We start from the raw sequence: 43,677 nt of genomic DNA, 5'->3' as shown, positions 1-43,677 counted from the left end.
CATAGATGCCGCCGAAGGCGAAGAGCGTGTTGAGGCCGTCGATATAGATCATCTTGGCCAGGAGGAATCGCGCGATGTTGGCGTGACGGCGCAGATCGCGGAAGGTGCGGATGAGTTGCGCGAGGCCGTCGCCGATGGCGGCGCCCAGGCCGCGTCCGGTGGCGGCGCGGTCGGGCACGAACAGGAACAGCGGCAGGCAGAAGAGTGCGAACCAGCCGGCCGTCAGCAGCATGGTCGCCCGCACAGGCTCGGCGCTCGACTTGTCGAGCCCGAACAGCGGATGGACCGGCAGCACGAAGGCCACCAGCGCCAAGGCGAGGCAGACGAGGCCGCCGGCATAGCCGAGCCCCCAGGCCCAGCCGGAAATGCGCCCGATGCGTTCCGGCCGTGCCAGGCCCGGCAGCATCGCGTTGTAGAACACGGTGCCGAGCTCGAATCCCACGGTGCCGACCGCCATCGCGACCAACGCCAGCATGGTGAACGCGGGATCGGGCCGCACGAACCAGAGTGCCGCTGTCGCCGCGACCGTCAGGACCGTCAGCCCCGCCAGCCAGGGCTTGCGCCTGCCGCCGACATCGGCGATCGCACCCAGCAAAGGACTGAGACAGGCGATGACGAGCGCCGCCAGTCCCGTCGCCTGGCCCCAGGCGGCGGTGCCGGCCGCGGGGCTCGCCGACACATAGCTGGTGAAATAGGTGCTGAAGAGGAAGGTCTGGACCACCGTCGGAAAGGCGGAGTTGGCCCAATCGAAGAAGCACCAGGCGAGGATGGCGCGCCTTTGCTCGGCCTTTCCGCCCGTCACCAGCTCGAGAGTCCGGCCTTCCGGCGCCGGTGTCGCGATCGTCAACTCAGCCGCCGAGCAGCGAGCGCAGCTCGCGATTGGCGACCGCAAGCTTGGCGAGATCGAGCCCGCCCTGCTGGCGCAGATCGGCGAACAGCATCTCGATACGCTGGACCGCGGAGCCGCGCGCTTGAGCCCATTGCTCGATCGTCTCGGCTTCCGGTGCCCCGTCGGCGACTCCGTTGGCGCTCAGCATCCGCTCGGTCAGGACGCGCTGATGTGAGTAAAGATCATCGAGCACCGCCGCGACCGCCATGCGGTCCCAATGGGTGTCGAGATTGACGCCGCCCGTGGCACTGCGCAGCCAGTTCAGATGGAAACGCACGCCCACCGCATAGAAGGTGCGTGCGACGCGCTCGAGCGATTTGCCGCTGCGCTGCGCGATCCGCACGATGTCGAGGCCGGGGGCCAGCAGATCGAGCCGCGCCACTTTGCGCGCCAGAGGATCCGGCACGCCTTCGAGCGTCAGGGCCTCGACCCGCTTGGCGAAGGCCGCCCGGTCGGTTTCGGTCAGATAATCCTCGAGCTGCGCGCCCAGCTTGGCGATGTCGCTGCGATGGGCCTCGATATGGGCGGCGATGTCGAGCGGCAGCTTGCCGTTGCGCAGGAACCAGAGCGTGCCGGCTTCGGCCAGCCGCACCGTCGCATCCGCCATCAGGGCCTGGAACTTCGCCGGCACCTTGTTGTCGAGCGCCTCGATCTCGGCCCAGAGCGCGCGCAGCTCGAACACGGCGCGGGTGACCGCATAGGCGCGGGCGATGTCGGAGGCGGCCTGGCCGGTCTTCTCCTTCATCACATGGATGAAGGTGAGGCCGGCGCGGTTGACCAGGCTGTTGGTCACGACGGTGGCGATGATCTCGCGGCGCAGCTGATGCTGGGCGATCTGGTCGGGGAAACGCTCCTGCAGCAGCTTCGGAAAATAGCGGCGCAGATCGTCGATGAGCTGCGGATCGTCGGGCAAATCGGAAGGCAGCAGCTCGTCATAGAGCGACATCTTGGCGTAGGCCATCAGCACCGCCAGCTCGGGGCGGGTCAGGCCGTGGCGCTGCGCCAGCCTCGTCGCCAGCGTCTCGTCGTCCGGCAGGAACTCGATCGCGCGGTCGAGCTTGCCGGCGCGCTCGAGGGCGCGCATGAAGCGGCCCTGCTGGTCGAGGCGGAACCAGCCTTGCGTCTCGGCCAAAGTGAGGGCCTGGGTCTGGAGGTAATTGTCGCGCAAGACCAGGCCGCCGACCTCGTCGGTCATCTGCGCCAGGAGCTTGTCGCGCTGCTTCAAGGTCAGGTCGCCCGCCGCGACCGACGCGTTCAGCAGGATCTTGATATTGACCTCATGGTCGGAGCAATCGACGCCGGCTGAATTATCGACGGCGTCGGTATTGAGACGCCCGCCTTTGAGCGCATAGGCGACGCGGCCGCGCTGGGTGAAGCCCAGATTGGCGCCTTCGCCCACCACCTTGCAGCGCAGCTCCTCGGCATCCACACGCAGCGGATCGTTGGTGCGGTCGCCGACATCCGCATGGCTCTCGGACGCCGCCTTCACATAGGTCCCAATGCCGCCGAGCCACAGCAGATCGATCGGCGTCTTCAGCATCGCGCGGATCAGGTCGTTGGGCGAGATGCTGTCGGCCGTCAGGCCGAAGGCGGCCTTCATCTGCGGCGTCACGGCGATGCGTTTGGCCTTGCGGTCGAAGACGCCGCCACCCTCGGAAATCAGGCTGGCGTCATAGTCGATCCAGCTCGAGCGCGGCAGGTCGAACAGCCGCTTGCGCTCGGCGAAGCTCTTGGCAGCATCGGGCGCCGGATCGACGAAGATATGGAGATGGTTGAAGGCGCCGATCAGGCTAATATGCTGCGACTGCAGCATGCCGTTGCCGAACACGTCGCCCGACATGTCGCCGATGCCGATGACGCTGAAGTCCGTGCTCTGGACATCGACGCCGGTCTCGCGGAAATGGCGCTTGACCGATTCCCAGGCGCCGCGCGCGGTGATCGCCATCTTCTTATGGTCGTAGCCGACCGAGCCGCCCGAAGCGAAGGCGTCGCCCAGCCAGAAGCCATATTCGAGCGAGACGGAGTTGGCGATATCCGAGAAGGTGGCCGTGCCCTTGTCGGCCGCCACCACCAGATAGGGATCGTCGGGATCGCGCCGCACCAGATTGGGCGGCGGCACCAAGCCATTGGCGGTGAGATTGTCGGTCAAGTCGAGCAGACCGCGCATCATGGTCTTGTAGCATTCGATCACTTCGGCCAGGAGCTGGTCGCGGCTCCCGCCCGCTGGCGGCTTCTTGACGACGAAGCCGCCCTTGGAGCCCACCGGCACGATGACGGCGTTCTTCACCATCTGCGCCTTCATCAGCCCCAGCACCTCGGTGCGGAAATCCTCGCGCCGGTCGGACCAGCGGATGCCGCCGCGGGCCACCTTGCCGCCGCGCAAATGCACCGCCTCCACGCGCGGCCCATAGACCCAGATCTCGTAGAGCGGGCGCGGCAGCGGCAACTCCTCGATCAGGCGGCTGTCGAGCTTGAAGGAGACATAGGTCTTCGACTCGCCGTCGCCGAGCGTCTGGTAGTGGTTGGTGCGCTGGGTCGCCAGGATGAGATTGAGGAAGCGGCGCAGGATCCGGTCCTCGTCGAGATTGGCGACCTGGTCGAGCGCGCGTTCGATCTCGGCCTTGATCGCGTCGGCACGGGCGTCCGCCTCGGCGCGGTGCGAGGGATCGAACAGGGTCCGGAACAGCTTGACCAGCAGGGCGGCGATCCCGGCATTGCGCGCCAGGGTCTCTTCCATGTAGCTCTGGCTGAAGGCCACCTGGATCTGGCGCAGATATTTGCAATAGGCGCGCAGGATCACCACGTCGCGCCAGGTCAGGCCGGCGAGCAGCACCAGGCGATTGAATCCGTCGTCTTCCGCCTTGCCGCGCCAGGCCCGCTCGAACGCCTTCTGGAAATTGTCCTTCACCGCGCCGATGTCGATGTCGTGGCCGTCGGCGGTGCACATCAGGAAATCGTGGATCCAGACGGGGCGGGGTCGATCCAGCGGCCGCACCAGATGCGGCGCCTCGGAAATCACCTTGAGGCCCATATGCTCCAGCATCGGCAGCACGTCGGAGAGCGGGATCTGATCGCCGGCATTGTAGATCTTGAAGCGCAGCTCGCTCGGCGGCGCCTCGACCGGACGGTAGAGGCTCATGGTCAGGCGCCCGCTCTCCAGCGCCTTCTCGATCAGGCCGATATCGAGCACCGCCCCATGCGCGTCGAAGCGCTCGCGATAGCCGGTCGAGAAGGCATTGGCGTAACGGCGCAGCAGCAACAGGCCCTGCTCCTCGCCGCGCGCATCGACCAGCGCTTCCTGCAGACTGTCGGCCCATGAGCGGCCGGCCTCGACCAGCTTGGCCTCGAGCTCGCCGGTATCGACATCGGGCACGGAGCCCGGCGTGGTGGCGACGATGAGCTGCAGGCGGCTCAGGGCCGCGTCGGTCATCTGGGTATAGAAGGCGGAGATGCGGCCGTTGAAGGCCTTGGCGACGATGTCCTGCATGCGCAGGCGCAGCTCCGTGGTGAAACGGTCGCGCGGCACGTAGATGAGGCAGGAGACGAAGCGCTCGAACGGATCCTTGCGCAGGAACAGGGCGACGCGCTGGCGCTCCTGCAGATGCAGAATGCCGAGCGCGATCTCGAACAGCTCGTCGTCGGTCGCCTGGAACAGCTCGTCGCGCGGATGGCTCTCGAGGATATGCAGGAGCGCCTTGCCGTCATGGCTGTTGGGCTCGAAGCCGGCGCGCGCGATGACGCGTTCCACCTTGCGCCGCAGCAACGGAATCTCGCGCGGGCTCTTGTTGTAGGTGATCGAGGTGAAGAGCCCGATGAAGAGCTGCTCGCCCGCGGGATTGCCCTCGGCATCGAAGCGCTTGATGCCGATCGTGTCCATATGAACCGGGCGATGGACGGTGGCGCGCTTGTTCGACTTCATGATCGCCAGCAATTGTGGCTGGCGCATGAAGGCGCGCACTTCGGCCGGCATGCGCTCGAAATTCTTCTGCCGGTCGAAGACCGAGTAATTGTCGTCGCTGAGGATGCCGAGCCCGCTGCCGGCCTTGACGGTCAGGGTCGCGTTGTCGCCTTCGCCGGAGAAATCGTACTCGCGATAGCCCAGGAAGGTGAAATGATCCTCGGCGACCCAGGCGAGGAAATCATGAGCCTCGGAAACCTCGTCCTTCGGCAATGGCAGCTTGGACTGGCCCAGCTCCTTGGTGATCTGCTCGATCCGGGTGCGCATCGCGGGCCAGTCGCGCACGGTCACGCGCACCTCGGCCAGGATCGACTCCAGCCCCTGTTTGATCTGCTCCAGCGTCTCCGGCGCGCTCTGCTCGGAGATGCGGATCTGCATGTAGGATTCGGCCGGCGCCGAGGCTTCGCCGGTGCCGGTCAGCTGGCCCTTGGCGTCGCGCTTCACGCGCAGGATCGGATGGATGACGAGATGGACCGTCAGCTCGCGCCGGTTGAGCTCGGCCGTGACCGAGTCCACCAGGAACGGCATGTCGTCATTGACGATCTCGACCACGGTATGGGGCGAGCGCCAGCCATGCTCGTCGAGGCGCGGGTTATAGACCCGCACCTTGGCGCTGCCGGGCGTGCGCTGCAGGCCGAAATTCCACAAGGTCATCGCCGCCGAGAACAGGTTCTCGGGGCTGTCCTCGAGAATGTCGTCGGGCGGGACGTTGGCATAGAACAGCCGCACGAACCGCTCGACGTCGGCGGCGCGCTTGCGATCGAGACGCTGCGCTGTCGTCTGCGCGGTGCGTTCGATCAGATCGGCTTTCGCCTGCTCGGCCCTGGTCCGCATGGTCACTTCCTTCGCCTTCGCTGACGTGCCCCGGAGAGGGTCCCGCAAGCCGGCCCCAGGCCGACCGGTTCAATGGGGAAACACGCTAGCCCCCTGGAAAATAAGGGCAAGCCTCCACCCTCAACAGTAAAGCTGATTTTAACACCAGTCATATTACCCTGTTTTGGCAATGTGATAGCCGGTCCGTAAAGGATTTGCCGCGGATTTGATCGGAGGATCCGGGCCGGCTCACGCCGATGGGGCCCGTAGCCGATCTCCAGGCAGACATCCGGGCCAGGGACCGGCCGGGAGTGCCGGGCCGGTTCGAGATCGAAGGAGTGCCATGCGATGACGATCATGGGTGAGGCACGCGTCGAACAGATGCTGCGGCGGCTGCCGCCGACCGTCCGGGACGCGCTGTCGGAAGATCAGACCGAGGCCATCCGAATGGCCATGTCGGAACGGTGGCCGGAGCCGCGCCATCCGCTGGATCTGCGGATCGGCCTGCCCTGGCCGGGCGGCGGGATCTTCCTGTCGTTGGTCGGCGGACGCGAACGCCGTTCGCCGGCGCGCCGGCGCCTGGACCGGGCCAGCCGGCCGCTCGGCACCACCGGCAATGTGCTGTTCTTCGTCATGCTGGCAATCCTGCTGGCGTTGCTGATGGGCGGCGGTATCGCCGTCGCCTGACGCTGGGGGCGCCCCCGGCGCCCTCATTCGCCGATGCAGGGCTGGGGGATCGCGCTATCGGTGCGCGACAGGACCGGCAGCACGATCCCGGTCATCGCCACGAAGACCCGCCGAGCGGCGATACGTCGCTCAACCAGGGTGAAAGCCCGGGCGGTGGGGCCATTCAGTTGGCCCGCGCGGGCTTCAACTGATAGCGGCCCGCGACGATGCCGTTGAACATCTCCGTGACCATCGGGTGGCGGATCGGGCCGTTCTCGTCGTCCGGCAACAGGTTCTGCTCCGACACATAGGCCACATAGGTGGTCTGGGCGTTCTCGGCGAGCAGATGATAGAAGGGCTGGTCCTTGCGCGGCCGGACCTCGGCCGGGATCGCCTCATACCATTCCTCGGAATTGGCGAATTCCGGATCGACATCGAAAATGACACCGCGAAACGGGAAGATGCGATGCCGCACGATCTGACCGATGGTGTATTTGCTGAGCTTGGCCGGCATGAGGGTTTGGGTTCGCCCGGCCCCTCGAATCCTCGGCTTCCGCCCGGATGGCGGAAATCCGGACGACCGGGGCCGATTCTCTTTCCTGCCAGGACTTTAGCATGGCATTCGAGGGGAAAAAGGACTGTGCTGGTCCAAGGCCCTGTTGGAACCGGTTCGTGGCGGGCAGACAAGGTGGCGGGGGTCACGGTTTATTGGTTGACGGACAAGCCAAACACTCTGAGATGAATTGTCTTTTTCCTGTTGCGGTTGCGGGTTAGGTTGAAACGCAGAGGCGAAAAGGATCGAGAGACCGCATGACGAATGCCGCCTTCTATCTTGAAGCCACGGCGCTGCGTTCGCCCGATGCGACCGCAGTCATTTTCCGCGACCGCCCCTACAGCTACAGCCAGATCCATCGCTGGGTGGCCAAGGTCGCTTCGGGCCTGACGGCGCAAGGTTACGGTCCCGGCGATCGCATCGCGCTCTGCTGCAACAATCGCCCCTCCTTCCTCATCGCCTATTTCGGCATCCTGATGACGGGCGCCACCGTCGTGAATCTGCTCTGGACCTCGACCGAGCAGGACTTCGCCTTCATGCTCGAGGATTCCGAGGTCGATGCGTTTCTCTGCTTCGACAATTACGGCGACGATCCGGTCGCGCCGCGCGCGATCGCCGCGATGCGCCGTGTGCCGCGCGTCAAGAAGCTCTGGATCCTGCCGGTCGATCCCGAAGGCGCTTCGACGGTCAAAGGGTTTCCGTCGCTCGCCGACTTGATGAACGGCCAGCCCGAACGCTTCCCGATCCATCATTTCGAGCGCGAGGATCCGGCCCTCGTCGTCTATACTTCCGGCTCGACCGGCAAGCAGAAGGGCCTCGAGATCTCGGCCGGTGCCGTCGCCGAGGTGGTCAACCTCACCGTGCCGCTGTTCGAGATCGACCATTGCCGCGTGCGGCTTTCCATCTTCACGATGGAATGCATGATGTCGCAGCTGTTCCTGATCCTGCAGCCGGTCTTCCTCGGCCAGAGCGTCATCTATCTCGAATGCGAGAACCCCGAGACCCTGATCGACAAGAAAAATCCGGGCGTGGTCTGGCAGAACATCGTCGATCACGGCGCGACCTTCATCGTCGCGGTGCCGAGCTTCTATCGCTGGCTGCTGGATCATGCCGATGGCGTGCGGAAGGAACAGGTGCCGCTCGAGCTCTGCATCAGCGGCGGTGCCGCCCTGCCCGCGGCCTGGGAGCGGGAGTTCCGCGAGCGGCTCGGCGTGCAGCTGCGGGCCGGTTATGGCGCGTCGGAGACCTGCGCGGCGCTCGCCTGGTCCTGGCCCAGCGGCGGCCAGCATGAGGGCTATGCCGGCAAGATCCTGCCGGGCATCGAGGCCCGCATTGTCGATGACAACGACAACGATCTGAAGCTGACCGATCGCGGCCATCTGCTGGTGCGCTCGCCCGCGATGATGACGCGCTATATCAACCGCCCCGACCTGACCGCGACCACGATGAAGGACGGCTGGTATCACACGCGCGACATCGCGACCTTCAGCAGCGACGGCTATCTGAAGATCATCGGGCGGATGGACAGCCGCATCACGCGCGGCAACGAACATATCGTGCCCGAGGTGGTGGAGAGCCTGCTGCAGCGTCATCCTGCCGTTTCGCTGGCTGCCGTGGTGGCGGTTCCGCATCCGACCTACGGCCAGGATGGAAAAGCCTTCGTCACCCTGAAGCAGAAGAAGGCGATCGACGCGCAGGCCCTGCTCGACTGGTTGCGCGGCGAATTGCCGGTCGGCCAGGCTCCCGGACAAATCGAAATTCGTGACGCCTTGCCGATGACGAACACGGGCAAGATCGCACGCCACATGCTCAGCTGAGCCGGCGGACCCGCGCTTGCCGCCTCACGCGTCTTCGCCCTTCCCCTTCGCGAGCCGCCATGCCCCCAAGTTCGGGCCCGCGGCGTTCGGCCGAGGCCTGACGTGACAGGCGAGAGCGCGACCATTCTGCCGACGCCCCTGCTTCGTCCCGGCGAGCGCCGGATCAGCCTGATCGCGATCCTCGCCAGCGCCTTCGCCTCCACCGCGACCTTCGCCATGTCCACGCCGCTGCTCTCCATGCGCCTCGAGGCGCAAGGAGTGAGCGGCAGCATCATCGGCCTCAACACCGCGGTCGAGGCCGCGGCGATCCTGTTCTTCACCCTGGCGACGCCGACCCTGGCGCGCCGCCTCGGCGCCGCCAACGCGCTCTATCTCGGCGTCGCGATCATGACGGCGGCGATCGCCCTGCTGCCGATCTGGAACAGCATCGAAGGCTGGTTCGTGCTGCGCTTCGTGATGGGTGCGGGCATCGCCATTCATTGGGTGATCGGCGAGGTCTGGCTCAACACCGTCGCCGACGACGCCACGCGCGGGCGCGTCGTCGGGCTCTATGTCACGACCATGTCGGCCGCCTATTGCCTGGGCTTCCCGGTCCTGATGATCACCGGCACCGAGGGCTACCTGCCTTTCTATCTCATCACCGGCACGGTGGCGGCCTCGGCCTTGCCCCTGATTTTCGCGCGTAGGTTGATTCCAAGTCTGCCCTCGGAACCGGCCGCCCACTACGCCACCCTGCTGCGGCGCCAGCCGATCCTGATGGCGGCGGCGGTGCTGAACGGCGTGCTGATCAACTCGGTGCTGGCCTTCTTCCCGATCTTCTCGGATCGCATGGGTGTGGGCGAGCGTGCCGGTTTCGGCATGCTCTTCGCCGTGGCGCTGGGCAATGTCCTGCTCCAATTGCCGATCGGCATCATGGCCGACCGGCATGACGGGCGCGACGGGCGCAAGCTCCTGATCCTGCTGGCGGTCGCAAGCGCCGGCGGATTCCTGCTGCTGCCGCTGGTGCTGGGCAGCCTGGCGGCCTGGCCGCTGCTGACCATCTGGGGCGGCTCCTTCGGCGGGCTCTATACGGTCGGGCTCGCCATGGTGGGGCGCCGCTTCGGGCCGGGCGATCTCGCCGCCGCCAACGCGCTCTTCGCCTTTACCTACGAGACGGGGACCCTGGTGGGGCCGGTCTTGGTCGGAGCCAGCCTCGATTTCTGGAATCCCTATGGCTTCCTCGCTGCCGGCGGCGGCGCCTGTCTCCTCTTCCTCCTCATCGCCCTGACCCGCCGCGTCTAGCGGCCCGCCCGGGTTTGTCCGGGATGGTCTTTGCCGCTCCCGCCGGGATCGCCATATCATCAGGGACTTGAACGGGGCATGACCCAGGAGCATCCGGCGATGAACGGCAAGACCAACGATCGCGCGACACCCGTCACGATCCTGGGCTGGGGCCATACCCGTTTCGGCAAGCTGAGCGATCAGACCCTGGAAAGCCTGATGGGGGCGGCCGCCACGGAAGCCCTCGCCCATGCCGGGGTCGAGGCCCGCGACATCGACGAGGTGGTGGTCAGCCATTTCAACCAGGGCATGGACCCGCAAGGTTTCCCGGCCTCGCTGCCGATCCAGGCCTTGCCCGATCTGCGCTACAAGCCGGCGACGCGGGTCGAGAATGCCTGCGCCAGCGGTTCGGCCGCCATCCAGCAGGGCATCAAATCGATCGCCGCCGGCCAGGCCCGGCTGGTGCTGGTGGTGGGTGCGGAGAAGATGACCGGCAACACCGGCCCCGACATCCAGAAGGCCCTGGCCTCGGCCAGCTATGTCGCCGAGGAGGCCGGGCCGAACGCCTCCTTCGCCGGCATCTTCGCCCAGATCGCGCAGCTCTATTTCCAGCGCTATGGCGACAAATCGGACGCGCTGGCACGGATCGCCGCCAAGAACCATGGCTATGGCGCGCTCAACCCCCTGGCCCATCTGCAGAAGGATCTGGGCTACGAGTTCTGCCGGCGCATCACCGCGGAGAATCCCCTGGTGGCACCGCCGCTGCGGCGCACCGATTGCTCGATGGTCTCCGATGGCGCGGCGGCGATCGTGCTGGCGGCGCCGGATCTCACGGAATCCAACGACCGCGAGATCCGCATTCGCGCGACCGCGCATGTGAACGATGCGTTGCCCATGAGCGGGCGCGACATGACGTTTCTCGAGGGCGCCGCGCGCGCCTGGAAGCAGGCACTGTCGCGCGCGGGTCTCGCGCTCGACGATCTCGATTTCGCCGAGAGCCATGACTGCTTCACCATCGCCGAACTGATGCAATATGAAGCGATGGGCCTGGCGAAGCCGGGCCATGGCGCCGAGCTCCTCGAGGAAGGTGCGACCTCGCTCGGCGGGCGCCTGCCGGTCAATCTTTCGGGCGGGCTCAAGGCCAAGGGCCATCCGATCGGCGCCACCGGCGTCTCGATGCATGTGATCGCCGCGCGTCAGCTCGCGGGTGAGCCCCTGGGCGCCAAGCGCGAAGGCGCGCGGCTCGGCGGCCTCTTCAACATGGGCGGCGCCGGCGTGGCGAATTACTGCAGTATTCTGGAACGCGTGCGGTGACGCCGTTGCCGCGATCGGAACGCGTTCCATGATCGAAGGCCTCGTCACCTATGAGCGGCTCATGCCGGGCGCGAAGATCGGCAGCCTCAGCCTCGATATCGCGGCTGCGGACATCGACGACTACCGGAGGATCACCGCAGGCACGGATCTGGAACTCCCTCTGTCGCCGGGGCTCGCGGTGGCACTGATGATGCGGGCCTATATGCGGCTCATGCCGGAACGTCCACCGGGCTCGATCCATGCCTCGCAGAAGCTGCGCCTCGGCGTTCCTTTGGCGGCGGGCGACCGGGTGACGGTCGCGTTGCGCTGTGCCGAGAAGGAACGGCGCAAGGAGCGCGGCTGGGTGCGATTCGAGACGGAGATTCGCAACCAGGCGAGCGCCCTGGTGCTGGCTAGCGAGCATTGGGTGGTGTGGGGCCAATGAGTGCCAGCAAACGGCTTCTCTCCGATCCGCCCGATCGCCTGGTCGAGCGCCGGCTGCAGCTCACCGCGGAAGGCATCCGCCGCTACGGATCGCTTACCGAGGACCCCAACCCGATCCACTACGACCCAGCCTTCGCCGCCAGGACGCCCTTCGGCAAGCCGGTCGCGCAGGGCACCTTCACGCTGAACGCGCTGTGGGCCGCAGTCACGGCGACCTTCGGACCGGATGGCATGGCCGGCATGGTGGCGGATCTGCGCTTCGTGAAGCCTGTGATCGAGAATGACAGTGTGACGGGGAAGGGCGAGCTTATCGCCGCCAATCCGCCGACCTACCGCGTTTCCATCGTCGATTCGGCGGGTGCTCATGTCGTCGAAGGCCAGGTGAGTTGGCCAGCGTAGGGTTGGTGTGTCTTCTGGCTACCCCCGCCTCGCCGGCACCACCAGCGCGTCGAGCGCGGCGCAGCCCTGGGGTTTCACCAGCAGCGGGTTGATGTCGATCTCGGCGAGATGGTCGCCGAGATCGACCGCCAGCGCCGAGAGCCGCACCAGGGCGCGCGCGAGGGCGGCGATGTCGGAGGGCGGCGCGCCGCGCAGGCCCGACAGCAGGCGACGAACCTTGAGCTTGTCGATCATGCGGAGCGCGCTGGCCTCGTCGAGCGGCGCCAACGCGGCTTGCACGTCGCGCATCAGCTCGACCAGCGTGCCGCCGGCGCCGACCAGGATTACGGGTCCGAATTGCGGATCCTTCTTCAGCCCCAGCACCAGCTCGACACCGCCCGGCGCGAAGCGCGTGACCAGCACATGCGAGCCGATCCGCTCGTTCAGATCGAGGAAGGCCGCCTCGACCGCGGCCTCGTCGCGGAGGTTGAGCTTGACGCCGCCGACATCGGATTTATGCGCGATATCGGGCATGGCGGTCTTGAGCACCACCGGATAGCCCAGGGCCGTTGCCGCCTGCTTCGCCTCCGCGAGCGTATAGACCAGCCGGTAAGGCAGGACCGGAATCTCGTAATCCGCCAGCAGCGCCAGCCCTTCGGCCTCGGAGAAGACGCGGCCGCGGGCGAGCCGTTCCTTCCAGCGCTGCCTGACCGCGGCCGAGGCCGGCGCCGGCGTCGCGATCGCCGGGCGCTGGCGATGATCGCGATGATCGAGCGCATGGCGCACCGCGCGCAGCGCGGCGACGGTGCCGTCGAGGACGGGCACGCCGGCGTGGGTCACCTCGACCGCGCGGCGCTGGTGATCGAGCGACGCCGAGTTGGTCGCGAGCACGACCGGCTTCGAGGTGTTGGCCGCCGCATCGAGGCAGGCTTGCGTGCAGGTCTCGCTGTAGAGATTGTCCTGCAGCATATCGAGGAAGAACATGCCGATCGCGGTGGCGGGATCGTCGAGCAGCGCCTGGAAGCAATCGCGCATGATCCCGCCATAGTCGTTGCCGGTGCCGAAGGCATCGAGCGGATTGACCGGATCGAGCCCGTAATCCAACCGTGCCGCCAGCTTCGCCCGGGTCCCTTCATTGATCGCGGCGAAGGGAACGCCGATATCGGCCGCGTGATCGACCACGAGCTCGCGCTCGCCGCCCGATTCATGGATCGTCGCCACCGCACCGGGCCCGACGCGGCGCGGATGCGACAGCAGCAGCAAGGTCGTCACCAGCTCGTCGATGGTGTCGACGCGGGCGACACCGTAGCGATCGAACAGCGCGCCATAGGCCACGTCGTTGCCGGCGAGAGCGCCGGTGTGGCTGACGGCCATCTGCGCCGCCTGCTCGCTGCGCCCGACCTTCAGCACCACCACCGGCACGTCTTGCGCCTGCGCGCGCTCCAGGCTTCGCCGGAAGGCGTCGGGATCGCGCACGCCTTCGAGGAAGAGGCCGATGGCGCGCGTTGAATCGAGCCCCAGCGCGTAATCCATATAGTCCGCCGTGGAGGTCGAGAGCTCGCGCCCCGTGGAGACCGCGAAATTCAGGCCGAGACGGTGATTGTGATTGACCACGGCGGCGAAGACCGAGCCCGACTGGCTGAGGAAGGTGACGCCGCCCGGCAGGCGCTCGATGAACGGATAGGAGTTCACATGGATGCGGGCCTGGTAATGGCAGAACCCCATCGAGTTGCCGCCGCAGATCGGCAGGCCCGCCTCGCGCGCCATGGCGGACAGGCGATCGGCGAGGCGCGGCTCCTGTGCCTCAGGCATGACACAGCTGCCGAAGATCGCGGCGGAGCGAGCGCCCGCCCTGATCGCCTTCCCGAGCTGCTCTTCCAGTCTCTCGTTGGAAACCGCCAGTACCGCCAGATCGACCGCTTCCGGCAGCGCCTCCAGCCCGGCATAACAGGTCAATCCCTCGATCTGCTCATAACGCGGATTGACGGGATAGATCGGACCGGCAAATCCCAATGTCTTCAGCGTCCGGAGCATCGATTGCCCGGTGCTGTGTTCCTTCGGCGAGGCGCCGACGATGGCGATGGAGCGCGGCTCGAGCAGCGTGGAAAGTTTGTGATCGGTCATTGGCGATGACTGTCCTGGAAGCGCAGGACGATATCAATCCATGCTTTTCGTGAGCTACCGATATTTCAACGGGGCTTGTCGGATTCCGCCGAAGGGTGGAAAATTGGCCTCAGCCCGCCCATCTCCCTCCCTAGAGCCACTCTTGGCGCAGGAGATCTTGATGAACATGCAAGCCAAAGCCATGAAGCTGCCGGGCCCGGATCATCCGATCGCGATCGAGCCCAATCCCTTAAGGGTTCGCGTCACCTGGAACGGCAAGGTCATCGCCGACACCACGCGCGCCTTGACCTTGCGCGAGGCGGCCTATGCCCCGGTCCAGTATATTCCGCGCGCCGACGTGAAGATGGCCCTGCTGAAACACAGCAACCACAGCAGCCACTGCCCCTATAAGGGCGATGCGTCCTACTACAATATCGAGCAGGACAATCAGCGCGCCGAGAATGCGGTCTGGAGCTACGAGGCGCCCTATGACGCGATGGCGTCGATCAAGGGCTATGTTGCCTTCTATCCGAACCGCGTCTCCTCGATCGAGGAGCTGACGGCCTAAGCGCGGGCTCGATCCGCTAAAGCGCCTTGCGCAGCGTGAGATTGTAGCGATAGGGGCCCGTCAGCGGGTCGCTGCCCTCGGCCAGCGGATCGATCCCGTGATAGCGGTGACGCGACGGCCCGCCCCAGACCACGACGTCGCCGCTTTCCAGCCGCAGCCTTAGCGGCTTCTGCCGGCGCTCCTCGCCGCCGAAGAGAAAGACCGCCGGCAGGCCGAGCGAGACGGAGACGATCGGCTGCGAGAAATCGCGCTCGTCCTTGTCCTGATGCAGCGAGAGCTTCGCGCCCGCCTCGTAGCGATTGATCAGGCAGGCATCGGGCTCGAAACCGGAAAAGCCCGCGGCCTTCGCAGCACCCGCGGCCAGGGCCGTGAACATCGGCGGCATGGCGGGCCAGGGCCGGCCGCTCTGGGGATCGGTGGCGCCGTAGCGATAGCCGCCGAGATCGGTGATCCAGCCGGCCGCGCCGCAATTCGTCATCGCGACCGACATCGCGTAACCGCCCGGCGTCACCATGCGACGAAAGGAGGAAGCCTTGGCGACATGCTCGATCTCCTGCAGCAGCGCCGGCAGGCTGGCCTGCACGAAGCCGCGCAGCAGGGCGGCCCCCGGCGCCAGCGGTCTGATGCCGCCGGCGCCCGGCGCGGGGCGGGCAAAGAGATCGGCCAGGGCGCCCGGGCTCTGTCTCATCGCGCGTCGTGGAAGATGATGCCGAGGGTGAAGCGGCGCCCGCTCTTGAGCCGGCTCACGCCGTGGCGCATTGCGCTGCGATAAACGCCGCGCTTGCCTTGCACCGGCCGGTGATTGACGGCGAAGATCACGCCCTCGCCTCGCGTCAATGACACGACCTCGCCCCGCGATTGCTGGCGAGGCCGCTGCTCGGTCAGCATGAACTCCCCTCCGGTGAAATCCTGGTCGGGCGCGCTCAACAGGAAGGCGACCTGCAACGGAAAAGCCAGCTCGCCATAGAGATCCTGATGCAGGCAATTATAATCGCCGGCGCCGTATTTCAACAGCAGCGGCGTGGGCCGGCGCTGACCCGCCTCATGGCAGCGCTCGAGATAGGCGTCATGTGCCGGCGGATAATCCGCCGCCGCTCCCAGCGCCGCCTGCCAGCGATTGGCAATCGGTGCCAAGTGCCGATAGAGCGCGCCGCGCAAGACCGACACCGGCTCGGGCAACGGATAGGTGAAATATTTGTATTCGCCGCGCCCGAAGCCATGGCGCGCCATGATGATTTGACTGCGAAAGCGGGCGTCATCGTCATAGCCCGCGATCAGGGCCTCGCATTCGGCCGGAGTCAGAAGCGGGTCCGTGGTGGCGTGGCCCCGCTCGTCGAGATCGGCGGCAAGGCGCGCCCAGTCCAATGCCTGGACACGGCTGTCCATCGCGTGGAGCCGTGGGGACCGGGTGGCCGTGGCAGGACGAGTCATGGCGGTGATTTGGGATCTCGGTCGGCCGGAACAAGCTTCATGGGTCCTCTCGGGGGGCTGCGGTTCGGATCTAAGCCTTGCCGGGGCCGCCCGCGCGCCCCGGTTCTTGCGGTCTTGCGGGCGGCTTCCCGCCGGCCCCGCCTCGCCATAACCTGCCGGCCGTGATATCCGGAAGACCAGCCGCCGGCCCGTCGTAACCGCGGGCTCGAGTTTGGGGATCTGCCTTGGCGAAGCCGCCTTCCACCACCCAGCGATCCTTGCCGCTGCAGGCGATCCTGACCTTGCTGTTTGTCGCGATCATCGTGGTGACGGCGGGCGGGCTGGTGCTTTACAGCCATGAGCGGCTGTCGCGGATCGCCAAGGTCGAGGCCCGCGAGAATTTCGACCGGATCTCGGCGACGATTGCCCGGGGGATCGGCGGGGCGATCGGCTCGGCGCAGATCTTCCTCGAGACCGCCGCCCTCAGCCTCGACACCGACATGCCGCCCGAGCAGCTGGCGCCGCTCTTCGCGCGGCTGCTGCGCCAGGTGGAACGCATCAACCCGGCGGTGACCGGCCTCACCTTCGGCCGGGGCGACGGCCGCTTCTATGCCGTGTTCGATCTCAGCCGCGGGGTTCCGGAAGAGGTCGCGGCCATCGCCAAGGACAAGGCCGCCTTCGCGGTCCGGATCGGCCTCCAGACCGGGCCGGGCGCCGGCGAAGGGGCCGACGAGCATTGGCAGGTGCTCGACGGCGATCTGAAGACCCTCGGCACCACCCCGATCACGATCACTGACTACGATCCCCGGCTGCGACCCTGGTACCAGGACGCCATGCGGCTCGGCGGCCTGGTGCTGACGTCGCCCTATCAGTTCAGGCCGCTGCCGGTGATGGGCGTCACCCTCGCGCAGCGCCTCGACGATTCGCCAGGTGATGTGATCTCGATCGATGTCGAGCTCGACGACCTCGACCGGCAACTGGCCGAGCTGCGCGAATCGCCGGAGATGGAGCTTTTCGTCTTCGACGACCGCGGCAATCTGATCGCCCATCCCGATGCCGCCCGGCTGCACATGGAGATCGAGCCCGGCGCGCCCGAGGCGATGACGCCGATCGCCTTGCTCAACGATCCCGAGATCGCGGCGCTCTATTCCAGCTATCAGAAGAATCCGGGTTCGGGAGACCGTGTGGTCACGATCGCGGGTCGTCCCTATCTGACGCGATTCCAGATCGTGAAGGGACCCGTGCGCGGCCTGACCACGGCGATGGCCGCCCCCTATGACCTGATCCTGGGGCCGGCCGATCGCCTGCAGACGCGCCTCCTGCTGGTCGGCATGGCGGCGATCCTGGTGGGCGCCGTCATCGTGCTGCTGGTGTCGGGGCGGGTCACGCGGCCCTTGCGCGACCTGCAGGCCGACGTCGCGCGCATCATGAAGTTCGATTTCGAGGAGCCGCCGCTGCGCCGCTCGAATATCGGCGAGATCGTCGAGCTGAACGGCGCCGTCACCGCGATGCGAACGGCCTTGCGGCAATTCTCGCGCTATGTGCCGGGCCAGCTCGTGCACAACATCCTGGCCCACCGGGTGCAGCCCGAGCTCGGCGGCAAGCGGCAGACGCTGACCTTGCTCTTCAGCGACGTGGTGGGATTCACCACGCTTGCGGAGAATCTCGATCCCGAAACCCTGACCCAGGTGGCGTCGCGCTATTTCAGCGAGTTGGGTGCGGCCCTGGTCGAATCCGGCGGCACCATCGACAAGTATATTGGCGACGCCGTGATGGCGTTCTGGAACGCGCCAACATCGCAGCCGGATCATGTCCGCCTCGCCTGCCTGGGCGCGCTCGAGGCGGCCGAACGGGTGAAGAAACTCAATGAGGCATTCCAGGCCGAGGGCAGCCCCGTCATGCTCACGCGCTTCGGGCTCCATACCGGCGAGGTCGTGGTCGGCACGATCGGATCCGTCGATCGCATCAACTACACGGCGCTGGGCCATGTGGTGAATCTGGCCTCGCGCATCGAAGGCCTCAACAAGCGCTACGGGACGACTATCCTGGTGAGCGACGCGGTGCGGCAGGGGGCGGGCGAGGATTTCCTGTTTCGCTTCGTCGATTCCGTGGTGCCTGTCGGCGCCACGGAGCCGATCGCGCTCTATGAGCTGATGGGCCTCGCCGAGAAGCTTCCCGACGCGCGCGAACGGGCGGCGTTGTGGAGCGAGGCTTGCGCCCGCTATTACGCGCGCGACTGGGACGGCGTGCTGGAGCGGCTCGACAAGATGCAGGCGCGCTGGCCGGAAGACCGGCTCGCCCAGCTCTATCGCGACCGGACCGACCGCCATCGCCGCGAGCCGCCACCCGCCGACTGGACTGGCGTCGAGCGCGCCAAGACGAAGTAGCGCCGCAGAGCCTGATCGTCTCGAGTCGAAACGACTTGAGACGTGAATCAGCCTCTCATTATTTGAATCAGAGCAAGATCGGATCAGCTTGGATCAAGCTGATCCGACCTTGCTCGGGGTTCAGGCGCCGGCGGCGGCCTTGGCCGGCCGGGCCGAGCCCATCTGGTCGCGAATCTCCGAGACGATCTCGAAGGAGCGCAGCCGCGCCTGGTGATCGTAGATCTGCGCGGTGATCATGATCTCGTCGGCCTCGGTCTTGGCGAGGAAGGCGTCGAGCCCGCGCCGCACGGTGTCGCGCGAGCCGACCACGGCCTCGGCCAGCGACCGGTCGATGCCGGCCTGCTCCATCGCCGACCAATGGCCTTCGCCTTCGAGCGGCGGCTGCAGCGGCGTCGGATGGCCGCGGCGCAGGTTGACGAACTGCTGCTGCAGCGAGGTGAAGAGACGCCGCGCCCCGGCATCGGTCTCGGCCGCGAAGATGTTGAGGCCCAGCATCGCGTAGGGCTTCTCCAGGGTCGCGGAGGGCTGGAACTGGCTGCGATAGATATCGAGCGCCTGCATCATCAGGTCGGGCGCGAAATGCGAGGCGAAGGCGAAGGGCAATCCGAGGATCGCCGAGAGCTGGGCGCTGAAAAGGCTCGACCCCAGCAACCAGATCGGAATCTTCAAGCCGATGCCCGGAACGGCGGAGACGGTCTGGCCGGGCTCGGCCGGACCCAGCAGCTGCTGCAGCTCCATCACATCGCGCGGAAACTGGTCGTCGGACGCCGTCATGTTGCGGCGAAGCGCCCAGGCCGTGCGCTGGTCGGTGCCCGGTGCCCGGCCCAGCCCCAGGTCGATGCGGCCGGGAAAGAGCGATTCCAAGGTGCCGAACTGCTCGGCGATCACGAGCGGCGCGTGGTTCGGCAGCATGATGCCGCCGGAACCGACGCGGATGGTCTTGGTCGCGGCGGCCACATGGGCGATCACGATCGAGGTCGCGGCGCTGGCGATGCCCGGCATGTTGTGATGCTCGGCCAGCCAGTAGCGCTTATAGCCCCAGCGCTCGGCATGGCGGGCCAGGTCGGCCGAGTTGCGGAAGGCATCGGCGGCGGTGCCGCCGACGCAGATCGGCGACAGATCCAGCACCGAAAATGGAATCATGAAGGGCTCCCGTTCGCGGGACCAAGGACGGGCCCGCCCGCTTAATCTGGGCTTCGGCCGATAAGACTCAACCCTTTCGTCATCATGGTTGTCGGCCACGGGTTATTTCTTGATTTCTGTCCCCTCCCCGGCGCGGGGGAAGGTTAGGGAGGCGGCAGCCCCCGCCCCGCCGCAACAATCAGACCGGCAACCGGTCCAGAAGCCGCTTCCACACCAGCGCAGGCCCGAGGAACCAGGGGTCGCCGCTATAGAGCGGGCGGGTCGGGAAAGACATGCCGTCGAGGGCGGTGCGTCCCTCCTTCCGGCCCAGCATCTGCTGGCCGACGCGCATGCCGAAATAGCCCGCCAGCGCGACACCGGCGCCGCAATAGCCCATGGCGTACCAGATGCCGTCGCGCTGACCCAGATGCGGCATCGTGTCGAAGGTGTAGGCGACGAAGCCGGCCCAGGAATGGCTGAGCCGCGTATGTGCCAGCTCCGGAAACAAAGCCGCCATCTCGGCATGCAGCATCGGCGCCGTCAGGACCGGATCGGTCTCGCGCGTCGCGACGCGGCCGCCGAACAGCAAGCACCGGCGGTCGGGCGAGAGCCGGTAATAGAAGATGACGCGGCGCGTGTCGGACACCACGCGGGCTTTCGGGATCAGTCGGCCGGCGAGCGCGGGGTCGAGCGGCTCGGTCGCGATGATATAGCTGCCGATGGGAATGACGCGGCGGCGAAGATCGGGCGAGACGCCGTCGGTATAGCCGTTCGTCGCGACCAGGACGTCGCGGGCGGTGATGGTTCCCCGCGCCGTCCGCAGCTTGAATCCCTGCCCGTCGCGCTCGATGGCTTGCGCCGCGCAAGGCGCGATGACGCTGGCGCCCGCCGCCTGGACACGGGCCAGCATGCCCTGGTGATAGAGCGCGGGGTCGAGTGCCGCATGGGCGGGATAGACCGCGCCGCCGAAATAGGCGTCCGTGCCGATCTCGCGGCGTTGTTCCGCGCGCGGGAGGATATGGGCCTCGACCTCGAGCCCCTTGGCCTGGTGGGCGACACGCCGCGCCAGCTTGTCGTAGCTTTTCGCGTTATGCGCGCCGATGAAGCGGCCGACCCGCTCCCAGCAGCATTCGATCTTCTCGCTGCGGATGAAATCCTCGGTGAAGGCCAGCGCGTGATGACCCTCCTTCACCATCGCGAAGGCGCGCTCGGCACCATGCAGCGGTGCCAGATCGGCGAAGCCCGGCTTGAGGCCCGTGCTGACCTGCCCGCCATTGCGCGTGCTGCAACCCCATCCGGCATCGGCGGCATCCAGCACCACGGTATGACGGCCGCCGCGCGCGAGCTGCAAGGCCGCCGACAGGCCGGTATAGCCCGAGCCGATGACCACCGCGTCGGCTCGCGCCGGCAAGGCGGTCTCGGGCAAAGCGGGACGCGGCACGCCGTCCCACCAGTAGGGCGCGGCGCGAAAGTCGGGAGTCAAAAGTGCATCGGGCGCGCGGCTCATGGCTCGGACTCGTCAGCGTGAAAAATGGCGTTCATGAATAGGGCGCCAGCACGATGGCGGCGTCGGGAACCGGCTTGCCGCGATCGAAGCGATCGACCGCGAAGGGCTTCATCCGTTCGTCGATCGTCCCGGTCGCGATCGCCTTGGCCATCAGCGAGCCGGCGCCGGGCCCTCCAGCCCAGCCATAGGACCAGCCGGCCGAGATCCAGAGCCCCTTCAGCGCGGGATGCTCGCCCATCAGGGGCCCGAAATCCTGGGTGATATGCAGCATGCCGGCCCAATGGCGCAGGATGCGGACATTGGCCAGCTGCGGGAACAGCTCGATATAGGCCTTGGCGGTCGCGGTCAGCACCGGCAGGTCGGTGTTGAGCGACATGCGCGGGCGCTCGGGCACCTCGACGCCGCCCACCACCTCCCCGCGCGGCGTCTGATGCAGGTAGCAGAGCTTGTCGATGATCGCCATCGCCGGACCGATCAGCGGGCGCATCGGCTCCAGCGCCATCGCCTCGATGCGCATGCCATAGCCGTCGACCTTGGTCCCGGCGAGCCCCGCCACCTCGGGCGTATGCGCGCCGCAAGCGATCACCACCGTGTCGGCCATAATCCGTTCATCACCCACCACCACGGCACTGACGGCACCGTTGCTGCGCTCGATCCGCGTCACCTGGGTGCGGTAGCGCACCTCGACGCCGCGCGCCTGGCAGGCGGCGAGATAGCCCTTCATCACCGCGTGATGCGGCGCGATCCCGCCATCCTCGAGATGCAGCGCCCCGGTGATGGTTTCGCGCGCGAGCGCCGGCAGCACCTGGCGCATCCCGCCTTGGTCCAGCATGCGCGAGCGCAGGCCATGGGCGCGATGCACCCCGACCGCGCGCTCCAGCATCGCCGCCGTCTTGTCGGTATGCGCGATCATGGTGTAGCCGCGCTGCGAGAACATGATGTTGTGGCCGAGCGTGCGCGACAGCTCTTCCCAGCAGCGGTTGGAATAGCCGAAGAAGGCGGTCCATTCCGGCGAGCCGAAGCCGCCGCGGATCAGGCTGCCATTGCGTCCCGAGGCGCCGCCCTGCCAATAGCCGGCATCCAGCACCAGCACATCGCGAACCTTGTGCTGCGCGAGGTTGAACGCGCAGGCGAGCCCATGGATGCCGCCGCCGATGACGACGACCGAAGCGCGTTTCGGCAAGGGTGCGCTCATCGCTCGGGCTCCAGCAGTCCGTCGAGCCCGGCGGCCTGCGCCACCGTGATGGCGCGGCGCGGATCGCGGTAGGAGGGGCGGCCGAAATTCTCGACCGGCGCGCCGGTCAATGTCGCCAGCGACGCCGCCATCATGTCCCAGCAGGGCGTGCCCTGGCAGGGCCCCATGCCGCAGGCGGTGAGCCGCTTCAGCACCTCGACATCGGTCTCGCCCGCCTCGACATGCCGCGCGAGCTCGCCCGTGCTCACATCCATGCAGGCGCAGACCATGGCCGCATCACCGCGGTCGGAGCCGACCATGACAGGCTCGCTCGCATCGGCGCCGACGAGCCGGACCTGGGACGTGGCCGCCGCCGGCTGCAGCTGCAGCAGCCCCTCGGAATCCGCCTGGAAGCGCAGATTGGAATCGCCGCGCCAGGGGCCGGCATGGACGACGCAATCGCAGGCGATAAGACGATCGGTCTCGACCGCGGTCACCTCGCGGCGACCCTGGATCCGGCGCAGCGCCCGCACCGGCGCGGTGCCGACGACCGTGACACCGAGCACCCGCAAACGTTCCGCGAGTTGAACCTCCGCGCCCGTGCCGACGACGAACACCGCCCGCCCCGGCGCCACGCCATGCACGCTCGCCAATGTCATCGCCGCATGAGCGTCGAGCACGCCCGGCAGATTGTTGCCGGGGACAATCGGCGGACAGGATCGCTGGCCGGTGGCGAGGACGACCCGTCCCGCCTCGATCACGGCAGCGCCATGGTCATGGCGGAGGGGCGCGCAAGCGACGAACCGTCCGCGCCGATAGAGACCGAAGGCCTCCATGCCGGTCAGGCATTCGACCCGCGGATCGAGCGCCGCTGCCGGCGCTGCCATCAGGCGGGCGAAACGCGCGCAACCATCGCCGCGCGTCACCAGCAGCACGCGCTCGCCGCGCTGCGCTGCCTCGTTGGCCGCGGCGCAACCCGCGGGGCCGCCGCCGATGACGACCGTATCGGCCTTCAGCCGCCGCCCGGCAATGGCATCGGGCGACAATCCCGGATCGGGCGGATCGGCCATGCCGGCGAGAAACGCCAGCAGATGCTCCCAGCAGCGATAGAGCCAGCTGCCGTTGCGAACATCGATCTCATGCTCGAAGCCGGCATAGAGCCGGCGTGCGGGCAGAAGTTGCGCCAGGGCCAGGAGGTCGAAACGCGCACAGGGCCAGACATTCTGGATGCGCGCCTCCAGTCCTTCGCGCACCGGCTCGAGGTCGAGGCGCACATTCGGGCGCCCATCGACGCGGCCCAGCGCGGGGCCGATGAAGCTGCCCGACAAGCCTTGCGGGCGATGGCGTTTGCGCGAGCGCGCGAGCAGCCTGATGCCGTTGGCATAGAGCGCTGCCGCGACCGTGTCGCCCTCGCGCGCTTCCACCGCCCGTCCGTTCCAGCGGAACGAGAGACGACGCGTTGGCGCTTGCGCCAAGCGCATCATCGGCGAGCCTGCACCGTGGAATTTTCCTCACTCATGCGTCGCTTCGACATTGCGTCGTCCCTTGAATCTCTGGCGCGGCGATGGCGGACAATGGTAGAGGTCCCGCAACGAAGAAATATCGCGGGAGCATTTCGATGATCGACCTCAGCGGCAAAACGGCAGTCGTGACCGGCGGCTCGCGTGGCATCGGACGCGCCATCGTCGAGACCCTGGCGGGTGCGGGCGCGCGTGTCGTGCTGCATTACGGACAGAGTGCCAAGGAAGCGTCGGCGATCGCCGATCGCCTGGGACGCGAACGCTGTCTGCCGATCGCGGCCGATCTGCGCGACGCCGCCGCGATCCCGGGCTTCTGGGAGAAGGCTCTCGCCTGGCAGGGCGGCATCGACATCCTGGTGAACAACGCGTCGAGCCGGCCGCTGGTCGAACCCGATGCGTCCTACGACGTCTGGGATGCGAGCTGGGTCGAGACCCTGCGCGTCAATCTGGTGGCGCCCGCCCATCTCTGCCGGCTGGCGGTGCAGCATTTCAAGACGCGCGGCGGCGGCAAAATCGTCAACCTCGCGAGCCGCCCCGCCTTCCGCGGCGACACGCCGAACTGCATCCATGACGGCGCCGCGAAAGGTGGTCTCGTCTCGCTGACCCGCAGCATCGCGCGCTGGCATGGCAAGGACAACGTCCTCGCCTATGTCGTGGTGCCCGGCATGATCCGGACCCACCAGCTCGAGGAATTCATCGACGCCTATGGCGAGGAGTACGCGCTCCACGACATCCCGCTCGGCGAGTTCGGCCAGCCCCAGGATATCGCCAACGTCGTTGCCTTCGTCGCCTCCGACCTGGCGCGCTACGCCACGGGCGCCACGATCCATGTGAACGGCGCCTGCTTCGTGACCTAGGCGACGGAAGGTGCGATCGGGTCTCGTTGCTGCCGGGGAATGGAACATCAGCGCCGCGAAAGGGGGAAAGCGGATTCGACGCCGGCTATTGTGAAGGATAATCGGCCCCTGTTTCAATCTTTGTGAAATCCTCGCGACCGACCTACCGTTCCGGCGGCGACTGCGCTACGGTCCAGGGAGCCGCCTAAAGGGGATCGATGGCCAAGAAATCCGTTGCCGCCGCTCGCACGCGCCGGGCCAAGCCCAAGGCTGCAGGGTCGGAGGTCGTCTCGGCCGCCGCGGCCGATCTGTGGCTGGGCCTGCAGATGCGGGCCCTGCGGCGCGCCAAGGGCCTGTCGCTGAAACGGCTGGCCGAAGCGGCCGAGCTCTCGATCGCCATGGTCAGCCAGATCGAGCGCGGCATCTCCTCGCCCTCGATCCGCTCCCTGCGCCAGCTGAGCAAGGCCCTGGGGGTCGCCCCGTCGCGCTTCTTCCAGGACGGCAGCCATCCGCCGGCGGCGGAGGTCGACAAGATCTTGCGGCGCAACGCCCGGCCCTCCATGCCGCTGGCGGCCAACATCACCAAACATCTGCTGACGCCGGCGTTCCCGGGGCTGATGGAGATGTTCCTCATCGTGCTGGAGCCGGGCGGCACCTCCGGGCCTGAAAGCTACACCCACAAGGGTGAGGATGCGGGCGTGGTGTTGCGCGGAACCCTGGAACTCTGGGTCGACCGGCAACGCTATATCCTCGAGGAAGGCGACGGGTTCCGCTTCAAGAGCTCGCTGCCGCATCATTTCACCAACGCTTCCGAGAAACGGACCGAGGTGATCTGGGTGCTCTCGCCGCCGAGCTGGGGCAAGTCGGGCCGGACCCGGCATCCGGCCAAATCCGGCGAGGGCGAGGGCCAGTAACGGCGCCCCGGCGGCCGGATGGCCCCGGCCTCCTTCACTTTAGTTGAAATTTTTTCAGATTATTTAAATCTCCCTTTCATGCGCGCAGGGGCTGTGTAATCCTGCGCGCCGCGATCGTCTTCCCCTTCGGGATGCGCTCGCGCGAGCCCGTGCCGCTCCCGAGCGGCGGTTTTCGCGAACGGGGCCGAGGCTTTCCTGCGAGCGATCGCAGGCTCGAGCAGGCCACCACGATTCCAGGCTCAGCCATGAAAACTTGGCCATGGATCGAGCCGGCAACCAAAGCCAAGGCAGGAGGAGGAAGACGAGATGGGGCCAATCGATAAGACGGTGAGTCGTCGCCAGTTCGGCGTCGGGCTTGCCGCAGCGACCGGGGTGGCCGCCCTGGCGACATCGTTGCCGTTGCGCCGGGCGCTCGCGGCGACGACCACGCTGACGGTCGTCAGCTATGGCGGCAGCTACCAGGAAGCCCAGGACAAGGCGATGTTCACGCCTTTCACCCAGGCCAATAGCGGCATCGCCATCCAGCAGGACAGCCCGTCCAGCGCCGCCAAGCTCAAGGCCATGGTCGAAGCGGGCCAGGTCACCTGGGACATCGTCGATATCGACGATTCCTTCGGCTTCGATTCCGACGCGCAATGGCTGGAGCCGATCGACTACACCATCATCGACCGCAGCCAGTTCATCGAGGGCTATGCCCAGAATTACCGCATCGGCTCGGACATCGAGGCGACGGTCGTCACCTATCGCAAGGACAAATTCGGCAGCAGCGTACCGAACAGCTTCGCCGATTTCTTCGACACCAAGAAGTTCCCCGGCAAGCGGACCATCTGGAAATATGCGCCGGGCGGCGTCTATGAGGCGGCTCTGCTCGCGGACGGCGTCGCGCCCGACAAGCTCTATCCGATCGACGTCGAGCGCGCGCAGAAGAAGCTGGACACCATCAAGGACGACCTCATCTGGTGGGACACCGGCGCCCAGTCGATGCAGCTCCTCACCAGCGGCGAGGCCACGATGGGCCTGCTCTGGGTGGGCCGCGCCCTGACCGCCGCCCAGACCGCACCCGTCGGTGTCGCCTGGGGCCAGTGGACCACGCAGAACGGCTGGTGGGTTGTGCCGAAGGGGACCAAGAACAAGAAGGCCGCCATGGAGGCCCTCAAGTCCTTCACCTCCCCGGAGAGCCAGATCCGCTTCACCGAATATCTGCCCTACGGCCCGACCAACAAGCTGGCAGTGGACAAGGTGGCGCCGACCTATAAAGGTAATCTTCCCACCGACCATCTCGACACCCGGGTCGAGGTGGATGCGAAATGGTGGAACGACAACCTCGCCAAAGTCGACCCCGTGTTCCAGGAATGGCTGCTGAAGTAAGGAACATCCCTCCCGCGCCAGCGGCAGCGCTGCCGAGAGTTGCGAGGCGCCATCTCGACGGGTGGCGCCTCCTTCTCATTCCGACGCTTGCGTTCCTGCTGCTGTTTTTCCTCTACCCGCTGGGTTTCGTGGGCAGCCGGAGCCTGCCCGGCTTCAGCGTCGCCTTCTACGAATCGATCGCGACCGTGCCGGTCTATCTGAAGGTCATCGTCCAGACCTTCCGCACCTCGGTGGTGGTGACGCTGGTTTGCCTGCTGCTGGGCTATCCCTACGCCTATGCCATGGCGCATAGCCGCGGCTGGAGGCTGACCCTGCTCTCGATCTGCCTGTTGCTGCCCTTCTGGGTCAGCCTGCTCCTGCGCACCTTCGCCTGGATGGTGCTGCTGCAGGACACGGGCATCATCAATTCGGCGCTGATCTCGGCCGGGATCATCGACCAGCCGCTGCATCTCATCCGCAATGTGCTGGGCGTCTCGATCGGCATGACGCATATCCTGCTGCCCTATGTCGTGCTGCCGATCTATTCGGTGATGCGCAAGATCGATCCGAAGCTGATGGAGGCCGCCAGCATCTCGGGCGCGCGGCCGTTGCGCGCCTTCGTCCGCGTGTTCTTCCCCTTGAGCCTGCCGGGCGTCTTCGCCGGCGCGCTCCTGGCCTTCACCCTCGGGCTGGGCTTCTACATCACGCCCGCGCTTCTCGGCGGCGCCCGCAACACGATGATCGCGCAGCTTATCGCCGGCCAGATCACCGAGCAGCTCAATTTCGGCTTCGGCAGCGCGCTCGCCATCGTCCTGCTGGTCCTGACCGCCCTGGCCTTCGGCCTGTTCGGCCTCTTCCTCAAGGCCGGACGCCACCAGATCAATCTGTCGGGCCTCTGACATGGCGCGCACCTCGCCCCTCGCCCGCATCGCCTTCACGATCCTGATCGCCGCGATCGCGCTGTTCCTGCTGGCGCCGACCCTGGTGGTGATCCCGATCTCCTTCACCACCACAACCATCGTGCAGTTCCCGCCGGTCGGGTTTTCGTTCCAGTGGTACGAGAATGTGATCCGCGATCCGGTCTGGCGCTCGGCCACCGTGACCAGCCTGCAGATTGCGATACTGACCGTGATCCTCGCGGTCGCGCTCGGCACCGCAACCGCTCTTTCGCTCCATCGCAGCGACTTCCGAGGAAAGGCCGTCCTGCGTGCGATCCTGCTCAGCCCGCTGGTGACGCCGGTCATCGTGCTCGCCATCGGCATCTTCATGGTGTTCGCGCGCTGGGGCCTCGCCGGCACGGTGCCGGGCCTGGTGATCGCGCACACGGTCCTGGCGCTCCCCTTCGTGATCGTCGCCGTGACCGCGACGCTTCACGGCGTCAATCCCAATCTGGAGCTGGCGGCGCTGGGGCTGGGTGCCCGGCCCTGGCGGACCTTCCGGCGGGTCACCCTGCCACTCATCATGCCCGGCGTCGTCGCCGGCGCGATCTTCGCCTTCATCACCTCTTGGGACGAGGTCGTCATCGCCATCTTCATGACGACGAGCTCGCTGCGCACCATTCCGGTGCTGGTCTGGGGTCAGATGCGCACCGAGATCAGCCCGGCGATCGCCGCCGTCGGCACCATCCTGATCGTGATCTCGGCCGCGGGGCTCGGCGCCATCAGCCTGTTGAAGCGCAAGGAGCGTCCATGACCGCTACCGTCCCGTCACAACCCGGCGACGCGGTCGCCCTCGAGGTCGCCGGCATCTCCAAATCCTTCGGCAGCGTAACGGCGCTGGAGGAGGTGTCGTTCCAGCTCCTTCGCGGCGAGTTCCTGACCATGCTGGGGCCTTCGGGTTCCGGCAAGACCACGACCTTGCGCATCATCGCCGGATTCGAGGCGCCCGATCGCGGCGAGGTGCGTCTCCATGGCCGCGACGTGGTGGGCGTGCCCGCCTATGAGCGCAATATCGGCATGGTGTTCCAGGACTACGCGCTCTTCCCGCATATGAGCGTGGCCGAGAACATCGGCTTCCCGCTCGAGGCCCGGAAGGTCGGGCGCGACGAGCGCAGGCGCCGGGTCGAGGCCATGCTGGCCGTCGTCGGCCTGAAGGATTTCGGCGACCGCCGCCCGCGCCAGCTCTCGGGCGGGCAGCAACAGCGCGTCGCCCTTGCCCGCGCGCTGGTATTCGATCCGGAGATCGTGCTGCTCGACGAGCCTCTGGGCGCGCTCGACAAGAAGCTGCGCGGCGTGATGCAGCTCGAGATCCTGCGCATCGCCAAGAGCCTCGGCACCACCGTGATCTCGGTCACCCATGACCAGGAGGAAGCGCTGGTCATGAGCGACCGCATCGCGCTCTTCTCGCAGGGAAGGCTGGTGCAGATCGGCACGCCGCGCCAGCTCTATGAGCATCCACAGACCTCTTTCGTCGCCGACTTCATCGGCGAATCGAATCTGCTGCAGGGTCGCTATGCGGCAGCGACGAGGCAAATCGTCGGCACGGGCTGGCACGCCGATCTGCCGCCCGGCAATGAGAAACGTGCGGCCCCCGCGGCCGGCGAGGCCATGACGCTGGTGGTCCGGCCGGAGAATCTGGCGATCCGCCCGCTCGGCAACAGCCAGACGCTGGTCGGTGGCACCGACGCGCGGCCCAATCGCTGTGCCGGCACGGTCCGCGACGCTATCTATCTCGGCGTCGAGTTCCGGCTGGTCGTGGCCCTGCCCGACGGCAGTTTGATCCAGGCCCGCAACCGCGAGCTCAAGCAGATGGAGGCCTGCCGCCCAGGCGCCGCGGTCGAGCTGAGCTGGCTCCCCATCGACTGCGTCGCCTTGTGCGGCTGACGAGCCCTGCGCCGGGAACGCGCGATCAGTAGCTCGGTTTGGCCACAAACGGCGTGAGCTGAAGCTCGTGCGTCCAGCAGGAGCGGTCTTGCCTGTGAAGATAGTAGAACGCCTCGGCGATCTTGACCGGATTGATCAAGCTATCGGGTCGATTCTGCGCTTGCGGCAGCGCCCGCACCCCGGGGGAATCGATGAGACCGTCGATCACGACATTGGCCACATGCACGCCATGCTCGGAATATTCCTCGGTCAGCACCTGCGCCAGCGCGCGCATCGTGACCCGGGGATAGTAGAGCGACTCTCCCGTCTTTCGCTTGGTGCCGCGCAGCGACTTGTTGTTGTTGGAGAAGAAGAACGACCCTTCGCCCTTCTTGCGCATCGCCGGCAGCACTTCCTTGGCGATGAGGAAGGGGCCCCGGCTGGCGATATGCTGCGCCGTATCGAACATCTCCACCGGGATATGCTCGAGCAGCTCCTTTTCCGGCGGAAGATCGCGGCCTTCCAGATAGCCCGCATTGTAGACCAGAACATTCGGGTCGCCGGCTTCGCGGCGGATCCTGGCGAAGGCCGCCGAGATGGAGTCTTGCGAGACGAGATCCAGCTCGGTGATCATGCATTCGCCGCCCTGCTCCCGGATGGCCTCCGCCAGCCCCGATGCATTGGCCTCCTTCCGGGTCGTCAGCACGACGAAGAAGCCCTCTTGCGCGAACTTCTGCGCAATGGCGCCCCCGACGCTCCAGCGCGCGCCGACCGGCAGCTCGCTATCGTCCAGCGCCTTGCCATGCGCCAGCAAAGTATTGCGGCCATCCGACTGCCATTTGGAGGTGGCACCGACCACCACCGCGACGGCCTTGCCGTTCCGGTTCGCCTTGTGATTCGGACTCATTCGAAGAGGCTCCCTTTCTGTTTCGTGGGGCTCGGCCAGACCGAGAGCGGCAGGTCGCCTCGGGATAAGCGATGCAGATTACGGCGCTCACCCGCTATATTCGATGGTGGGGTGGGATGAAATCGCAGCAAGGGGGCGCTGGCATCATGGCGGCGAGCGAGACGGGGCCGGCTTTCCACGCGATCACGACGCGGGCCCTGAAGCGCGAAGGCTTTGTCGGCGACTATATCTGGGTCGACTGCCGCGAGGGCCGGCTCGAGCTGATCGGCGAGAAGGCCGGCCAGATCCGGCTGGCGCCCAAAGACATCCAGCGCCTCCGGATCGGCTACGAAGAGACCAAATACAGCAAGATCTACCAGACCGTGATCTGGCGGCAGGGCGCCGCCAAGCCGCTCGATCTGACGCCGTTAAGTGAGCATCGCGTCAATTATGCCGTGACGGTGCGCGTATTCGCCGGCCAGATGGTGGCCTCGGGTTTTCAGAATCGGGTCGAGCGCGGCGTGTCGAAATTCTCGGCGATCCTGGGACCGGTGCTGATCGGGATCCTGGTCCTGGCCGCCCTTTGCATATCGATCTTCGTGCTGACCGAAGAGCCCTGGTGGGGTCGCATGATCGTGCCCTTCATCCCCATCGTTCTTCTCGGTTTCCTGATCTGGAACATGATGGCGCGGCAAATGCCACGTCCGATCCGGAATCTCGCGGAGCTCGACAAGCAGCTGCCGTGAGCCCAGCCGGGCCAAATCGGCATCACTTCACCGCGCCCATGGTGAGGCCGCGCACCAGATGGCGCTGGACCAGAAGCGCGAAGACCACGATCGGGAGCGCGCCGACGACGCCGGCCGCCGACATCGAGGCCCAGTCGGTGTCGATGCGACCGATCAGGGTCGCGGTGCCGCGCGGCATGGTCATCGCGGCGGGCGTGGCGGTCAGAACCAGCGCGAACAGGAATTCGTTGAAGGTGACGATGACGGCGAAGATTGCGGTCGCGGCCATGCCCGGTGCCGCGAGCGGCAGGGTGATGCGCCGGAACGCGGTCAGGCGCGAATCGCCGTCGACCATCGCCGCCTCTTCGAGATCGACGGGAATCTCGCGGAAGAAGCTCTCCATCATCCAGACGCAGAAGGTGATGTTGAGCGCCGTGTAGGTGATGATCAGCCCGAGCCAGGTGTTGAGCAGGTTGAGAGAGAGCATCAGGAGATAGACGGGGATCAGGATCACGACCGGTGGCACGATCCGCAAGGTCAGGAGCGACAGGCCCACCACGCGCTCCATACGGAAGCGAAGGTGGAAACGCGCGATCGCATAGGCCGCGAGCGAGCCCACCACCAGCGACAGCAGTACCGATGCCGCCGTCACCGCCAACGAGTTCATCATGTAGGCACCGAACTCGCGCTCGGAGAAGAGGTGGCGATAATTGTCGAAGGAAGGCGAATGCGGGTAGAGCGTCGCGTCCTGGGTGATTTCCTGGTTCGATTTGAGCGAGGCCGCGACCATCCAGTAGATCGGCAGCAGCACGATCAGCAGCAGAAATCCGGTCACGAAGGCCCGCGCCAGGCCCATCGCCCATACCCGCCGGCGATGGGCGGTCCCCATCATGTCGGGCCCGCCCGGCGCAACAGCCGTACGGCCGCGAGCGCCAGCGCCAGCATGATCAACCCCATGGTAACGAACATGGCGGCGGCGAAGCCGGTCTGCTGGAATTTGAAGGCGGTGTCGTAACCATAGATCGAGATCAACCGCGTGGCCTCGCCGGGTCCACCGCGTGTCAGCACGAAGACCTGGTCGAAGGTGCCGAAGGCGTCGATCGAGCGCAGCACGATGGCGATGGCGAGCACGGGGCGCAGCATCGGCAGGGTGTGATCGACAAAGGTCCGCCAGGCGCCCGCCCCATCGACGCGGGCCGCCTCGAAGGGCTCGGTCGGGAGAGACTGGAGACCCGCCAGCAGGATCAGGAACATCAGCGGCGTCCATTCCCACACATCGAGCGCCACCAGCGCCAGGAACGCCCGGAAGGGATCGCCGAGAATCTGCACCGGCGTGCCGCCCAGATGCTCCGAGAAGGCCGTGAGCATGCCGGCGTCGCTGGCGTAGATGAGCCGGAAGACAATGGCGACCACGACAGGGGTGATCACCATCGGCACGATCAGAACGGTGCGGAGCAACCGGATGCCGCGAAACTCGCGCAGGCAGAACAATGCCAGCGCGAGGCCGAGGACGGTCTCGATCGCGACCGAGAGGCCGACGAAGCGCACCGTCACCCAGAGGGAATTGAGGAACTGCGCATCGCTCCAGAGCGCGATGTAATTGTCGAGGCCGATATTGTTGATCGGCTTGCCGTAGCGCCAGAACTGGGTGCTGGCGCGCAGACCGTCCCAGAGCGGATAGATCAGGACGGCAAACACGATCAGCACGCTGGGCGCAAGCAGCAGGTAGGGCAGGGCCAGATCGAACCCTGCCCCCTGCAGCCTGGCGCGGCGTGCCGATCGCATCGCCCCCTTCATCGATGGCGCCTTACTTGTAGTAGCCCATCTGCGTCAGATACTCGGTCACCTTCTGCGCCGCCACATCGAGCGCGGCACCGCCGCCCGATCCGGCCTGCAGTGCCTTGTTGAGCTCGATGCCGAGCAGTTCCTCGACCTTGGCCCAATCGGGTGTACGCGGCCGCGGCAACGCACCCGAATCCAGTTGCTTCAAGGCCACGGGGATCAGGCGATTGCCCGGATCCTTGACCGCGAAGGCGGTGCGTTTGACCGGAATGGAGCCCGCTTCGGCCAGTTTGGCCTGGATTCCGGCGCTCACATACCATTTGAGGAAAGCGATCGCGTTCGCCTTGTTGGGTGCGGATTTCGGCACGCCCGCGATGAAGATGCCGATCTGGGCGATCGCCTTCTCCTTCTTGGGCACGACGCCGAAATCGAGCTTGCCCACGACCTTCGACTGCGTCGGATCGTCGGCTTTGAGGGCGTTGCCGGAATATTGGATGATGGCACCGGCATCGCCGCCGAGGATGGCGGCACCTTCCTGGTCGGAATCGAACTCGACCACGCCCGGAGGCGCGTTCTGCTTGAGCGGGCCGACGAAGAAGTCGGCCGCGGCCTTTCCCGCCGCCGAGTTGAACGCGACCTTCCATTTGTCGTCGAAAAACTCGCCGCCATAGGAAAGGAAGATCGGATACCAGCTCGTGACGATCGGGTTGCCGCTGACGCCGCGGAACACGATCGGATACTTGATCTTGCCCGCCGCGACGCCGGCCTTCCCGACCTCGAGCAGTTCATCCCAGGTCGCCGGCGCACCCTTCGTATAGACGTCGTTGCGATAGGTGAGGGTCTGCAGATCGCCGACGAACGGCACGCAGATCAGCTTCGGCGTGGCCGATTCGAAGCCCATCACGCGCGGGCCCTGCTGTGGCGGCCACCAGCCCATATCGATCAGCGACTTGATCCAGTCGCCGTCGCCACCGTTGATGCCGCCGGCGCCCAGATCCTCGAGCAGATCGGCAGCACCGAACTGCGGCACCCACGGATCGTCCAGCAGATAGAGATCGTACTGGCCCGCGGCGTTCTTCGCGTCGGCGAACCATTTCTCGAGCGTGACGCCGTACTCGTCCTCGAGGTACTCGATGTCGAATCCCTGCGCCTTGGCCAGCGGAATGATCTTCTCCTTGAACGGCGTCAGACCGCCATCGGCGAAGGCGCCGATGATGACCTTGCCGCCCGCTGCCTCCGCGACCCTGCTCGTTCCCGCAAAGGCCGTCGCCAACGCCAGGCTGGCGCCGCCTTGCAATACCGTCCGTCGGCGGATGGGCCGCCGAAGGGACTGAAAGTCGTTCATCTCTCTCCTCCCTTATTGTTGGGTGTGCGATGCACCACCGTGGTACCGGACGCGTCGAAGAAGCACGCATCGCCGGAGTCGAAGCGAGCACCGATCGTCGATCCGATCGGTGCGGTAAATCCCCGGTTGGCGCGCACAGTGAGACGCTCGTCGCCGACGCGCAGGTCGACCAGCGTCTCGTTACCCATGGGCTCGACGACATAGACCTCGCCCGACAGCGCCGCCGGCTGACCCGGTTCGACGAGTCGGACATCTTCGGGCCGGATTCCCAACTCGGCCACCGAACCGGCGCGGCAGGCCGCGATCCTGCCGGTATCCAGCAGCATCGTGGCGCCACCCAGATGGAGGCCGGCGACATCCACGGCTGCCTGCAGAATGTTCATCGGCGGGCTGCCGACGAAGGTCGCGACGAAGCGGTTGGCCGGCCGATCATAGATCTCGGCCGGCGGCGCCAGCTGCTGCAGCTCGCCATCGCGCATCACGGCGACCAGATCGGCCATGGTCAGCGCTTCGGCCTGATCGTGGGTCACGTAGAGCGTGGTCGCTCCGAGCTTGTGGCAGAGCCGCTTGATCTCGCCACGCATCGAGAGGCGCAGTCGCGCATCGAGATTCGAGAGCGGCTCGTCCATCAGGAAGGCGGCCGGGTCGCGCACGATCGCGCGGGCAAGCGCGATGCGCTGGCGCTGGCCGCCGGAGAGCTGGCGCGGATGGCGATCGAGCAGATGATCGACCTCGAGCGCGCCCGCGACATCGCGCACCATCCGGTCGCGCTCGGCTGCCGCGGTCTTGCGGATCCGCAAGGGGTAAGCGATGTTCTCGGCGACGGTCATATGCGGGTAGAGCGCGTAACTCTGGAACACCATCGCCACGTCGCGATCGCGCGGCTGCAGATGCGTGACGTCGCGCTCGCCGATCAGGACGCGGCCGGCGGTCGGCAGCTCTAGGCCCGCCAGGATTCGAAGCGCCGTGGTCTTGCCGCAGCCCGAGGGACCCAGCAGCGCCAGAAACTTATGGTCGGGGACCTCGAGATCGAGGGCGTGCAGGGCCGCAAAAACGCCAAAGCGTTTTTCGATCGCCTCGTAGCGGACCCCGCTCACAGCGGCGGTCTCTGTGTGGTGGAACGGATCACGAGCGGATTGCTCTGCATCTCACGATGGGAAACATGCCGGCCCTCGCGCGCGGCACCGAGCAGGAGCTCGACCGCGCGCCGGCCCATCTCCTCGGCATCGGACCTGACCGTGGTGAGCTTGATGCGGCAATGCGAAGCGAGGGGCACATCGTCATAGCCGACCACGGAGACATCCTGCGGCACGCGCAGGCCTCGGCGCTCGAGCCGGTCCATCGTCGCAATCGCATGCATGTCGTTATGCGCCACGACCGCCGTCGCGCCGTCATCGAGCACCACCGGCGCCAGCCCGCGTCGCGCGAGGGCGCTGGCGAGGCCGAGCCGCCGACGCTCGCCAGAATATTCGCGCAGATGTTGCGACACGAAGGCGATCCGCCGATGGCCCAGCTTATAGAGGTGATCGACGATCTCCTCCATGGCGGTCTGGTCGTCATGATCGATCACGCCCAATCGGGGATCGTCGGGCTCGCCGAAGGAGGCGAGGACCACCGGGATCTCGCGATCGAGCAGGGTCTTCGGCAATGACGAGCCGAGCGAGGCGCCGCCGATGACGACGCCATCCACCCGCCGCTCGATCAGCGCACGCGCCGCCTCATCCTCGGTCGCGGGCGAGCAATCGGTATGGGCGGCGAGGAGCGCGAAGCCAAGTGCATTGGCCGCGCGTTCCACCCCCACCGCCAACTCGGCATAAAAGAGATTGGTCAGGTCCGGCACCACGATGCCGATCACCTTGCTGCTGCGCACCTTGAGCGCACGCGCGATGGCATTGGGATGATAACCGGTATCGGCGATCGCCCGCTCGACCCGTTCGCGGGTGGCATCCGCCACCAGCGCCTCGCCGCGAATGACGTTGGAGACCGTCGATTTCGAGACGCCCGCTCGCCGGGCGACATCGATCAGGGTGGTCACGCCGCGGCCTCGAGGCGCCCGAGCGCGCGGCGCAGACCATCGACCGAGCGCTGCGTGCCCTCCTCTCCGTCATAACGGGGATCCTCATGTTCGATCGAGATCACCCCGTCATAGCCCGCGGCCCGCATGGCATTGAACAGCGTCACCCAGGTCGCATCGTCATGGCCCTCGCCCACGGATGCGAAATGCCAGGGCGCCTGAGACGGATCGGCGGGCGGCGCGAAATGCAACACGCCATGGCGCCGGATGCGATCGGGATAAAGGATCGTGTCCTTGCCATGCGACCAGCCGATCCGGTCGCCGAACGCCTCGACCACGGTGACGGGGTCGATGCCCTGCCACCAGAAATGGCTCGGATCCATATTGAGGCCGACATTGCGGCCGATATAGGGAAGCAGCGCCTCGAAGCCGGCGCTGCTGAAGATCGTCACGCCCGGATGCATCTCCAGGCAGACCATCACCTCAGGCGCTTCCTGGGCGAGCCAATCGCTGGTCTGACGCCAGAACGGGCCCACTTCATGCTCGAGCTGCCAGGTGAAGAGCCGCTCGTCATCGGCCGACGTGGCCCAGCAGGGAAAGACGCCGAGCGCGCCGCCGGCGGCCCCAGCAGGACAACCGCTCATGGTGATGACGCGGTCGACGCCCATCGCCACCGCGAGCTCGACCGCGGCCTTGAAGCGGGCTTGCGCATCGGCGCGCTTGGCGGGATCGGGATGCAGCAGGTTGCCGGCAGCGTTCACGGCGCCCAGGCGGATGCCATATTCGCGCAACTGCCCGGCGAGACGGTCGCGTTCGGCGCGCTCGCCGACGGTGACGAGATCGAGATGGGGCCGTGGCCAGGGACCCCAGGCGCCGACGCCGAGCTCGATATCGGTGATGCCGCGCTTGGCGCACCAGGCGAACAGATCTCGCCGCCCCAGCTTCGCGAGGGAATCCGAGAAGACACCAATTCTCATGTGGCTGCCTTTCTGAATGCGGAGATCAGGAGTTCGACATCCCGGCGCGCCTGCTCGAGCGTGGTTTGCACCGGTGCCTGGCCGGTCGCGGCGGCATGGAAGGCGCGCAGCTCTTCTCGGAACGCTTCCTCGTAGCTCACGCGGTAGTCGGTGGTTTCGAGCGCGAGGGCGGCGCCCGCGCGCCGCAGCGTGAGACGCGTCGGCAGATGGCGCAGATAGGGCGAGGGAAAGGTCAGCTCGATGATGCGGTCGGTGCCATAGACGGTGATGCGCTCGGTATAGTCGGGCACCCCCGGCAGATTGAGATGGGTCATGCTGACCCGGCCGCCGCTGGGCAGACCGAAGCCGAGCTGGACACCACGGCCTTCGTCAAAGAGGCGGCCGTGATCGGCCTCGGCCGGCATCGACTGGCCATAGTGAGCCAGGATTCCGTGCACCACCGCCACGTCATGAACGAGAGAGGAGAGGAAACCGCCGCTGAGAGCCCGCGCGCCCGCTTCGTCGGGCGTCACGCCTGCGGCCTCGCGCAATTGGCGCGCATTCTCCGAGCGAAACTGGTCGCGCAGCGCGGCCGGCAGATCGCCGGGCGCGACCATCGGCAGATGCGCCACGAAGGGCGCCTGATCGGGGTCGTTGCACTCGACCGAGATGAGCTTCACATCTTCGATGCGGGGCGGCAGCAGCTCGAGCGCGCGCCGGAACGCCGGGTCGTAGCGCTTCATGTAGGCGACCTGGAGCACGCGGCCCGAACGGTCGCGTGCCGTCGCGATCTGGTCGCAGCCGGCGACCGTGAGCGCCAGGGGCTTCTCGCACATCACATGCAAGCCGGCTTCAAGCGCCGTGACCGCGAGCGACGGATGAAAAGGGTCGGGGGCGGCGATCACCACGGCATCGAGGCGCAGGCCCAGAAGTCCCTGGATGTCGGGATGAAGCTCCTCGATCCCGTAGCGCGCGCCCACGGACTGGCGCACGGCGGCCGAGGCATCGGCCAACGCCACGAAGGCGAAGCGCTCGCGCTCTTCCCAGAGATAGAAGGCATGCTCGGCTTGCCCCACGAGGCCGGCACCGACCAAGCCCACCCGCAATCGTTTCATCCAATCCCCCAATTGGAACGATCCAAGTGGCGGAATTCAACACTTCTCGCGATGTGCCGTCAACGGGGGCATGTGGATAAAATCCCCAGGTCCCTGGGCGGCCTGTCTTCGAAAGGGCCTCCGGGGGCTATGAGGTCCGCGACGCTTGGTCGTGGGTGGCGAGGTAGAGAAGGAACGAGGCCAGCACGCAGAGCCCGCCGACCCAGCCCAGGTCGGCGAGGCTGGCCTGGGTGAGGACGAAGGAACCCAGCGCCGCGCCCAGCGAGAATCCCAGATACATGAAGGAGGCGTTGAGCGAGAGGATGATCGAGGCGCCCTTGACCCCGGTGATGCCGATGAGCCGCGCCTGCTGCGCCGGGAAGAAGCCCCATCCAGTGATGCCCCAGACGACGATCGCGACCAGCAAGGGCGCCAGCGCCGCGGTGACGGTCAAGCTATGGGCGATAACGGAGAAGCTGATGAGCGCCAAGCCCATGAGCGGCAGGGTGACCGAGATGACCAGGCGTCCGCCGAAGCGGTCATTGGCGTGACCGCCGAGGAGGAGGCCCGAGAAGGCGGCGGCCCCCCAGAGGAACAGCGCATAGCCGATGCTCGATCCGGCGAGGCCCGTCGTCGCGGTGAGGAAGGGCGCCACATAGGTGTAGACCGTGTAGCCGCCCATCGCCCAGATCGCGGTCGTGCCGAGGGCCAGGAGTGCTGCCGGCTGGCGCACGATGGTGATGCGCTCGCGCAAGCTTGCGACCGCGAGCCCGTCGCCGATCCCCCGCGGCATGCCGAAGAGCAGTCCCAGCAGCGCCAGTGAGGCGAGGACCGCGACGCCGACGAAGGTCATGCGCCAACCGAAATGGGCGCCGATGAAGGCACCCAGCGGGACGCCCAGCGCCACCGCCAGGCTGATCCCGCCGCCGACGATGGCGAGCGCGCGGCCGCGGCGCTCCGGCGGCACCAGCGCGCCGGCGAGCGCATTGGCATTGGGCACATAGAGCCCGGCCGAGAGCGCCAGCAGGATCCGCGCGCCGAGGAGCGAGCCGTAATGGGGGGCCAGGGCGGCGACGACATTCGCAGCCGCGAAGGCCGACATGGAGAGGATCAGGAGCTTGCGCCGGTTCACGGCACCCGTCAGCGCCGTCAGGATCGGCGAGCTCAGTGCGTAGGTCAGCGCGAAGACGCCCATGAGCTGCCCCGCCGCCTGCACGCTGACGGAGAGATCGGTCGCGATCCCGGGCAGGATCGCCGCGATCATGAACCCCTCGGTCCCCACCGCGAAGGTGCCGAGCGCCAGCCAATAGAGCGGCGCGTGATGGAATGGCGCCAAGGCTTCCGATGCGGGTTTCACCGCCACTCCCTGATCGACGGACGAGGCGCTCGGCTCGAGCCCGGTGGCGGGACCGATGCGTTTCAACTCTGACATGGAATAACGATCAGCCCTTTGGGAAATGCGGTGCGGGGACCGTGACAATATCGCCCTCACAGATGACAGGCATTACCCCGCGGTCTTGCCGCCATCGACCGTAACGATCTGGCCCGTGAGGAAGGACGCTTTGTCCGACGCGACGAAGAGGATCGCGTGGGCCAGTTCCTCCGGCGTGCCGATGCGTCCGAGCGGCACGGTGGCAGCGAGCCCGGCCTTCCGTTCAACCGTGCCGGTGAACCGGTTGAGCATGCCCGTGTCGGTCGGGCCCGGTGCCACGGCGTTGACACGCACACCCGAGCCCGCGGCTTCGAGCGCCGCCGATTTCGTCAGACCTTCGACCGCATGTTTGCTGGCGGCATAGACGGAGGCGCCGCGCGCGCCCTCATGGCCATAGGTCGAGGAGATGTTGACGATGCTGCCGCTGCCCTGGCCCTGCATGACGCGAAGCTCATGCTTCAGGCTGAGCAGCGTGCCGAGCACATTGGTATCGAAGGTGTCGGCGTAGCTCTCGGCGGTCTGCTGCGTCACCGGACCCGGCTTGCCCTCGGTGCCGGCATTGTTGATGGCGATATCGAGGCGTCCGAAGCGCGCAACAGTCTTGTCGACCAAGTTGCGCGCGTCGTCGTCCTGACGCACATCGGCGCGGATGAATTCGGCCTCGCCGCCGAGCGCGCGCAATTCCTTCACCAGCGCCTGGCCGGCATCGTCACGCCGGCCGGAGACGACGAGACGGGCGCCCTCTTGGGCAAAAGCGAGAGCCGTGGCACGTCCGATGCCGGTGAGGGCGCCGGTCACGAGAACGACGGGGGTGGCCATGGGGAGTCTCCCTTTGAGAAGCGGAGCCGCGTGAAAACGGCATTGACTTCAATATGGACGGCCGTATTATGCAGTCAAGTGAAAATATGGATGTCTGTAGTTTTCTGTTAAATCATGTTATATCATAGAGTTAATATTTCTCTTCATGCCCTGCCGTCACCCGCGAAAGCGCCGACGCATCTTCAAGCCCGTCGCGCCGGATCAAAATAGATCGCCGCTTTCGCAGGGCTGACGACGGAGCGCGAACGACGACCGAGGGTCGATCACGACCCAAAGCGAGAAATGACGATGGAAGATGACCGCCGCTGCTTTACTGACGATGCCGGCTCGACGGCACCAGTCTCCAAGATGCGCTCACCGAGTATGGCGAAGCTGGTCTGCGCTCCTTGAATCCTTCGATCGCGACGATCACGAAAACCGCGCGCCGTCGTTTCGGAGAATCGGCCGCGCGCATTTTCGTCACTCGCTCCCCTATCATGGCCTCATTCCTCTTCACCGTCGGAAGTCATCATGAGCGCATTGTTTTCGCCCATCACCCTGCAGGGCCTGACGCTTCGCAATCGGATCGTCATCTCGCCCATGTGCCAGTACTCGGCCGATAACGGCCGCGCGACGGCATGGCACATGATTCATCTGGGCCACATGGCGCTCTCGGGCGCCGGCATGCTCTGCATCGAGGCGACCGCTGTCGAACCCGAGGGTCGCATCACGCCGGGTTGCCTGGGCCTTTGGGACGATGCGACCGAAGCGGCGCTGAGGCCCGTCATGGCCGCGATCCGCCAATACTCGAAGATCCCCGTCACGATGCAGATCGCCCATGCCGGCCGCAAGGCATCGAGCCAGCTCCCCTGGGATGGCGGCCAGCTGATTCCGCCCTCGCAAGGCGGCTGGGTGCCTTTTGCCCCGTCGGCCGTCGAGCAGAAGCCGGGCGAGGCGCCGCCGCGGGCGCTCGACAAGGCGGGTCTCGTCCGCGTGCGCAAGGCCTTCGTCGAGACCACCAAGCGCGCGGCCCGGCTCGGCATGGATGCGATCGAGATTCATGGCGCCCATGGCTATCTGATGCATGAGTTCCTCTCGCCCATCCCCAACAAGCGCGAGGACGAATATGGCGGCTCGCTCGAGAATCGCATGCGCTTTCCCCTCGAAGTGTTCGATGCCGTTCGCGCCGCGTTTCCCGCGGACAAGCCCGTCGGCATCCGGGTCTCCGCGTCGGATTGGGTCGAAGGCGGTTGGGACATCGCCCAGACCATCGAATTCGTGAAGGCGCTGAAGAAACGCGGTGTCGCCTGGGTCGACGCCTCCTCGGGCGGCGTCTCGCCCTCGCAGCGCATCACCTTGGGACCCGGCTATCAGGTGCCCTTCGCCCAGGCGATCAAGCAAGCGACCGGCGTCCCCACCATCGCGGTCGGGCTGATCACCGACGTGCCGCAGGCCGAGGAGATCGTCGCGAGCGGCAAGGCCGATATGGTCGCGATGGCGCGCGCGATGCTCTATGACCCACGCTGGCCCTGGCATGCGGCGGCGCAGCTCGGCGCCAGCGTCGAGGCGCCGCCGCAATATTGGCGCGCCCCGCCGCACGACCAGAAGACGCTGTTCGGCAATGTCGTCAATGGCGGGCGCTGAGCGCCGCCGCGAGGTTCAGCGCAGGATTTTTCCGAAGAGGATGCGCTTGAGCCGTTCGACGGGCTCAGGGCTGCGATGCGCCTTGGACAAGAGGTTGGCGCCTTGCAGCGCCGAGACCGTGAAGGCCGCGACCTCGTCGCAATCGAAATCCTTCGGCAGCTCGCCGTTCTTCACCGCAGCCTTGAGGCAATAGGCGATCGAGCGCTGCACCTCGGCGAAGATCTCGAGGACGCGCTGCCGGATGACCTCGCTATGACCGCTCGCCTCGGCGGTGAAATTGCCGAACAGGCAGCCATTGCGCATGCTGTCGCGATTGAGGCGGTTCATGCCCGCATCGATATAGCCGCGCAGACGCTGCAGCGGCGGCAGCGCATCGTTGAGCAGGGTTTCCTGCATCACGCGCTGGCCATTGGCGAAGTAGAGATCCAGCACCTCGAGACCGAAGGCTTCCTTCGACGCAAAGTGATTGGTGAAGGAGCCTTGCGGCACGCCGGCCGCCTGCACGATGTCGCGCACGCTCGCCCCCGCATAGCCCTGCTGGTGCACGACCCGCATGCCTTCGGTCAGGATCTTCTCGCGGTTGGAGGGCTTGGGCATGGCTCTAATATGTTCGTCCATAGTTGGCTGTCAAGCGCGCGAAAGGAGGGCTCGCTCATCGGGCCGCACGAGGCACCAAGGCTTTGTTGCTTCGTTATTTCCTGGCTTGCTGCACGACCCGCCGGCGAGGGTGACGGCGATCTCGTTCGCCCGGACTCTCAGGATCGCGCCGCACCCGGCGCCGCGACCCAGGTCGCCGTCGCCTGGGCGATCAGCCGATCCGGACCGTCGGCCTCGGACCAGATGCGGATGTCGTAGGTGAGCAGGCTCTTGCCGGCGCGCAGCGGCACGGCCTCGGCGATCAGCGGCGGCGCGAAGGCGGGGCGCAGGAAATTCATCAGCAGGCTCGAGGTGACGGCCGTCTCCTCATGCCGGAGGGCGAGCGTCAGCGCATAGGTCGCGACATCCGCCATGGCGAAGAGCACGGGGCCGGCGATCGACCCGCCCGGCCGCCGGATATGCTCATTGCCCACGAGACGGACGCGGCTGCGCCCGGGTTCAGCGGCGATGATCTCCATGCCGAACAGCGCGGCCAACGGCAGATGCGTCGCGACATGGGGGAGAATGTTCTCGAGATTCCATTGCTTCTTGGTCAAGGCGGTTCCCTGCCGAATTCCCGTGGCGGCGCTCCCGATGAGCGCCGC

General features: G+C 66.6%; 38 protein-coding genes. 16 read left to right on the top strand and 22 right to left on the bottom strand.

Going from position 1 to position 43,677, the window contains the following annotated elements; translation table 11 throughout:
* A partial coding sequence (locus ACREE8_RS19780) for an MFS transporter (protein ID WP_431574731.1) occupies nt 1–847 on the bottom strand: 847 nt, incomplete at its 3' end.
* Between the two features lies 1 nt (nt 848).
* Nucleotides 849–5,681: an NAD-glutamate dehydrogenase gene (locus ACREE8_RS19775; protein ID WP_431574730.1), complete on the bottom strand. Its 4,833-nt coding sequence runs from the start codon at nt 5,679–5,681 to the stop codon at nt 849–851.
* A 327-nt stretch (nt 5,682–6,008) separates the two neighbouring features.
* Between ACREE8_RS19775 and ACREE8_RS19770 the strand changes: the two genes are divergently transcribed.
* The gene (locus ACREE8_RS19770; protein ID WP_431574729.1) at nt 6,009–6,347 is read left to right on the top strand and encodes a hypothetical protein; all 339 of its coding nucleotides are present in this window, start codon (nt 6,009–6,011) and stop codon (nt 6,345–6,347) included.
* A 163-nt stretch (nt 6,348–6,510) separates the two neighbouring features.
* On the opposite strand, the gene hspQ is transcribed toward ACREE8_RS19770, so the two are convergent.
* On the bottom strand, nt 6,511–6,840 hold the full coding sequence (gene hspQ, locus ACREE8_RS19765; RefSeq protein WP_431574728.1) for a heat shock protein HspQ: 330 nt from the start codon (nt 6,838–6,840) through the stop codon (nt 6,511–6,513).
* 296 nt (nt 6,841–7,136) lie between these two features.
* Here hspQ and ACREE8_RS19760 point away from each other — a divergent pair, with 296 nt between their 5' ends.
* From ACREE8_RS19760 to ACREE8_RS19740, 5 genes are all read left to right on the top strand, one after another.
* A complete protein-coding gene (locus ACREE8_RS19760; RefSeq protein ID WP_431574727.1) occupies nt 7,137–8,696 on the top strand; it encodes a class I adenylate-forming enzyme family protein in 1,560 nt (519 codons plus the stop codon).
* Between the two features lie 102 nt (nt 8,697–8,798).
* Entirely contained in the window at nt 8,799–9,977 is a 1,179-nt protein-coding gene (locus ACREE8_RS19755; protein WP_431574726.1) for an MFS transporter, read from the top strand.
* Nucleotides 9,978–10,055: 78 nt separating this feature from the next.
* Entirely contained in the window at nt 10,056–11,270 is a 1,215-nt protein-coding gene (locus ACREE8_RS19750; RefSeq protein WP_431574725.1) for an acetyl-CoA acetyltransferase, read from the top strand.
* Nucleotides 11,271–11,298: 28 nt separating this feature from the next.
* Nucleotides 11,299–11,694, top strand: a complete 396-nt coding sequence (locus tag ACREE8_RS19745; protein ID WP_431574724.1) for a MaoC family dehydratase — start codon at nt 11,299–11,301, stop codon at nt 11,692–11,694.
* Nucleotides 11,691–12,092, top strand: a complete 402-nt coding sequence (locus ACREE8_RS19740; RefSeq protein WP_431574723.1) for a MaoC family dehydratase — start codon at nt 11,691–11,693, stop codon at nt 12,090–12,092. The genes ACREE8_RS19745 and ACREE8_RS19740 overlap by 4 nt, the downstream gene beginning before the upstream one ends.
* 18 nt (nt 12,093–12,110) lie before the next feature.
* Here ACREE8_RS19740 and ACREE8_RS19735 read toward each other — a convergent pair whose 3' ends face one another.
* A complete protein-coding gene (locus tag ACREE8_RS19735) occupies nt 12,111–14,195 on the bottom strand; it encodes an acetate--CoA ligase family protein (protein WP_431574722.1) in 2,085 nt (694 codons plus the stop codon).
* A 160-nt stretch (nt 14,196–14,355) separates the two neighbouring features.
* Here ACREE8_RS19735 and ACREE8_RS19730 point away from each other — a divergent pair, with 160 nt between their 5' ends.
* Nucleotides 14,356–14,742, top strand: coding sequence for a DUF427 domain-containing protein (locus ACREE8_RS19730; RefSeq protein WP_431574721.1), 387 nt, complete (start codon nt 14,356–14,358; stop codon nt 14,740–14,742).
* Nucleotides 14,743–14,758: 16 nt separating this feature from the next.
* Here ACREE8_RS19730 and alkB read toward each other — a convergent pair whose 3' ends face one another.
* The gene (gene alkB, locus ACREE8_RS19725; protein ID WP_431574720.1) at nt 14,759–15,430 is read right to left on the bottom strand and encodes a DNA oxidative demethylase AlkB; all 672 of its coding nucleotides are present in this window, start codon (nt 15,428–15,430) and stop codon (nt 14,759–14,761) included.
* Nucleotides 15,427–16,128, bottom strand: a complete 702-nt coding sequence (locus tag ACREE8_RS19720; RefSeq protein ID WP_431574719.1) for a 2OG-Fe(II) oxygenase — start codon at nt 16,126–16,128, stop codon at nt 15,427–15,429. Before ACREE8_RS19720 ends, alkB begins: the two co-directional genes overlap by 4 nt.
* Before the next feature lie 269 nt (nt 16,129–16,397).
* Here ACREE8_RS19720 and ACREE8_RS19715 point away from each other — a divergent pair, with 269 nt between their 5' ends.
* Nucleotides 16,398–18,539: an adenylate/guanylate cyclase domain-containing protein gene (locus tag ACREE8_RS19715; RefSeq protein ID WP_431574718.1), complete on the top strand. Its 2,142-nt coding sequence runs from the start codon at nt 16,398–16,400 to the stop codon at nt 18,537–18,539.
* A 120-nt stretch (nt 18,540–18,659) separates the two neighbouring features.
* Here ACREE8_RS19715 and ACREE8_RS19710 read toward each other — a convergent pair whose 3' ends face one another.
* The 4 genes from ACREE8_RS19710 to ACREE8_RS19695 all read right to left on the bottom strand — a co-directional run bounded on the left by ACREE8_RS19710 (nt 18,660) and on the right by ACREE8_RS19695 (nt 23,817).
* On the bottom strand, nt 18,660–19,682 hold the full coding sequence (locus tag ACREE8_RS19710) for an LLM class flavin-dependent oxidoreductase (protein WP_431574717.1): 1,023 nt from the start codon (nt 19,680–19,682) through the stop codon (nt 18,660–18,662).
* Between the two features lie 178 nt (nt 19,683–19,860).
* Nucleotides 19,861–21,168, bottom strand: coding sequence for an NAD(P)/FAD-dependent oxidoreductase (locus ACREE8_RS19705; protein ID WP_431574716.1), 1,308 nt, complete (start codon nt 21,166–21,168; stop codon nt 19,861–19,863).
* Between the two features lie 31 nt (nt 21,169–21,199).
* On the bottom strand, nt 21,200–22,363 hold the full coding sequence (locus ACREE8_RS19700; RefSeq protein WP_431574715.1) for an NAD(P)/FAD-dependent oxidoreductase: 1,164 nt from the start codon (nt 22,361–22,363) through the stop codon (nt 21,200–21,202).
* Nucleotides 22,360–23,817: a 2Fe-2S iron-sulfur cluster-binding protein gene (locus ACREE8_RS19695; RefSeq protein ID WP_431574714.1), complete on the bottom strand. Its 1,458-nt coding sequence runs from the start codon at nt 23,815–23,817 to the stop codon at nt 22,360–22,362. The genes ACREE8_RS19700 and ACREE8_RS19695 overlap by 4 nt, the downstream gene beginning before the upstream one ends.
* Before the next feature lie 143 nt (nt 23,818–23,960).
* On the opposite strand from ACREE8_RS19695, the gene ACREE8_RS19690 reads away from it, so the two are divergent.
* From ACREE8_RS19690 to ACREE8_RS19665, 6 genes are all read left to right on the top strand, one after another.
* Entirely contained in the window at nt 23,961–24,719 is a 759-nt protein-coding gene (locus ACREE8_RS19690; protein WP_431574713.1) for an SDR family NAD(P)-dependent oxidoreductase, read from the top strand.
* A gap of 197 nt (nt 24,720–24,916) precedes the next feature.
* Complete coding sequence (locus ACREE8_RS19685; RefSeq protein WP_431574712.1) at nt 24,917–25,612, top strand: cupin domain-containing protein; 696 nt, start codon at nt 24,917–24,919, stop codon at nt 25,610–25,612.
* 306 nt (nt 25,613–25,918) lie between these two features.
* Nucleotides 25,919–26,980: an ABC transporter substrate-binding protein gene (locus ACREE8_RS19680; protein WP_431574711.1), complete on the top strand. Its 1,062-nt coding sequence runs from the start codon at nt 25,919–25,921 to the stop codon at nt 26,978–26,980.
* Nucleotides 26,965–27,858, top strand: a complete 894-nt coding sequence (locus ACREE8_RS19675) for an ABC transporter permease (protein ID WP_431574710.1) — start codon at nt 26,965–26,967, stop codon at nt 27,856–27,858. The genes ACREE8_RS19680 and ACREE8_RS19675 overlap by 16 nt, the downstream gene beginning before the upstream one ends.
* A gap of 1 nt (nt 27,859) precedes the next feature.
* A complete protein-coding gene (locus tag ACREE8_RS19670) occupies nt 27,860–28,651 on the top strand; it encodes an ABC transporter permease (RefSeq protein WP_431574709.1) in 792 nt (263 codons plus the stop codon).
* The gene (locus ACREE8_RS19665) at nt 28,648–29,781 is read left to right on the top strand and encodes an ABC transporter ATP-binding protein (protein ID WP_431574708.1); all 1,134 of its coding nucleotides are present in this window, start codon (nt 28,648–28,650) and stop codon (nt 29,779–29,781) included. Before ACREE8_RS19670 ends, ACREE8_RS19665 begins: the two co-directional genes overlap by 4 nt.
* 25 nt (nt 29,782–29,806) lie before the next feature.
* Here ACREE8_RS19665 and ACREE8_RS19660 read toward each other — a convergent pair whose 3' ends face one another.
* Complete coding sequence (locus tag ACREE8_RS19660; RefSeq protein WP_431574707.1) at nt 29,807–30,667, bottom strand: SDR family oxidoreductase; 861 nt, start codon at nt 30,665–30,667, stop codon at nt 29,807–29,809.
* Nucleotides 30,668–30,738: 71 nt separating this feature from the next.
* Here ACREE8_RS19660 and ACREE8_RS19655 point away from each other — a divergent pair, with 71 nt between their 5' ends.
* Nucleotides 30,739–31,392, top strand: coding sequence for a hypothetical protein (locus tag ACREE8_RS19655; RefSeq protein WP_431574706.1), 654 nt, complete (start codon nt 30,739–30,741; stop codon nt 31,390–31,392).
* 22 nt (nt 31,393–31,414) lie between these two features.
* Here the strand turns inward: ACREE8_RS19655 and ACREE8_RS19650 are convergent, their stop codons facing one another.
* From ACREE8_RS19650 to ACREE8_RS19610, 9 genes are all read right to left on the bottom strand, one after another.
* Nucleotides 31,415–32,263, bottom strand: coding sequence for a carbohydrate ABC transporter permease (locus tag ACREE8_RS19650; RefSeq protein WP_431574705.1), 849 nt, complete (start codon nt 32,261–32,263; stop codon nt 31,415–31,417).
* Nucleotides 32,260–33,156, bottom strand: coding sequence for a carbohydrate ABC transporter permease (locus ACREE8_RS19645; RefSeq protein ID WP_431574704.1), 897 nt, complete (start codon nt 33,154–33,156; stop codon nt 32,260–32,262). Before ACREE8_RS19645 ends, ACREE8_RS19650 begins: the two co-directional genes overlap by 4 nt.
* Nucleotides 33,157–33,178: 22 nt before the next feature.
* Complete coding sequence (locus tag ACREE8_RS19640) at nt 33,179–34,498, bottom strand: extracellular solute-binding protein (RefSeq protein ID WP_431574703.1); 1,320 nt, start codon at nt 34,496–34,498, stop codon at nt 33,179–33,181.
* Nucleotides 34,495–35,595: an ABC transporter ATP-binding protein gene (locus ACREE8_RS19635; RefSeq protein ID WP_431574702.1), complete on the bottom strand. Its 1,101-nt coding sequence runs from the start codon at nt 35,593–35,595 to the stop codon at nt 34,495–34,497. The genes ACREE8_RS19640 and ACREE8_RS19635 overlap by 4 nt, the downstream gene beginning before the upstream one ends.
* Complete coding sequence (locus ACREE8_RS19630; RefSeq protein ID WP_431574701.1) at nt 35,592–36,533, bottom strand: LacI family DNA-binding transcriptional regulator; 942 nt, start codon at nt 36,531–36,533, stop codon at nt 35,592–35,594. Before ACREE8_RS19630 ends, ACREE8_RS19635 begins: the two co-directional genes overlap by 4 nt.
* Complete coding sequence (locus tag ACREE8_RS19625) at nt 36,530–37,489, bottom strand: sugar phosphate isomerase/epimerase family protein (protein WP_431574700.1); 960 nt, start codon at nt 37,487–37,489, stop codon at nt 36,530–36,532. The genes ACREE8_RS19630 and ACREE8_RS19625 overlap by 4 nt, the downstream gene beginning before the upstream one ends.
* On the bottom strand, nt 37,486–38,583 hold the full coding sequence (locus ACREE8_RS19620; protein WP_431574699.1) for a Gfo/Idh/MocA family protein: 1,098 nt from the start codon (nt 38,581–38,583) through the stop codon (nt 37,486–37,488). The genes ACREE8_RS19625 and ACREE8_RS19620 overlap by 4 nt, the downstream gene beginning before the upstream one ends.
* Nucleotides 38,584–38,710: 127 nt before the next feature.
* The gene (locus tag ACREE8_RS19615) at nt 38,711–39,994 is read right to left on the bottom strand and encodes an MFS transporter (RefSeq protein ID WP_431574698.1); all 1,284 of its coding nucleotides are present in this window, start codon (nt 39,992–39,994) and stop codon (nt 38,711–38,713) included.
* A gap of 72 nt (nt 39,995–40,066) precedes the next feature.
* A complete protein-coding gene (locus ACREE8_RS19610; RefSeq protein WP_431574697.1) occupies nt 40,067–40,813 on the bottom strand; it encodes an SDR family NAD(P)-dependent oxidoreductase in 747 nt (248 codons plus the stop codon).
* A 510-nt stretch (nt 40,814–41,323) separates the two neighbouring features.
* Between ACREE8_RS19610 and ACREE8_RS19605 the strand changes: the two genes are divergently transcribed.
* On the top strand, nt 41,324–42,436 hold the full coding sequence (locus ACREE8_RS19605) for an NADH:flavin oxidoreductase/NADH oxidase (protein ID WP_431574696.1): 1,113 nt from the start codon (nt 41,324–41,326) through the stop codon (nt 42,434–42,436).
* Nucleotides 42,437–42,451: 15 nt separating this feature from the next.
* Here the strand turns inward: ACREE8_RS19605 and ACREE8_RS19600 are convergent, their stop codons facing one another.
* Together ACREE8_RS19600 and ACREE8_RS19595 are read right to left on the bottom strand one after the other, a co-directional pair.
* Nucleotides 42,452–43,033: a TetR/AcrR family transcriptional regulator gene (locus ACREE8_RS19600; protein ID WP_431574695.1), complete on the bottom strand. Its 582-nt coding sequence runs from the start codon at nt 43,031–43,033 to the stop codon at nt 42,452–42,454.
* Between the two features lie 158 nt (nt 43,034–43,191).
* A partial coding sequence (locus ACREE8_RS19595) for a PaaI family thioesterase (protein ID WP_431574694.1) occupies nt 43,192–43,677 on the bottom strand: 486 nt, incomplete at its 5' end.

This window comes from Hypericibacter sp., assembly GCF_050729195.1.
Taxonomy (GTDB): domain Bacteria; phylum Pseudomonadota; class Alphaproteobacteria; order Dongiales; family Dongiaceae; genus Hypericibacter.
Note: the sequence above shows the minus strand (reverse complement) of the source record. Positions and strands in the feature narration are given on the sequence as shown.

Bases quoted from the DNA above. Each gene is read 5' to 3' on its own strand.
- ACREE8_RS19775 (WP_431574730.1), bottom strand. From the start codon at position 5,681: ATGCGGACCAGGGCCGAGCAGGCGAAAGCCGATCTGATCGAACGCACC.
- ACREE8_RS19770 (WP_431574729.1), top strand. From the start codon at position 6,009: ATGACGATCATGGGTGAGGCACGCGTCGAACAGATGCTGCGGCGGCTG.
- hspQ (WP_431574728.1), bottom strand. From the start codon at position 6,840: ATGCCGGCCAAGCTCAGCAAATACACCATCGGTCAGATCGTGCGGCAT.
- ACREE8_RS19760 (WP_431574727.1), top strand. From the start codon at position 7,137: ATGACGAATGCCGCCTTCTATCTTGAAGCCACGGCGCTGCGTTCGCCC.
- ACREE8_RS19750 (WP_431574725.1), top strand. From the start codon at position 10,056: ATGACCCAGGAGCATCCGGCGATGAACGGCAAGACCAACGATCGCGCG.
- ACREE8_RS19745 (WP_431574724.1), top strand. From the start codon at position 11,299: ATGATCGAAGGCCTCGTCACCTATGAGCGGCTCATGCCGGGCGCGAAG.
- ACREE8_RS19740 (WP_431574723.1), top strand. From the start codon at position 11,691: ATGAGTGCCAGCAAACGGCTTCTCTCCGATCCGCCCGATCGCCTGGTC.
- ACREE8_RS19735 (WP_431574722.1), bottom strand. From the start codon at position 14,195: ATGACCGATCACAAACTTTCCACGCTGCTCGAGCCGCGCTCCATCGCC.
- ACREE8_RS19730 (WP_431574721.1), top strand. From the start codon at position 14,356: ATGAACATGCAAGCCAAAGCCATGAAGCTGCCGGGCCCGGATCATCCG.
- alkB (WP_431574720.1), bottom strand. From the start codon at position 15,430: ATGAGACAGAGCCCGGGCGCCCTGGCCGATCTCTTTGCCCGCCCCGCG.
- ACREE8_RS19720 (WP_431574719.1), bottom strand. From the start codon at position 16,128: ATGGACAGCCGTGTCCAGGCATTGGACTGGGCGCGCCTTGCCGCCGAT.
- ACREE8_RS19710 (WP_431574717.1), bottom strand. From the start codon at position 19,682: ATGATTCCATTTTCGGTGCTGGATCTGTCGCCGATCTGCGTCGGCGGC.
- ACREE8_RS19705 (WP_431574716.1), bottom strand. From the start codon at position 21,168: ATGAGCCGCGCGCCCGATGCACTTTTGACTCCCGACTTTCGCGCCGCG.
- ACREE8_RS19700 (WP_431574715.1), bottom strand. From the start codon at position 22,363: ATGAGCGCACCCTTGCCGAAACGCGCTTCGGTCGTCGTCATCGGCGGC.
- ACREE8_RS19690 (WP_431574713.1), top strand. From the start codon at position 23,961: ATGATCGACCTCAGCGGCAAAACGGCAGTCGTGACCGGCGGCTCGCGT.
- ACREE8_RS19685 (WP_431574712.1), top strand. From the start codon at position 24,917: ATGGCCAAGAAATCCGTTGCCGCCGCTCGCACGCGCCGGGCCAAGCCC.
- ACREE8_RS19680 (WP_431574711.1), top strand. From the start codon at position 25,919: ATGGGGCCAATCGATAAGACGGTGAGTCGTCGCCAGTTCGGCGTCGGG.
- ACREE8_RS19675 (WP_431574710.1), top strand. From the start codon at position 26,965: ATGGCTGCTGAAGTAAGGAACATCCCTCCCGCGCCAGCGGCAGCGCTG.
- ACREE8_RS19670 (WP_431574709.1), top strand. From the start codon at position 27,860: ATGGCGCGCACCTCGCCCCTCGCCCGCATCGCCTTCACGATCCTGATC.
- ACREE8_RS19665 (WP_431574708.1), top strand. From the start codon at position 28,648: ATGACCGCTACCGTCCCGTCACAACCCGGCGACGCGGTCGCCCTCGAG.
- ACREE8_RS19660 (WP_431574707.1), bottom strand. From the start codon at position 30,667: ATGAGTCCGAATCACAAGGCGAACCGGAACGGCAAGGCCGTCGCGGTG.
- ACREE8_RS19655 (WP_431574706.1), top strand. From the start codon at position 30,739: ATGCAGATTACGGCGCTCACCCGCTATATTCGATGGTGGGGTGGGATG.
- ACREE8_RS19650 (WP_431574705.1), bottom strand. From the start codon at position 32,263: ATGATGGGGACCGCCCATCGCCGGCGGGTATGGGCGATGGGCCTGGCG.
- ACREE8_RS19645 (WP_431574704.1), bottom strand. From the start codon at position 33,156: ATGCGATCGGCACGCCGCGCCAGGCTGCAGGGGGCAGGGTTCGATCTG.
- ACREE8_RS19640 (WP_431574703.1), bottom strand. From the start codon at position 34,498: ATGAACGACTTTCAGTCCCTTCGGCGGCCCATCCGCCGACGGACGGTA.
- ACREE8_RS19625 (WP_431574700.1), bottom strand. From the start codon at position 37,489: ATGAGAATTGGTGTCTTCTCGGATTCCCTCGCGAAGCTGGGGCGGCGA.
- ACREE8_RS19620 (WP_431574699.1), bottom strand. From the start codon at position 38,583: ATGAAACGATTGCGGGTGGGCTTGGTCGGTGCCGGCCTCGTGGGGCAA.
- ACREE8_RS19615 (WP_431574698.1), bottom strand. From the start codon at position 39,994: ATGTCAGAGTTGAAACGCATCGGTCCCGCCACCGGGCTCGAGCCGAGC.
- ACREE8_RS19610 (WP_431574697.1), bottom strand. From the start codon at position 40,813: ATGGCCACCCCCGTCGTTCTCGTGACCGGCGCCCTCACCGGCATCGGA.
- ACREE8_RS19605 (WP_431574696.1), top strand. From the start codon at position 41,324: ATGAGCGCATTGTTTTCGCCCATCACCCTGCAGGGCCTGACGCTTCGC.
- ACREE8_RS19600 (WP_431574695.1), bottom strand. From the start codon at position 43,033: ATGCCCAAGCCCTCCAACCGCGAGAAGATCCTGACCGAAGGCATGCGG.